General features: G+C 58.2%; 44 protein-coding genes, 1 tRNA gene and 1 pseudogene (1 of these 46 running past the window's edge). 25 read left to right on the forward strand and 21 right to left on the reverse strand.

The window, feature by feature from the left end:
* Window positions 1-21: 21 nt before the first annotated feature.
* Complete coding sequence (locus HWX74_RS15220) at window positions 22-663, reverse strand: N-acetylmuramoyl-L-alanine amidase family protein (RefSeq protein ID WP_176014350.1); 642 nt, start codon at window positions 661-663, stop codon at window positions 22-24.
* A 218-nt stretch (window positions 664-881) separates the two neighbouring features.
* Here HWX74_RS15220 and HWX74_RS15225 point away from each other — a divergent pair, with 218 nt between their 5' ends.
* Window positions 882-1,055 carry a 4Fe-4S binding protein gene (locus HWX74_RS15225; RefSeq protein ID WP_176014351.1) on the forward strand — a complete coding sequence of 58 codons (174 nt, stop codon included), beginning with the start codon at window positions 882-884 and terminating at the stop codon, window positions 1,053-1,055.
* Window positions 1,056-1,192: 137 nt separating this feature from the next.
* Here the strand turns inward: HWX74_RS15225 and HWX74_RS15230 are convergent, their stop codons facing one another.
* The 3 genes from HWX74_RS15230 to HWX74_RS15240 form a co-directional block, all read right to left on the reverse strand.
* The gene (locus HWX74_RS15230; protein ID WP_176014352.1) at window positions 1,193-1,930 is read right to left on the reverse strand and encodes a DinB family protein; all 738 of its coding nucleotides are present in this window, start codon (window positions 1,928-1,930) and stop codon (window positions 1,193-1,195) included.
* A gap of 69 nt (window positions 1,931-1,999) precedes the next feature.
* Entirely contained in the window at window positions 2,000-4,147 is a 2,148-nt protein-coding gene (locus tag HWX74_RS15235; RefSeq protein WP_176014353.1) for a SpoIIE family protein phosphatase, read from the reverse strand.
* An 81-nt stretch (window positions 4,148-4,228) separates the two neighbouring features.
* A tRNA-Gly gene (locus HWX74_RS15240) sits at window positions 4,229-4,302 on the reverse strand.
* A 136-nt stretch (window positions 4,303-4,438) separates the two neighbouring features.
* Between HWX74_RS15240 and HWX74_RS15245 the strand changes: the two genes are divergently transcribed.
* Complete coding sequence (locus HWX74_RS15245) at window positions 4,439-5,335, forward strand: DMT family transporter (protein ID WP_176014354.1); 897 nt, start codon at window positions 4,439-4,441, stop codon at window positions 5,333-5,335.
* A gap of 6 nt (window positions 5,336-5,341) precedes the next feature.
* Here the strand turns inward: HWX74_RS15245 and HWX74_RS15250 are convergent, their stop codons facing one another.
* Window positions 5,342-6,436: an SPFH domain-containing protein gene (locus HWX74_RS15250; protein WP_176014355.1), complete on the reverse strand. Its 1,095-nt coding sequence runs from the start codon at window positions 6,434-6,436 to the stop codon at window positions 5,342-5,344.
* Between the two features lie 258 nt (window positions 6,437-6,694).
* Here HWX74_RS15250 and HWX74_RS15255 point away from each other — a divergent pair, with 258 nt between their 5' ends.
* Window positions 6,695-9,112, forward strand: coding sequence for a hypothetical protein (locus HWX74_RS15255; protein ID WP_176014356.1), 2,418 nt, complete (start codon window positions 6,695-6,697; stop codon window positions 9,110-9,112).
* Window positions 9,113-9,161: 49 nt separating this feature from the next.
* On the opposite strand, the gene HWX74_RS15260 is transcribed toward HWX74_RS15255, so the two are convergent.
* Window positions 9,162-11,483, reverse strand: coding sequence for a right-handed parallel beta-helix repeat-containing protein (locus HWX74_RS15260; protein WP_176014357.1), 2,322 nt, complete (start codon window positions 11,481-11,483; stop codon window positions 9,162-9,164).
* A gap of 219 nt (window positions 11,484-11,702) precedes the next feature.
* On the opposite strand from HWX74_RS15260, the gene HWX74_RS15265 reads away from it, so the two are divergent.
* Genes HWX74_RS15265 through HWX74_RS15280 form a run of 4 tightly spaced genes read left to right on the forward strand, consistent with a single transcriptional unit; the run spans window position 11,703 to window position 17,762 of the window.
* Window positions 11,703-12,803 (forward strand): hypothetical protein, encoded by a 1,101-nt coding sequence (locus HWX74_RS15265; protein ID WP_176014358.1) that lies wholly within the window; start codon window positions 11,703-11,705, stop codon window positions 12,801-12,803.
* Between the two features lie 23 nt (window positions 12,804-12,826).
* Window positions 12,827-14,020 (forward strand): efflux RND transporter periplasmic adaptor subunit, encoded by a 1,194-nt coding sequence (locus tag HWX74_RS15270; RefSeq protein WP_217704974.1) that lies wholly within the window; start codon window positions 12,827-12,829, stop codon window positions 14,018-14,020.
* A complete protein-coding gene (locus tag HWX74_RS15275) occupies window positions 14,017-17,142 on the forward strand; it encodes an efflux RND transporter permease subunit (RefSeq protein WP_176014360.1) in 3,126 nt (1,041 codons plus the stop codon). The genes HWX74_RS15270 and HWX74_RS15275 overlap by 4 nt, the downstream gene beginning before the upstream one ends.
* Before the next feature lie 2 nt (window positions 17,143-17,144).
* Window positions 17,145-17,762 (forward strand): MBL fold metallo-hydrolase, encoded by a 618-nt coding sequence (locus HWX74_RS15280; RefSeq protein WP_176014361.1) that lies wholly within the window; start codon window positions 17,145-17,147, stop codon window positions 17,760-17,762.
* An 8-nt stretch (window positions 17,763-17,770) separates the two neighbouring features.
* On the opposite strand, the gene HWX74_RS20725 is transcribed toward HWX74_RS15280, so the two are convergent.
* From HWX74_RS20725 to HWX74_RS15315, 8 genes and pseudogenes are all read right to left on the reverse strand, one after another.
* Entirely contained in the window at window positions 17,771-18,055 is a 285-nt protein-coding gene (locus HWX74_RS20725; protein ID WP_368506831.1) for an ABC transporter permease, read from the reverse strand.
* A 25-nt stretch (window positions 18,056-18,080) separates the two neighbouring features.
* Window positions 18,081-18,551 (reverse strand): annotated as a pseudogene (locus tag HWX74_RS20305) (ABC transporter permease); the annotation flags it as partial.
* Window positions 18,548-19,192, reverse strand: coding sequence for an ATP-binding cassette domain-containing protein (locus tag HWX74_RS15290; RefSeq protein ID WP_176014362.1), 645 nt, complete (start codon window positions 19,190-19,192; stop codon window positions 18,548-18,550). The gene HWX74_RS15290 and the pseudogene HWX74_RS20305, both read right to left, overlap by 4 nt.
* 6 nt (window positions 19,193-19,198) lie before the next feature.
* Window positions 19,199-20,041 carry a tRNA pseudouridine(38-40) synthase TruA gene (truA, locus tag HWX74_RS15295; protein ID WP_176014363.1) on the reverse strand — a complete coding sequence of 281 codons (843 nt, stop codon included), beginning with the start codon at window positions 20,039-20,041 and terminating at the stop codon, window positions 19,199-19,201.
* Window positions 20,034-20,852, reverse strand: a complete 819-nt coding sequence (gene rfaP, locus HWX74_RS15300; protein ID WP_176014364.1) for a lipopolysaccharide core heptose(I) kinase RfaP — start codon at window positions 20,850-20,852, stop codon at window positions 20,034-20,036. The genes truA and rfaP overlap by 8 nt, the downstream gene beginning before the upstream one ends.
* Window positions 20,833-21,975, reverse strand: coding sequence for a glycosyltransferase family 4 protein (locus HWX74_RS15305; protein WP_176014365.1), 1,143 nt, complete (start codon window positions 21,973-21,975; stop codon window positions 20,833-20,835). The genes rfaP and HWX74_RS15305 overlap by 20 nt, the downstream gene beginning before the upstream one ends.
* Window positions 21,972-23,738 carry a glycosyltransferase family 39 protein gene (locus HWX74_RS15310; protein WP_176014366.1) on the reverse strand — a complete coding sequence of 589 codons (1,767 nt, stop codon included), beginning with the start codon at window positions 23,736-23,738 and terminating at the stop codon, window positions 21,972-21,974. Before HWX74_RS15310 ends, HWX74_RS15305 begins: the two co-directional genes overlap by 4 nt.
* 13 nt (window positions 23,739-23,751) lie before the next feature.
* Window positions 23,752-24,534, reverse strand: coding sequence for a glycosyltransferase family 2 protein (locus tag HWX74_RS15315; protein WP_176014367.1), 783 nt, complete (start codon window positions 24,532-24,534; stop codon window positions 23,752-23,754).
* Between the two features lie 173 nt (window positions 24,535-24,707).
* Here HWX74_RS15315 and HWX74_RS15320 point away from each other — a divergent pair, with 173 nt between their 5' ends.
* Both HWX74_RS15320 and HWX74_RS15325 read left to right on the forward strand, forming a co-directional pair.
* Window positions 24,708-25,526 (forward strand): RNA methyltransferase, encoded by an 819-nt coding sequence (locus HWX74_RS15320; protein ID WP_176014368.1) that lies wholly within the window; start codon window positions 24,708-24,710, stop codon window positions 25,524-25,526.
* Between the two features lie 3 nt (window positions 25,527-25,529).
* Window positions 25,530-26,681: a glycosyltransferase family 4 protein gene (locus HWX74_RS15325; protein ID WP_176014369.1), complete on the forward strand. Its 1,152-nt coding sequence runs from the start codon at window positions 25,530-25,532 to the stop codon at window positions 26,679-26,681.
* Between the two features lie 12 nt (window positions 26,682-26,693).
* Here HWX74_RS15325 and HWX74_RS15330 read toward each other — a convergent pair whose 3' ends face one another.
* From HWX74_RS15330 to xseB, 3 genes are all read right to left on the reverse strand, one after another.
* The gene (locus tag HWX74_RS15330; protein ID WP_176014370.1) at window positions 26,694-27,551 is read right to left on the reverse strand and encodes a polyphosphate kinase 2 family protein; all 858 of its coding nucleotides are present in this window, start codon (window positions 27,549-27,551) and stop codon (window positions 26,694-26,696) included.
* Window positions 27,552-27,577: 26 nt separating this feature from the next.
* Window positions 27,578-29,059: a hypothetical protein gene (locus tag HWX74_RS15335; protein WP_176014371.1), complete on the reverse strand. Its 1,482-nt coding sequence runs from the start codon at window positions 29,057-29,059 to the stop codon at window positions 27,578-27,580.
* 102 nt (window positions 29,060-29,161) lie between these two features.
* Entirely contained in the window at window positions 29,162-29,440 is a 279-nt protein-coding gene (gene xseB, locus HWX74_RS15340; RefSeq protein ID WP_217704975.1) for an exodeoxyribonuclease VII small subunit, read from the reverse strand.
* A gap of 376 nt (window positions 29,441-29,816) precedes the next feature.
* Between xseB and HWX74_RS15345 the strand changes: the two genes are divergently transcribed.
* Genes HWX74_RS15345 through HWX74_RS15375 form a run of 7 tightly spaced genes read left to right on the forward strand, consistent with a single transcriptional unit; the run spans window position 29,817 to window position 39,302 of the window.
* Entirely contained in the window at window positions 29,817-30,194 is a 378-nt protein-coding gene (locus HWX74_RS15345; RefSeq protein ID WP_176014372.1) for a hypothetical protein, read from the forward strand.
* A 46-nt stretch (window positions 30,195-30,240) separates the two neighbouring features.
* Window positions 30,241-31,743 carry a lysine--tRNA ligase gene (lysS, locus tag HWX74_RS15350; RefSeq protein WP_176014373.1) on the forward strand — a complete coding sequence of 501 codons (1,503 nt, stop codon included), beginning with the start codon at window positions 30,241-30,243 and terminating at the stop codon, window positions 31,741-31,743.
* A 55-nt stretch (window positions 31,744-31,798) separates the two neighbouring features.
* Window positions 31,799-33,970: an ATP-dependent RecD-like DNA helicase gene (locus HWX74_RS15355; protein ID WP_176014374.1), complete on the forward strand. Its 2,172-nt coding sequence runs from the start codon at window positions 31,799-31,801 to the stop codon at window positions 33,968-33,970.
* Complete coding sequence (locus HWX74_RS15360; RefSeq protein ID WP_176014375.1) at window positions 33,967-34,839, forward strand: GSCFA domain-containing protein; 873 nt, start codon at window positions 33,967-33,969, stop codon at window positions 34,837-34,839. The genes HWX74_RS15355 and HWX74_RS15360 overlap by 4 nt, the downstream gene beginning before the upstream one ends.
* Window positions 34,766-35,983, forward strand: coding sequence for a HAMP domain-containing protein (locus HWX74_RS15365; RefSeq protein ID WP_176014376.1), 1,218 nt, complete (start codon window positions 34,766-34,768; stop codon window positions 35,981-35,983). The genes HWX74_RS15360 and HWX74_RS15365 overlap by 74 nt, the downstream gene beginning before the upstream one ends.
* Window positions 35,983-37,605, forward strand: coding sequence for a PP2C family protein-serine/threonine phosphatase (locus tag HWX74_RS15370; RefSeq protein WP_176014377.1), 1,623 nt, complete (start codon window positions 35,983-35,985; stop codon window positions 37,603-37,605). The genes HWX74_RS15365 and HWX74_RS15370 overlap by 1 nt, the downstream gene beginning before the upstream one ends.
* Complete coding sequence (locus tag HWX74_RS15375; RefSeq protein WP_176014378.1) at window positions 37,602-39,302, forward strand: radical SAM protein; 1,701 nt, start codon at window positions 37,602-37,604, stop codon at window positions 39,300-39,302. The genes HWX74_RS15370 and HWX74_RS15375 overlap by 4 nt, the downstream gene beginning before the upstream one ends.
* Here HWX74_RS15375 and rtcR read toward each other — a convergent pair.
* Window positions 39,292-40,890: an RNA repair transcriptional activator RtcR gene (rtcR, locus tag HWX74_RS15380; protein WP_176014379.1), complete on the reverse strand. Its 1,599-nt coding sequence runs from the start codon at window positions 40,888-40,890 to the stop codon at window positions 39,292-39,294. The genes HWX74_RS15375 and rtcR overlap by 11 nt on opposite strands.
* Window positions 40,891-41,182: 292 nt before the next feature.
* Between rtcR and rtcA the strand changes: the two genes are divergently transcribed.
* Window positions 41,183-42,202 carry an RNA 3'-terminal phosphate cyclase gene (gene rtcA / locus HWX74_RS15385; protein WP_176014380.1) on the forward strand — a complete coding sequence of 340 codons (1,020 nt, stop codon included), beginning with the start codon at window positions 41,183-41,185 and terminating at the stop codon, window positions 42,200-42,202.
* On the forward strand, window positions 42,199-43,407 hold the full coding sequence (locus HWX74_RS15390) for an RtcB family protein (protein WP_176014381.1): 1,209 nt from the start codon (window positions 42,199-42,201) through the stop codon (window positions 43,405-43,407). The genes rtcA and HWX74_RS15390 overlap by 4 nt, the downstream gene beginning before the upstream one ends.
* A 49-nt stretch (window positions 43,408-43,456) precedes the next feature.
* Here the strand turns inward: HWX74_RS15390 and HWX74_RS15395 are convergent, their stop codons facing one another.
* A complete protein-coding gene (locus tag HWX74_RS15395; protein ID WP_176014382.1) occupies window positions 43,457-44,536 on the reverse strand; it encodes a GntR family transcriptional regulator in 1,080 nt (359 codons plus the stop codon).
* Between the two features lie 487 nt (window positions 44,537-45,023).
* Between HWX74_RS15395 and HWX74_RS15400 the strand changes: the two genes are divergently transcribed.
* The 3 genes from HWX74_RS15400 to HWX74_RS15410 all read left to right on the forward strand — a co-directional run bounded on the left by HWX74_RS15400 (window position 45,024) and on the right by HWX74_RS15410 (window position 49,496).
* Window positions 45,024-45,770, forward strand: a complete 747-nt coding sequence (locus tag HWX74_RS15400; RefSeq protein WP_176014383.1) for a type II secretion system protein — start codon at window positions 45,024-45,026, stop codon at window positions 45,768-45,770.
* Window positions 45,771-45,820: 50 nt separating this feature from the next.
* Window positions 45,821-47,995 carry a DUF4838 domain-containing protein gene (locus HWX74_RS15405; protein WP_176014384.1) on the forward strand — a complete coding sequence of 725 codons (2,175 nt, stop codon included), beginning with the start codon at window positions 45,821-45,823 and terminating at the stop codon, window positions 47,993-47,995.
* A gap of 82 nt (window positions 47,996-48,077) precedes the next feature.
* Entirely contained in the window at window positions 48,078-49,496 is a 1,419-nt protein-coding gene (locus HWX74_RS15410; RefSeq protein ID WP_176014385.1) for a family 20 glycosylhydrolase, read from the forward strand.
* A gap of 72 nt (window positions 49,497-49,568) precedes the next feature.
* Here the strand turns inward: HWX74_RS15410 and HWX74_RS15415 are convergent, their stop codons facing one another.
* On the reverse strand, window positions 49,569-50,876 hold the full coding sequence (locus HWX74_RS15415) for an acetylxylan esterase (RefSeq protein WP_176014386.1): 1,308 nt from the start codon (window positions 50,874-50,876) through the stop codon (window positions 49,569-49,571).
* Window positions 50,877-51,045: 169 nt separating this feature from the next.
* Window positions 51,046-52,686, reverse strand: a complete 1,641-nt coding sequence (locus HWX74_RS15420; protein WP_176014387.1) for an alkaline phosphatase family protein — start codon at window positions 52,684-52,686, stop codon at window positions 51,046-51,048.
* Window positions 52,687-52,914: 228 nt separating this feature from the next.
* On the opposite strand from HWX74_RS15420, the gene HWX74_RS15425 reads away from it, so the two are divergent.
* From HWX74_RS15425 to HWX74_RS15440, 4 genes are all read left to right on the forward strand, one after another.
* The gene (locus HWX74_RS15425) at window positions 52,915-53,724 is read left to right on the forward strand and encodes a nitroreductase family protein (protein WP_176014388.1); all 810 of its coding nucleotides are present in this window, start codon (window positions 52,915-52,917) and stop codon (window positions 53,722-53,724) included.
* Window positions 53,725-54,083: 359 nt separating this feature from the next.
* Window positions 54,084-54,722, forward strand: coding sequence for a hypothetical protein (locus tag HWX74_RS15430; RefSeq protein WP_176014389.1), 639 nt, complete (start codon window positions 54,084-54,086; stop codon window positions 54,720-54,722).
* Window positions 54,719-57,142: a homocysteine S-methyltransferase family protein gene (locus HWX74_RS15435; protein ID WP_176014390.1), complete on the forward strand. Its 2,424-nt coding sequence runs from the start codon at window positions 54,719-54,721 to the stop codon at window positions 57,140-57,142. Before HWX74_RS15430 ends, HWX74_RS15435 begins: the two co-directional genes overlap by 4 nt.
* 106 nt (window positions 57,143-57,248) lie before the next feature.
* Window positions 57,249-57,671, forward strand: partial view of an HdeD family acid-resistance protein gene (locus tag HWX74_RS15440; RefSeq protein ID WP_176014391.1) — the 5' portion only. It continues 132 nt past the right edge of the window; only the first 423 of its 555 coding nucleotides appear in the window; the start codon lies at window positions 57,249-57,251; the stop codon falls past the right edge of the window.

Raw genomic sequence — 57,671 nt, forward strand, 5'->3', positions numbered from 1 at the left:
AGCCGCTTTCCGGAGATGGCCTCAATGGCGGCGCGCCGCTTTGACTCTTGCTTTGAATTCATCCCAGCGCTGTTCCTCCAGAATGCGGTGCGGACAGAATTTGCCGCTCCAATCCTGATGCATTTTCAGCGCCTCGTCACTCAATTGATAGCGGTCGAGCAGCCAGGCAGCCAACTTGACGGCATTGGCTTCCGCGCCGCGGTATTCGCCGTCGCGGTCATCATAGCAGCGGCTGCGGCAGATTTCAATGGCGATGCTGTTGGCATTGCCGGGACCGTCGCCGTCGCCGGCATGCCAGCCGCGTTCGTCGTCGCGGAGGATCTGGATGGCGCCGTTTTCATCGACGGCGTAGTGAAACGAAATGTACGCCTTGTCGCGACGGTTGTTCAAATAATTGCGTTCGTTGATGGCCGGGCCGAAATTATAGGTATTGTGAATGGTGACATATTTCAGTTCCTTCATCGGGCCGGGACGTTTGTACTGATTGTTGTATTCGTTGTCGTCGAGCAACTGCTGTTGAACGAGGACGCCGTTGCGCATTTCCAGGTCGGAATCGAAGGCGCTCTGCATATAATTTCCCCACTGATCGACCGCGCAGCCGGTGCCGAAGCAGAGGCTCAGCATGGCGGCCGATGAAGCCAGTAACCAACTGAATGATTTCATTTTGCCAAATTCCTGTTTGTTTTCGCCGAGATATCGGGTAAAATAGTCATGATTCGGCCAAAAAGCAAATCGATAACCGCGTTGACCGGGCGTGTTTTTATTTATCCGGGAATTTCTCGGATTGAAATTTGATTTATAATAAACAGATATTATAGTTACGACGTGGGGTTGTTAGGCAATCCCGTTTTTCACATTTAAACCCTAAAGAGGAATAAAAAATGGCTGCTAAAGTTGATTCCGCTACCTGCACCGGTTGCGAAACCTGTGTCAATACCTGTCCGGTTAATGCGATTGCCATGCAGGATGGCGTCGCCGTTGTCAACGCCGGTGAATGCATCGATTGCGGCGCTTGCGCCGGCGAATGTCCGGTCGAAGCGATTTCGATGGACTGAGTTCCGCCGTTGTCTGCAGTGAAAAGCCGGAGTGCCTGCCGCACTCCGGTTTTTTTTTGCCTGTGTGATTTATCCTAGACCCCCGAAAACGGGCTTCCATCGTTCCGCATGACCGCCCCGGCGTGAGATTGGTGCCGTCACATGCCGGGGCTGTTTCCATTTGTGGCTGGGATCGTTATTCCACTTCTGTAAAACTTCTTTTTTGTTCTGATATATTCTTTCCATTTACAGCAATCATTTAGATGAAGCATTACATCGCGAGTGGGCGGCATAAGCAAAAGTCCCGCGACATCTTTTTTACCCCAAAAATCCAGTAGCCATTTTGAGGTTTCTTGCTGTGTGACACCGCCTGCTGAAAGTATGATATCTAAATCAGCCAGGCGGACTTTTCTTTTAATATCAACTGCGTTTAAGGCACTAATAATTTCTCTTGTCCTTTGCCCGACAGCGTTTCTGTAATGAAGCAATTCACCAATATTGATCTCCCTGCTCAACTCCATGATTTCATCATCAGAGAGGGCATTGCCGGTATCTGTAATTGCAACGTTTAGCCGCTTTTTCCATTCTTGATTAAATATCTGTTCTTTCTGGGCGACCAATATATTCATTGTCAAATCTTCAAGTCTGGCGATATGCCATAAAACCCACGCTATTGTTTCATCTTTGCTTGTCGGCATAATAGCATATTCGTTCCTATCCAAATCGCACAATAGATCATCAACTTCGTTTTTTTCTGTATTCGATACGCTGGAAAGATGTAGTTTCGCATGAATTTCTAAAAACAGAGCCTTGGACCGTTCTAGCTCTGCTGCCTTGCGGATCATATGACTTAATTCTTTGTGCTGTTCGCTTAATCCATTTCCAAAATACTTCATGTATGTTCTTCCCCGTTTGCTAAACGACACCTTATTTGCCAGAGGCATCCAAACCTAACTCAGCCAAGGTCAGCGCAGGCCATTGTATTGCAGAAGCAGCATGGTCAGATCGTCGGATTGCGGCGCGTTGCCGGCATGCGCCCGGACGGCCTGAAGGATTGCTTCGATCAGCTCCCGCGGCGTCCGGCAGGAACCTGCCGCCGCTTCCGCCGCCGCTTTCAAACGTTGTTCGCCCCAGAGTTCGCCGTCGGCGTTCATCGCCTCGGTGACGCCGTCGGTGTAAAGAAGCAGCCGGTCGCCGGGCGTCAGTTTCACCGTCCCGAGCTGATAAACGCCTTCCTGCTGCGGCATGGTTCCCAACGGCATGCCCGGCGGCAGCACGAAGAATTCGGCGGAGTGGTCGGCATGCAGCAGCAGCGGCGGGTTGTGGCCGGCGTTGCTGAAGGTGAAAACCCCCGAGACGCAGTCCAGGATGCCGCAGAAGACGGTGAGGAACATCGTGGCGGCATTGCTCTTGGCCAAGACGTTATTCGCTTTCAGCAGAACCTGGTCCGGCGGCGACTGCTGCAGGGCCAGCCCCTGCAGGATCGTGTGGGCGGTCGCCATGAACAGTGCCGCCGGAATTCCTTTGCCGGCGACATCGCCGACGCAGCAATACAAATGCCGGTCATCGGTCAAAACGAAATCGTACAGGTCGCCGCCGACTTCCCGGGCCGGAATGACCAGCGCGTAAAGCGCGATTTCCGGGTGGCCGGGGAGGGAATTGGCGGCGTCCGGCAACATTGATTGCTGAATTTCGGTCGCCACCCGCAGATCGTTTTCGATCCGCTGTTCGCGCAAAGTTGCCGCTTCAAGATTCTGAATGTATTGTTTCAAATTGGCCGACATGCTGTTCAGAGTTCCGGCCAGCTCTTCCAGTTCGTCGCCGGTGTGCAGCGTAATTTGACAGTCGAGATCGCCGCTGCCGATCTGATCGGTGGCCTGTTTCAGCAGCGCCATCGGCCTGGTCAAACGGTTGGACAGGACGTAACCGCAACTCAACGCGACCGCCAGAATGCCGGCGGAACTGAGGATGTACATGAACAGTTGATGGTGGATGGACAACTGGAATTCCTCTTCCAGCCGGTTGCTTTCGGTGGCGATGGTTTCTTCGATGCAGTGCGACTGTTTCAGAATATCCGCTTCCGGCAGCACGACCGCCAGGCTCCAGTCGGTACTGGCCACCGGCGCATAACCGACATAATAGACCGTATCGCCGAGCGGCAGCCGCAGGCAGCCGCTGTTCAGTGCGATCATCTCTGCGGCCAACTGCTGCAACTGCGTTTCTTCGCTGTGCAGAAGATTGACCAGGTCGACCTGCAAATTCCAGCCCTGGCCCAGCAAATCCATGCCCTCCTGGGCGATGATTTCACCGCTGTCGTTCAGGAGGAATGCCGAGCCCCGGCGCATCTCCTGGGTACTGATGAAGTCATGGATTACCGCTTCCACGCTGATGTCCAGCGCGAGAACGCCGAACAATTTGCCGTCGGCGTCCTGAATGGCCCGGCTGCAACTGATGACCAGCTTGTTGTCCAGCGAGGCGGAGGCGTAAGGCGCCGACCAGCAGGTTTCCCCCGGGTGGGCGGCGGCGCTTTTAAACCAGCCCCGCTGGCGCGGATCATAAGCCAGCGGGGTATGGCTCCAGGGATACTGCAGCTCCACGCCGTCGACCGTCCCCAGGTAGGCCAGAACAACCGAATCGAGGTTGGCAAACATGAATTTGAACATTTCATGCAGTTGCGACAGCGGCGGCATGGCCGCCTGGACGGTCTCCGTCGCGACTTCCGGCGCGAAATAGAGCGAAGAATATTGCCGCTTGTCCAGCGGCGGCGTGTTTACGGCCGAATAGAGCAGTACATTGCCGCCGGCATGCGGCCGCGCCATCAACTCCCGGCTGAGTGCCGCGGCGCTTTCCACTTCGGCGGCGATATGCTTGAATTTGACATCGGTAATGGCGGCTTGGTCGGTCGCGAAATCGCGCAAATGGGTGCGGGCCATGCCGATCAATGCCGTCCGGCTGTCCCGGACGGCATTGTCGCCGATTGCCTGGCATTGCGCCAATGCTTTGGCGTTCAAACCGACCAGGCTGCGGAATGACAGAATCCACAGGACGATAAAAGTGGCCAGCAAAGGCAACAGGATTGCCAGTAAAATTTTCGTTCGGATGCCGATTTTCATATATTCTCCTCCGTCCCGGTCAAAATACCATCGGCCCCGGACAGATTCAATCGATCAATTGCGGAAAATCATCGGAAAGAATGGAGCGGGTGACCGGAGTCGAACCGGCGTCGCCAGCTTGGGAAGCTGGAGCATGACCGTTTTGCTACACCCGCGATTCGGTACGCCTTTCAATTTAATCTTGATTCGGATGATGTCAAGCTCGGAAATGAAAAAACTGCCGATTCCGGTTGCAAACCGCCGAAAGCGGAGTATCGTAAATGCCGTCACTGGCAGAGAAAGAAAAAATTCATGCTAATCGGCATTCTCTGGGGACTGGCGACCGCCGGAATCCAGGCTTTTTGCTACTTGCTGGCCAGGCATTATCTGACCAGGTACGGCTCCCCCCGGCAATTGTTGTTTGTTTCCCAGTTGTTTCTGGGGATTTTTTCGCTTTTCGGGGTGGGGATATTATTGCCGGGCGAGTTGCTGAAACAATGGCAGCTTTATCCGGCCTGGCTGTTGTGTTCCGGCGGTTATCTGGTCGGACAATTCACCTTTTTTGCTGCGCAGCGCAAAGTCGAAAGTTCCCGCCTGGCTTCGCTTTACAGCGTCAAGATGATCGTCGTGGCGATTTTTTCCGCCTGGATCATCGGCGAGGCGCTGAATCCGGGACGCTGGCTGGGCATCCTGTTGGCCGTCGCGGCGGTCTTCATCATCAATTATTCCCGGCAAAGTGGTTTCGATTGCCGCGGACTGGGGGTGCTGGCGGTCGCCATCGTCGGTTTTGCGCTGTCCGATATCGGGGCTAAATTGCTGCTGGACCGGGAACGGGCGCTGGGGATGTCGTTTGTGGCGGCCGGAATGCTGACCGTGTCGCTGAACTTCCTGCTGGCGGCGGTTCTGCTGCTGCCGGCCATCGGCAAACACTTGCCGCCGTGGCACGGTTTCCGGCCGGCTTTGCCCTATGCGGTCTGCTGGTATGCCGGGGTGATGGGCACTTTTGTCTGCATGGGGATCCTGGGCGCGACGTTCGGCAATGTCGTACAGTCGAGCCGGGGCATTATCGCCTTGCTGCTCGGTATCCTGGTCGCCCGGTTGGGATATGGTCACCTGGAAAGCAGGGCGACGCGGCAGGTGTGGATCCAAAGAAGCGTCGGCGCCGGTCTGATGTGCGGCGCCATTGCCCTGTTCGCTCTGAATTCCTGAACGCCTTTATTTACCGGGCAGCGGCGGTGGCGTTTGGAACCAGTTTGCCAGTTCGGCGACGCTGGCGGCCGGCGTCCACTCCGGCATGCCGCCGGTCCAGACCAGCGCCTCGGCCGGAATGGCGCCGGCGGCGATCTGCGCCTGCAGTTGACCGAGCGTCAACGGACCGGTCTGCTGCCCGGCGACGGCCACGAAATATTGTTTGGCGCCGGGCAGCGGCGGCGGCATCGCCGCCGCATTCTGGGCGTGGTTGACGGCGGCGCCGGCCATCGTGCCCAGTTGCGCTCCCATCAGCACTCCCATCATATTGCCGGCGCCGCCGGGATTGGCGGCGGCTTCCCGCATTGCCTCGGCCGCCTGCATCTGGGAAAATTGATTCATGACCCCGCCGAGCGCTCCGACGCTGGCGCGTTTATCCATCGCCGCATTGACTTCGTCCGGCAGTGAGATATTTTCCACCGTAAAAGTCAACAATTCGAAGCCGAGCCGGAGGAACACATTGCTCAATTTCACGGCGGCGGCCTGGCCGATTTCATCGTATTGTGCCGCCAGATCCAGAGCCGGAATCTGCAATTCCCCCAGCGCGTCGGAGAGGCTGGAAACGACGCTGGTCCGCATCTGTCCTTCGATATCCTCGGTGGAGAATTCGGTCCGCGCGCCGACAAAACGCACCAGCAGTTCGTTGGAAATCCCGACTTTATAGCTGTAGTTGCCGCGCGCCCGCAACCGCACCATGCCGAAGTCGGCATCACGCATCATCACCGGCGTCCCGGTACCCCACTTGCGGTCCAGTTGTTCGGTGGTCCGGATGAAATACACCTCGGCTTTGAACGGCGATTCGAAATTGTACGGCAGGCTCAATAGAGAGGTCAGGATCGGAATGTTGGAGGTATGCAGGGTATAGGTGCCCGGTCCAAAATGATCGGCGATCTGCCCTTCATTGACGAATACCGCACACTGGCCGGGGCGGACAATCAATTTGGCTCCCATTTTGATTTCGTTGTTGTGCCGGTCGAAACGGTGTACCAGAACCGCCGGGTTTTCGTCCGGCCACTCGATGACATCGATGAACTGTCCTTTGAAGATATTCAATAGCCCCATAATGCTAACCGCCTTTCGATGAATTTTCACTGTATTTGGGAATAGTATATTGAACAACCCGGCGCTTGTCAACCCGGTAAGTCACTTTGTCCGGAATTTTTTCGTTTTTGTCGGCCGCGGGACGCATAATGGAAGAAAAATTATTCCAAAATGGATTGACATTTGCAGATTTGGGGATATTCTTTAGATATTTGAAGATAGTTATCTATTGATATCAATTTTCCCGAAGAACACGAACAGCAAAGCAAAGGGGATGTGATGAAATCGCTCGTTACGGCGTTTCTGGTCGGCAACCTGCTGATGGCGACGGCGGCTGAAGTCGGTCGAAGCCGGCTGGTTTTACCGGAGGGGGCGGAAAATCCGGCTCTCAATTTGTTGCGGACGGCAAACTGGGAAGCTTTCGGCCGCGGTTTTGTCCGTGAACCGGACGGCAGCTTCCGTTGTGACAACGGAAGCTCGGCCGAGTTGGTCAGCGGGGCTCATCAACAACTCCGGCTGCACCAGTCGGAGGCACGGCCGGTGGTGATCAGCGGCTGGAGCCGGGCGGAAAATGTCGGCGGCAGCCGGGACGGGGATTATTCGCTCTACGGGGATATTTTCTTCACCGATGGTTCGGTGCAATGGGCGCAGACGGCGCCGTTTCCGGTCGGCACGCAGGAGTGGAACCGCCGGGAATTGCGGCTGGATTACGCGCAGCCGATTGATCGCATTGAAGTGTATGCGCTGTTCCGGAACCATTCCGGCACGGCCTGGTTCCGGTCGCTTCAAGCCAGTGAACCGACCGGTGAGAACGCCGTTTTCGATGGCTTGCCGGTGACGGTGGCCGGCCGGAAGGCGGCGGGATTCCTGCTGCGGGATGTCGCGGCGGATGGCGACTTCGTCGCTTTCGACCAAAGCGGCCGGGCGGCCGCCTTGGAGTTGCAGGTGGAGACGCGCCGGCTGGCCGATAAGGCGACGGCGATTACAGCAACGCTGCGCAATCCGGAGGCCGTCGACCGGGCCGTGACCCTCTACTATACGCTGCCGCTGCCGGACGGGGAGTGGTCTTACTGGGAAGGCCTGCAGGAGAATGACCGGAAGTTACTGGCGAAAAGCCGGGATTACCACCAGTTTTCCGGTTATGAAATCGGCAACGGCCGGAATACCACGCTGCCGTTTGCCGCGGTGACCGGCGAGGGGACCGGACTGGCGATCGGCTTTCAACCGGATTTGCCGGCTTTTGGCCGGGTTGCCGCGAATGGAGCGACCGGCGAACTTTTCATCGCTTTCGATCTGGCGCTGCCGCCGGAAGCGCCGGCGGCGACGGTGGGCTTGGTGATATTTGAATTCGAGCCGGAGTGGGGGCAGCGCGCCGCCTGGCAGCGTTACTATGAACTGTTTCCGGAGGCGTTCCGGCGGCAGGTCCCGAAACAAGGCAACTGGATGGCATTTGAAAAGATCAGCGGCGTCGAGGGCTGGGAAGACTTCGGTTTCGCGTTCAAGGAAGGCGACAACGAACCGGCGTGGGACGCGGAACACGGCATTCTGACCTTCCGCTATACCGAGCCGATGACCTGGTGGATGAAAATGGACGCGCCGCCGAAGGATCTGGATGATGCTTTGCGGTATTTGGCCCTTCAGGCGAAGGAGGGCAATCCGGAAGCGCAGGCGATTCTCAACAGCGGCATGTATGACGAATCCGGTTCCCTGGCCGGCCGCCGGGAAAATACGCCGTGGTGCAATGGCGTGGTCTGGAGCGCCAATTCCATGCCGAAATTGACGGCGCAGCCTTCCAATTTCTCATTGCGCTGGAATTCCGCTATTTTCCGCCGCTGTCACGGCCCGGAAGCGCCGGTCAGGCTGGCCGGCGAATATGTCGACTCTTCGGAAGGGTATGTCACCATTCCGTTTTCCTTCCGGCGCGATCATTTCGCCGCGGCGGAGACGCCGTTGACCTTTGACCGCTCCTCCTTCCGGCCGGGTATTTTCCGCGGACTGGTGGCATTGGAATACATCCGGGCCATCGCCCGGGATATTCATGCGGCCGGCAGTTACATGATGGCCAACGCCACGCCGCACAACCTCTGGTTTCTGGCGCCGCAACTGGATGTGATGGGAACGGAAGCCAACTGGTTCCCGGAAGGTGTTTGGAGGCCGCAGGCGATGACGGATTTGCGGCGGATCCGGGCGATCTGTGCGCAAAAGCCGTTCTGTTTCATCATGAACACCGATTTTACCACCATGCCGCCGGAGCAATTGGAAAAATATTTCCAGCGGACGGTCGCGTTGGGAATGTTTCCGGGCTTTTTCAGCGCCGACGCCTCGACCGGCCATTATTTTTCCCAGCCGGCGCTTTACAACCGGGACCGTTGGCTGTTCCGGAAATATCTGCCGGCGGCGATCGCCGTCGCCGAGGCCGGCTGGCAGCCGGTGACGCTCGCCCGGACGGCGGCGCCGGACATCTGCCTGGAGCGTTTCGGCAACCGTTACCTGACAATTTACAACAGCTCCGACCAGCCGGCGACCGGCCGGATTGTAATTGATCCGGCCTGGAAGGTGGGATCGACCGCCGTCGAATTGCTCTCCGGGAAGCCGTGGAACAAGGAGGAGGAAGGCTGGCCGGTCAGTTTGCAGCCGGATGAGTTGCAGGTCATCGATTTCGGTCCCGCCGCCGCGGTTGCGACGGCGACGGATTAATTGCCGCCGCCCGCTTTCCGTTGCCGGGTGCCGCCGGCGGCCGGCCGGATCAATCGACCAGCGAGTTGCCGCGGACTGTAATATTGTGGACGCTCGGACGGTCGAAGATCAACCGGGGCGGCGGCGCCAGTTTGCTGCGTTGCCAGAGATTGTCTTCGATCGTCAGGCCGTCGGTATAAACCGCGTAAATCGAACCGCGGTACGGCTGCGCCCTCTGCCGCGGGGTCCACTGCTGGATCCGGTTGCCGCGCAGCGTGACGTTGGCCGCCGACGAAATATAGGCCAGTAAGCCGTAGCTGTCGATGAATTGATTGTCTTCGATCAGAATGTCGTGCAAAATCGGGTAGGAGGTTTTCTCGCTGGACGGATCGCTCTTCAAATAAACGCCGATGAAGATGTCCCGTTCCATGCCGTCGTTGACGGTGCCCTGCGGATTGGTCTGTTCGAAACGGTTGCGGCGGATGACGATATTGCCGGCGCCGTAGCCTTCGCTCCAGGAGTCGAAGGTATAACCGGTTTCGATTTTAATCGCTCCCATCTGATTGTGGAAGAAGCGGTTGTTTTCGACGGTGATATTTCTGCCCAGCAGCAGGATGCCGCGGGCCCGGTTGTCGTGGAAGTAGTTGTCGCGCAGCAGAATATTCGACGAATCGTACGCCCAGTTGAAGACGATGAACCCTTCCTGCTTCATTTCCGGCAGGACGGCATCCATGGTCAGATGGAGTTGTCCGTCCTTTTCCCATATGCCGGTGATTTTGCCGCGATAACCGGTCGGCGAATAATCTTCATGGCGCAATTCGAGTTCGTCGCCGACTTTATAATAGTACTGCATTCCCGGTCGGGCGATTTGCAGTTCATGGTCGTCGGCCCGCTGGCAGAAGCTGGAGATGTCGTGGACGTTCAGGCAGTCGTCGCCGCCGAGCATGAATTCACAGCCGATCATTTTGAAGTAGCCGCAGGATTGGGCGACATGGCAATGGTCCGCCGTGCAGGTGATCGGCCGTCGTTCGCCGGCCGGCGGGCGGACGTGAGTATTCAACAGTTGCCAGTATTGCTGTTTGCCGCCGATGACAAACGCGTGGCTGGGAACCGAATGCACCGTGACATTTTCCACGGTCAGGTGACGGTTGTCGGACAGGCAGATGCCGGCCATGTCGTAGACGTAATGCCGCATCCGGAAAAGCTGCCCGACCGCCATGTCCCTGGTCATTTGACCGGTACCGGACAGACGCAGCAGGTTCGGCTTCAGCCACCGGTAATTCGGCTGCTGGAACCAGCGGTTGACGCTGTGTTCGACCCCCACCGACATCGTTGCCGGATCGATCTCTTCGATGTCGCGGATTTTGATTTTTTCAACCGGAAATTTTTCATAATCGATGAAGCGCAAATCGACTGAATCCTGCGCCGGGTCGATGGCGGCGACCTCGACGAAGCTGGCCAATGGATCGACCTGCCAATCCCAGTCGATGGCGAAATTGGCAAATTCCACCTGTTCGCACCCCTGGATTTCCATCATCGCGGCAGATTCCTTCAGGAAGATCAGCAAAGCCCCGTTGCCGTCGAAGCGGAAATTATGCAGTCGCCGGAATTGCAGGCTTTGATTGGTCCGGAACCGGTAAGTGCCGGGAGGAACGGTCAATTGCGCCGCCTGTTGTGCGGCGCAGGCGTCGATTGCCTGCTGGAAAGCTGCAAAATTATCCGGATTGTCCGGCGAGGCGCCGAAATCGGCAACCGACAATACCGGCGCTCCGGCGGCCGGTTCGGGGCGTTTGATTGTAAATTCCGGCGCGCCGGTCGGTTCGGCATCGGTCGCCGCCGATCCGCCCGACGAAAACGGCCGGTCCAGTGCGACCGATTGCTCCGGAGATTCCAATTCCCGCAGCTGAAATGAACTGATCAATGCTTTCAATCGGTTATGCGTATGAATTTGAAACGCGTAATCCTGCGGTTCCGCCGGAGTCTTGAAACGGATCCGCTGCAATTTTTCACCGCGATTCTGCCATTGACTGATGACGTCGGAATAATTGTCGATGCTCGATTCGGGGCGGACCAGAAAGAGCAAACCGGAATCGCCGGGATTTTCGAGAATCCGGCTCCGGAAGGTCGCCTCATAGTGCCGCTCCGGCTTCAGCACGCCCGGCGCGGTTCGCCAGCAGACATTCCATTCACCGTCGCTTTGCCGCGTATCGACCAGCAATGCCGCCGAACCGTCCGGCTGGAGTTGGATTGTCGCATGCGAAGCATTCAGAATGCCGCAGGTGTCGTCCTGAAAAAAGTTCTCTGCCGCGACGGCGCTGAACATGGCGCACAGCAGATCGGCGACAACCAGCCAGAGCCGCAATCGCTTCCCGGAATGGAATTTGAAAATCATGCCGTTTTCTCCTTTTAAGTTACGATGGAATCGTTGCCTGACGATAATTAATCACGCGGAGGGGACGGTTGTCAAACCGCCGGATTGGAAAAAAAGAATTTTTTCGACTTCGGGCTGTTTGCAAAAACCCCGGACACGAAGATTGAAAACTGTCGTTCAGCCAATTATATTACTGAATCATAAAATGAGCAATTGCCAGGCGGAGATGTGGATAAAAGAATGGAGAACGACCACGCGGCCCCGCAGCGGGCGTGTCCGAATTGCGGCAACAGTCTGGAATTCGATCCGCAAAGCGGTTCTTTATATTGTCGGCACTGTGCCGGCCGGGAAGACATTGCCGCCGCCGGCCGGGCGGTGGAAATCCAGGAGAGCGATTATAACCGGACTTTGGCGGAGTTGCAGCGGCAAAACGGCAGCGTCGAACAGTTGGCGGCGCACTGTGCCAACTGCGGCGCCGAAGTGATCTGGCCGCCGTTGATCACTGCCGACCGTTGTCCTTATTGCGATTCGCCGATCGTCGAACCGCCGCAGATGATTCGCCAACTGGCGCCGGGATATTTGCTGCCGTTCAAACTGGACCAGGAAACGGCCAGGCGGTGTTTCCGGAAGTGGCTGAAAGGGCGTTGGTTCCTGCCCGATGCGGTCAAGCGCCTGACGGCGGAACGGCCGTTCGACGGCATCTATCTGCCGTTCTGGACTTACGATTGCCGGACCCGAAGCCGGTATCAGGGAATGCGCGGCGATTATTATTACGTCACTGTCCACTATACGGTGCAGGAAAATGGCAAGACAGTGACGAGGGAGCGCCAGGAGCGCCGGACCCGCTGGCATTCGGTGGGCGGTTGTATCGACAATCGCTTTGACGATATTCTGGTGGCCGGCAGCAGAGTATTGCCGGCCGGACTGCTGGAAGAGCTGGAGCCGTGGGATTTCAGCAACCTGGTGCCGTATGACAGCAATTTTTTGCGCGGCTTCAAGGCGGAAGTCTATGCGGTCGAATTGGATGAGGGGTTTGAACAGGCCAAAGAGAAGACGGCCGGCGCCATTCGTGCCGCGGTATGTTCGGATATCGGCGGCGATGAGCAGCGAATCACTTCGTTATGCGTTGATTACCGGGAAATCCGTTTCAAATACCTGTTGCTGCCGATCTATCTGAGTGCGTTTCGCTGGCACGATAAATTGTACCGTCTGGCGGTCAATGCCCGGACCGGGGAAGTGCAGGGGGAACGGCCGTGGAGCTGGATCAAAATTCTGGCGGCTTTACTGGCGGGTGCGGCGATATGCGGTATTCTTTGGCTGATGATTGATCATGGAATGTAAATATTGAGCAAGGAGAAAGCGTGATGAAATGGAACGGAATTTTGCTGGCGGCGGGCTGTCTGCTGCTGGGAATCAACGGCTGTAAGAAGACGGTCCAACTTCCGGCGCCTCCGCCGCCGGAAGTGCTGGTTTGTCCGACCTTCACCAGCGAAGTGCGGGAAGGGGTCACGGTGATCGGCCAGGTCAAATCCGATTTGTCGGTCGATTTGGTGGCGCGGGTCAGCGGTTATCTGCTGGAACGCGGCTTCGTGGAAGGCGCCAAGGTCAAGAAGGGCGATGTCCTCTATAAGATCGAGCCTTACGAATATGAGGCGGCGGTCAAGAAAGCCGAGGCCGACCTGCTGCAGGCCCAGGCCGACCAGAAGAATGCCGATACCGATTACAACCGGCAGAAAACTCTTTATGAACAGAATGCCGTTTCCGAGCGGGAATATGACAATGCGACTGCAGCCAAAATGGAGGCGGACGGCAAGGTGATGGCGTCGGAAGCGCAATTGGACCAGGCCAAGTTGAATTTGAGTTATACGGTCGTCTCGGCGCCGTTCGACGGCTGGGTCGGCTTCAACCAGTATTCGGTCGGCAATTTCGTCGGTCCGGAAAGCGGTACCCTGGCGACGGTCCGGGCGGAAAATCAGGTGCGGGTGGAATTCAATATCAGCGAAATCATCCTGTTGAAATTGCAGGCGCACAAAGACAAGATCGATGACGGGCTGCTGCAGGTCCGCATCTCCTTTCAGGACGGCAGCGAGTATCCGAAGACCGGCAAGCTGGCTTATTTCGACAACCGGGTCAACGCCACCACCGGAACCCTGAAGTTGCAGGCCCTGTTCGACAATCCGGACCATGCCCTGATCGACGGACTTTACGTCAAGGTCCGGCTGGAAATGACGGAACCGGCGGCGGAAATCACCGTGCCGGAAGTCGCCATTCAGGAAGATCCTTCCGGCCGTTATGTCCTGGTGGTCGATGCCGACGGGACCGTGAAGCGCAAGAATATCGTCATCGGCGAAAGTTTCGGCGAGCTGACCGTGGTGCACGATGGTCTGGCGTTGGGCGACCAGGTCATCACCAGCGGCATTCAAAAGGTGCGGCTCAACCAGAAAGCGGTTGCCAAACCCGATCCGGCTTACGCGAAAGCCGTTCCGGAAAAGCCGGCGGAAGCGGCGGCTCCGACCGCCGGCCAGCCGGCGGCGCAACCCCGGGATGATCGGCAATGATCAGTAAATTTTTCATCGAACGGCCGCGCTTCGCTTTTGTCATCGCCATTCTGATCAGCCTGGCCGGCCTGATTGCGCTTGGCGTGATGCCGGTGACGCAGTATCCCAACATTACGCCGTCCCAGGTGGCGGTTTCGGCCACCTATCCGGGCGCCGATGCGCTGACGCTGCAGCAGACGGTGGTGGAACCATTGGAAGCGCAGATCAACGGCGTCAAGCGCATGTTGTACATGTCCAGCACCAGCAGCGATTCCGGTTCGGCCACCATCACGGTGACGCTCGGCATCGGCACGGACGGCGACTCCAATACCGTCAATGTGCAGAACCGGGCGAACTGGGCGTTGAGCCAGTTGCCGGAGGAGGTGCAGCGGCAGGGGGTCATCGTCAAGGAGAAGTCGAGCAACATGCTGTTGGTGATGACGCTGTATTCGCCGAAGGGAACCTATGACGCGCTGTTTCTGACCAACTATGCGCTGCTGAACATCAAGGATGAATTGTCCCGGGTCAACGGCGTCGGCGATATCGGCCTGCTGGGCAATTTGAATTATGCGATGCGCATCTGGCTCGATCCGGACCGGATGGCCAGTCTGGGCTTGGATGTCAACGACATCTCTTCCGCCATCAAAGCCCAGAATGTGCAGGTTTCTTCCGGGGCGCTCGGGGAAGCGCCGACGCCGGCCGATCAGATTTTCCGTTTTTCCATCCAGACGCAGGGCCGGTTGACTTCGGTGGAGGAGTTTGAAAACATCGTCATACGCGCTCTGGATGACGGCGCCCAGGTGAAGCTGAAGGATGTCGCCAAAGTGGAGCTCGGGGCGGAAACTTACACCTCCTCCGGCCTACTCAACGATGCGCCGGCGGCACTGCTGGCGATTTACCAGTTGAACGATGCCAACGGGCTGGCGATTGCCGAGGCGTGCAAAGCGAAGTTGGCCGAGCTGGCCGAGTCGTTTCCGGACGATTTGGAGTACGGCTTTCAATACGACACCACCAAATTCATCGACGCGTCGATCAGCGAAGTGGAGCGGACGCTGTTTGAAGCGGTGATCCTGGTGGTGCTGGTCACCTTCATCTTCCTGCAGAACTGGCGGATGACGCTGGTGCCGACCATCGCCATTCCGGTGTCGCTGATCGGGACGTTTGCCGTGCTGCTGTCGATCGGCTATTCGATCAATTTGATCACTTTGTTCGGTTTGATCCTGGCGATCGGCATCGTCGTCGACGACGCCATCGTCGTCATCGAAAATGTCAGCCGCTTGATGGAGGAGGAAAAATTGTCGCCGAAAGCGGCTGCGCTGAAATCGATGGAGGAAGTTACCGGTCCGGTCATCGCCACGACGGCGGTATTGCTGGCGATGTTCGTGCCGGTCTGTTTTTTGTCCGGCATCACCGGGGAGATGTACCGGCAGTTCGGCATCACCATTTCGGTGGCGGTGGCGATTTCGGCGATCAACGCCCTGACCCTGAGTCCGGCATTGAGTGCGATTCTGCTCAAACCGCCGTCGAAGCAGCCGCGCCGGAAATTTTTCGCCTTCCGCTGGTTCGATGCTTTTTTCGACCGTTTGACGGCCTCGTACGGCTGGACAGTCGGTAAACTGCTGCGGGCGGCCCTGCTGGTGTTCGTCATCTATTGCGCCCTGACTTTTCTGACCTTGCGGCTGTTCAACCAGTTGCCGACCGGTTTCATTCCCGGCGAGGATCAGGGAGCCTTTTTCGTCAACGTTCAATTGCCGGACAATGCTTCGCTGGAGCGCACCGAGGCGGTCGTCAAACGGATCAACGACATCCTGTTGGCGGAACCGGGCGTGTCCGACGTCATCGCCAGCCCCGGTTTCAGTATTTTGACCGGTACGAACGCGTCGAACAATGCGATGATGATCGGCGTGCTCAAGGACTGGTCCGAACGGCAGACGCCGGATTTGTATCAAAGCGCCATCGTCAGCCGGGTGCAGAAGAAGTTGAGTGCCATTCCGGAAGCGGTGATTCAGGCGTTCGACATTCCGACCATTCCGGGCATCGGCGTCACCGGCGGTTTTTCGTTCGTCGTCGAAGACACCACCGGAACCGATCCGGCCAGGATGATGGAAGCGCTGGACCAGTTGATCGCCGAGGCCAACCAGGATCCGGCCCTGACGCAGGTCTATACCACCTACCGGGCGGCGCTGCGGCAGGTCTATCTGGAAATCGACCGGGAAAAAGCGTTGAAGATGGGAGTCAGTCTGGACAGCATCAACAATGCGCTGCAGGGGTTGATGGGATATGCCTACGTCAACGATTTCAATAAATTCGGCAAGGTCTACAAGGTGGAAATTCAGTCTCAGGCCGACAGCCGCGCCGTCACTTCGGATATCAACCGGCTGTACGTCCGCAACAGCGGCGGTGAAATGGTGCCGCTGAATACGCTGGTGATGGTCAAAACCCGTTATGCGCCGCAGTATCTGACGCGATATAACATGTATTCTTCCGCGACGGTCCAGGGGATGCCGCGTCCCGGCGTCAGTTCCGGAACGGCGATGGCGGCGATGGAGGCGGTGGCCAAGCGGACTTTGCCGGCCGGCATGCGTTACGAATGGACCGATATGTCCTATCAGGAGAAGGCGGCGGAAGACCAGATCGGCATCGTCTTTGCGTTGGCGTTGTTGTTCATTTATCTCTTCCTGGTCGCCCAATATGAGAGCTGGATGATCCCGTTCGGCGTGATTCTTTCGGTGCCGATCGCCTTGTTCGGCGCCGTGCTCTTCCTGATGCTGCGCAACATCGACAACAATATTTACACCCAGGTCGGCCTGGTGCTGCTCTGCGGCATCGCCTGTAAAACCGCCATCCTGATCGTCGAATTCGCCAAAGTCAAACATGAGGAGGGCATGCCGATTCTCGAAGCGGCCGCATTTGCGGCGAAATTGCGGTTCCGGGCGGTTCTGATGACGGCAATCTCCTTTATCCTCGGCACCCTGCCGCTGGTGGTCGCCACCGGGCCGGGCGCCAACAGCCGCCAGGCGCTGGGAACGGCGGTGGTCGGCGGCATGTTTATGGCGGTCGTCATCGGCACCTTTCTGATTCCGGCGTTCTATGTGATTGTGCAGCAGGCCATTGAATTGGTCAAGCGAAAAGCGGAGAAATAGCCGTGTTCGTCGTGCGGCAATTGGAGGTCGGCGGCTTTGACGACAATTTTTCCTACCTGTTTTATACGCGGGAGGGGCGGGCGGCGCTGGTCGATCCGACCGGTGAGCTTGCCGTCATCCGGCGGGCGATTGCGGCGGTCCCGGTCGCGCTGCAGCCGGGTTATATCTTTCTCACCCACAGCCATCGGGATCATTTCGGCGACTGGCCGGCGATCCTGGCGATGTTTCCGGCGCCGGTGGTGGCGCATCCGGCCGCGTCGCTGCCGATTCCTTTCCGGGCGGCCGGAGACCGGGAACGGCTGCCGCTGGGAACCGGTTTCGTCGAAGTGCTTTATACCCCCGGGCACAGCCCGGACAGTGTTTGTTACCGTTTGAGCGATGACGACGGTTTGTTTACCGGCGATACGTTGTTCGTCGATTGCTGCGGCTACGGCAAGACGGAAGAACTGTACCGTTCGCTGCAGCAGGTGATCTATCCGCTGCCGGACTCACTGCCGGTTTATTCCGGTCACAACTACGGCCATCTGCCGGTGACGCAACTGGGAGAGGAAAAGCGGCGCAATCCCTATTTGAAGCGCCAGAGCCTGGCGGCGTTCAGCGAAGCGATGAAAACGCTTTGAACGATTGTTCAATGGAATTTCAGATTGCCGCGGCAATCGAAGGCCGAACGGCTGCTCAACCATAAACTGCAATAAGCCGATAACTGCATGGCGACTAAAATGGCGATCATGATTGCCAGTTGGTATTTGATGGCCAGCAGCGGCGAAACGCCCCCGAGCATCTGACCGGTCATCATGCCCGGCAATGAAACGATGCCGAGCGTTCCCATCGTCGTCAACTGCGGCAGCAGGGTCGCCCGCAGAGCTTCGGCAAAAAACGGCCTGGCCGCTTCCTGCGGAGTTGCGCCCAGCAACAGCAGGGCGGTGAATTCCCGTTGCCGTTCCGTGCAGTCCGTTGTAAAAGCGCTCCAGAGCGATCACGTTGCTGCGCATGGTATTGCCCAGAATCATGCCGCCGACCGGAATCAGATAGGCCGCATCATACCAGGGCTTTACCTGCAGGATCATCAGCATGAAATAAAGCAGGATGACACCGAACCCGCCGAGGGAGGCGACCGTTTCACCCAGCAGCAGTTGCCGGACCGGCAGTTTGCTGCGTTTGAGCGTCGTTACGTTGGCGACCAGCAGCATGACCAGAAGCCAGAGCAGATTCAACCCGGGCCGGTTCCAGCGAAACAGATATTCCAGGTAATAGCCGACCAGCAGCAACTGCACACTCATCCGCAGGACCGTCCAGAGCAACTCTTTGTTCAGGCCAAGCTTCAAACGCCAGTTGAACCACAACGGGATAAAGAGCAACAGGTAAACGGCCAGCAGGCCGCCCAGCCCGATATCGACTGTCGCGTTCATCGCCTGTCCTTTCGCACCAGTTTCCGGTCAACCGCCAGATAAATCGCCGGAAAAAGTTCGAAGAGCCGCTCATCATGGGAAACCGCCAGAACAGTCAAGGCCGGGCGCATCAAACAACGGCTCACCTCCTCGCAGGATGCGTCGTCCAGGGCGGAAGTGACTTCGTCGGCGAGGATCAAACGCCGGTCCAGCAGCAGCACCCGGGCGATGGCCAGCCGTTGTTTTTCTCCGCCGGAGAGATCATGACAGCGGCGATTCAACAACTGTGCGGATAAATTCAGCTCCTCCAGCACCTGCCGGAGCCGCTGCCCGTCGGGTTGCCGTCCGGCGTTGGCTTTGAAACGGAATGGCAGCAACAGCGCTTCCCGGACGGTGGCTGCCGCCAGCACCGGTTCCTGTTCGATAATGGCCACCTGCCGGCGTAACCCGGCCAAATTGTCCGCCGTCTGCCGGATGCCGTCGACATAAATTTCACCGGCGGCCGGCTCCAGAAGTCCGGCAATGGTGGCCAGCAGCGAGGATTTGCCGCTGCCCGATGGTCCGACGATCAGCGTCTTGCTGCCGGGTGCCAGTTCCAGATTGATGTCCTGCAGCAAGATCTGATCGTTTCTCGCTACCGTCAGTTGGCGTAGCCGCAGCATTTTCCGTCATTCCGCTCCGATGAAAAACGGTACCTGCCGGAGCCGGAATTCCTGCAGGGCCGGCTGTTGGTAGAATACTTTCATCAGAAACAGCCCGTGGGCCGGCGCGGTATCCGGGGCGGCCAGCCGGTTGCGGGCCGCCAGAATACGCGGCACCTCATCCGGCGTCAGCCGGCCGGCGCCGACCGCCTCCAGCGTTCCGGTCAGACAACGGATCATCTTGTAGAGAAAACCGTTGCCTTTGAACGTCAGGCAAATGAAATCGCCGAACTCGGCAAGTTCGATCGCATAGATGGTCCGCACCGCGTCGTCGATTTTCTTGCGCTCCACGACGAAAGAGGAAAAATCATGCGTTCCTTCCAGACAGCCGGCGGCGGCGGCAATCGCCGCCAGATCGATCGGCTGCCGCAGGTGCCAGGAATACTTCCCCGAAAAGGGGGTTTCTTCCCCGCGGTTCAAAACATAAGTGTAGGCTTTGCCCACTGCGTCGAACCGGGCGTGAAATTCCAGCGGCACTGCGGTGATCTTCCGGATGCGGATAGCGCCCGGCAGCAGCCGGTTCAAAGCCTGCTTCAGCTTTTCCATTGGAATAATCGGCCGGTGCGGGTAGGTGAAACTGGCGGCGAACCCCAACGCATGGACGCCGGCATCGGTCCGGCTGCTGCCCGTCAGATGAATCGGCGCGCCGGCGAACAATTTCGACAGGATGCTCTGCAACACCTCCTGCACAGTCCGGCAATGCGGTTGAATCTGCCAGCCGGCGTATTCGCTGCCGTCGAAACTGATTTCCAGCAACAGCCGGCCGGCCGGCTGTTCCGGCGGAATGTCGCATGCCGTCGTTTCACTCATCGAATGCTCCGACGGCCGGCTGGCGCCGGAATTCCTTGCAATACAGTTTGCGTGCCGTCCGATCGACGGTCCGCCAGAAACCGGCATCCTGCTGCAGGATGTCGCGCAGCGGCCGGTTGCGGTAAAGGCGCATGAAACGCAGCAGGTCACGGCGCGTCAAACCGATATCCATCGCCGAAAACCATAAGCCGGCAACATCCTTGACCACATACCGGTAAGGCGTTTTACGGCGCAGTTGCGCCCGGTGCAGGTCGATCAAATAGAGGCGCAGTCGACCGGCCGCCGACGCCTGGCGATCCAGCAGGTAATGGCAGAGATAGTAATCCCGGTGATTCAAGCCGTTGCGATGCAAAGTCCGACTGGTTCGGGCCAGTGATTCGATCAGCGCTTTTTTCAGCGCAAACGGCGGCGGCTCCTGCGGCCAGGGCCGGCAGAAATCCTCCAGGCTGATGCAGTCGGTCAATTCCGCCGTGATCAAAAAGGATTCCAGCCGCGCCGGATTCCAGCCGCGCTCCCCGAACGCGCAGGGGGTCATCGTCTCGATCTGCCACTCCTTCAGACACTTCAGCGCCGCAAACTCATTGCCGGCGCCCAATACCGGCCGTTTGCCCTGCAACAGATTTTTAAAGATTTCCCGCCAACCGACGCCCCGGTGGAATTTCAGGAAGAAACCGCGCCCGTCGATGACGAAACGAATGGTCCGGCGGCTTTTGACATTGCGGAATTCTTCGCCGGTCAGTTGTTCCACTGCGCCAAACGGCTCCCGCCCGCGCCAGAGTTCGGTAAAGAAATTATCCAGAAACAGCTTCATAACGCTCCTTGAGTAGCTGTTCAATGCGGTCGGCAGCCACCCGGTGCCGGTTGCACAAATCATGGCCGGCGGCGAAGTCAAGCGCTTTGCGGCGGTAGCAAGCCAATGCTTCGCCGGATAACAGCCGCGCCAATTGCCGGTCCAATTCCGTCTGGTCGAACGGCTCCGGCAATACCACGCCGGAGCCGGCCGCCTCGATATATTCCGAATAGCCGGTCGCGCCGCTGCACAATACCGGCAGCCCGGCGGCCAGACTCTCAATCAAAACGGTAGCCGCCGCTTCATTGACCGCCGGATGCAGCATCAGGTCGGCAGCCTGCAGCAACGCCGGTATGTCATCGCGCGGACCGAGAAACTTCACCTGGTCGGCAACGTTCAATTGCCGGGCCAGTTTCTGCAAGGAGGCCGGATTGTCGCGGCCGGCGACCTGATAGCTAACCTGCCGCCGCCAAGCGGCGGGCAGGGCGGCGACGGCCCGGATCGCCCGCGCCACTCCTTTGGCTTTGAAGCCGGAACCGACCTGCAGAATCAGCCGCCGGTCCGGCTCCAGGCCCAATTCCTGCCGTTTGGCAATTCGGATTGCTTCGGCGTCAGCGGTCCGGCGGCGGTCCGGCGGCATCCCCGGCGGCAGCCGGAAAAAACGCTCCGGCGCGGTCTGGTAATAGTGTTGATATTCCTGTTCCTGCCGCGCCGTCAGGCTGAAGATCAACGTTGGACTCGACGGTGCGAACAACGCCGCTTCCAGATGCTGGTAGGCCTGGTAACGCGGGAAGCGGCGATAGAGCCAACTGCGGTTGTGGCGCGCCCAGGCCTGCAGACAATTGTCGGCGGCGAAGTAAACATCGAGCGAACTCAAACGGTTGAAACCGATCAGCAACGCCGGCCGATCCTGGCGGACCGCCTGGCGCAGTTGCCGATCGAATTCCAGCGCCCGGGCATGGTTGCTGCGGGTTTTCGGTTTAAGCAGGCGCACGGCAAAGCCGTCCGGAATTTCCCCCTGCCATTCGCGGGCGTAGATGGTAATTTCATGGCCGCGCCGGCGGCACTCTTCCGCCAGCCGCAGCATATCGCGTTGCAGGCCGCCGTAAGGAAAATATTTGAACAGAGCGAACGCCAGTTTCATTGCGTCGTTTCCGTCACTTTTTTCCGCCGGAAAATGACGCCGTCCTGATGGCCCAGTTGGCCGGCCGCAACCACTTCGAAATGTTTCTTCAAGTCGGCCGGCAGCGCGTCGAAACGTTCCTGACGGGTCAGAAAACAATCTTCCGCAGGGAATTGCAGCAGGGCGTAGATGTCATCCTGAATGTCATAGCGCGGCAGGAAGACGGTTTGGCGGTCATTCGGAAAATAATCGATCAATTTCAGCACGCCCCGGCTGGCTGGAGCCTCGGGATCGGTCGGCTGCTGGCGCGGGTCCGGCGGAATGACGTAACGGCCGATGAAGCGCTTTTCCGCCGGCAGGTTGACCAGGTATTTCAATTCGTCGCCGTCCGGGCCGAGGAAATAGTAATGCAGACGGGCGTTCCGCCGGGATTGTTCGGCGTCGGCGACGAATTGCCGGCTGCTTTCGCCGGCGTTCTCGACCGGCATGACGATCATCGCCCGGATGACCACCATCGTACAGGCGGCCACCGCCAGCAGAACCATTTCCCGGTAGGACGGCTTCGATTTGTGAAAGGTCAGAATGACCAGCAGGCAGAGGATGCCGCAAATCAGAATCGGCATGAAAAATGGCATCCGGACTGCAGGCGTCAGACCGTAACGGAATACAATGAAGTTGATGACGACGGCGAGCAGCGTGGCGAACGGCAATACTTCCGCCGCCCGCAGCAGGTATTTTTTCAACCAGTCGAACAATTTCAAATGATCGAAATTGAGCATCAGCAGACCGCACAGCAGCGCCATCGCCGGAATCACCGGCACGACATACCGCAGATGTTTGGTCCCGGGAATGCTCATGCCCAGCAGGACGATGAGAATCCAGCCGGCCAGCAATCGCAGCAAAGTCTCATGCGGTTTCGCTTCATCCGGCCGCTGCCGGCATAATTTTTTGCCGTAGACGACGATGACCAGCAGTGCCAGCGGATAGGTCAGCGCATAGGAGCCGGCCGCATTGGTGAAAAAGTACCAGAACGGCTTGGTGCTGCCGAAACGGCTGAGAATCTGGTCGTCGAAAAACAGCCACAGCAGATTGTGGCCGCCCTGCCAGGCGCAGAGTTGCAGGAAAAACCACATGCAGAGCAAGGCGGTCAGGCCGCAGACGATTGCCGACCAGAGCGTTGCCATCCAGCGCCGGTTTACCAGATAATAAGCGATGATCACGGCGGCAGGAATCAAAACACCCATCGGACCGCGCACCGCGAAGCTGAACGCGACACAGAACGGCAGCCATACCAGCCGCCAGCACCAGGGCCTGCCGCTTAAATCGGCGGAATACATCAGATAAAAAGCGGTGATCGTCGCCGCCGCGGTAAAGACATCCAGGTTGGGTGCCCGGGCGATCGATAAAAATTCAAAGGACAGAAATAAAAAGCAAACCGCATACAAACCCAGCCGTTTGGAGATCTTCCGGCCGATCAGGTAAGTCATCATCACCAGATAGGCTGCCGCCAGCGCCGTCGGCAGCGTCAGGGTCAGCATGTTGATGTAACGGCCGCCCCAACTGGCCAGGTACATGAAATAGACCATCGTCGACGGATAATCGGTGTACGGTTTGCCGTACAGCGTAGGAAACAAACCGAGGCCGTATTGGCCGATTTCGGCCGTGAACAGCGCGAAACGGCAGTTGATCCGGATGATTTCGGCGGAATATAAGCCGGTGGTGAAGGCGCACAGCGCGCAAAAAAAGATCAACAGCGGAATTTTACATTTGGATGGAATAATCATTAACGTTTCCAATTCATTTCATTGTCCGGTCCAGCGAATCGTCTGCCAGGATTGCCCGGTAATCCAATGCGTCCAGAGCCCGGCGGATGCGGCGGCGGGCGGCGGGAGTGCCGGTTTTCTTGCCGGCGATGGCCGGGTTGAGCACCATCGTGGCGTGATTCAGATGGCATAGATAGCGCATCAGTTCGGCCGGCTCGAGAAAAATCATCCGATAGCCCTGTTCCACCAGTTTGCGGTGCAGGGAGCGGCCGGCGGTATCGCCGTCGAAAAAACCGTCGGTATATTTCCGGATCAGTTCGGTTCGATACAATGCGCAGTGGCTGCGCAGGTAGCGGCCGTCCCGTTCCGATTCCGGCGGGCGCCGGAACCAGGTTTCCAACTGTTTGCCCAGCCGTTTCAGCGGCGATTGGATTTCCAGTTTCCAACTGCCGACGCCGGCGATGCGTTCCTCCGCTTCCAAGCGGCCGAGCAGATAATCCAGCCAGCGGTCGGAACGGATGATCGTATCGGTATGAATGGACAGAACGTAAGGGGTATCCACCTGCTGCAGCCCCAAATCCAGTGCCCGGGCATGCATTGCCGCCGGCGTTTCCCCGGCCGAACCGGGCCGCTCGATCAGGGTAATGTTGCGCAAACTCCGCAGGTAGTCGATGGAGTCATCATGGGAATTGTTGTCGACGACGATAACCCGGATGCGTTCGGGCGGCGTATGCTTCCACAACGAACGCAGGCATAACTTGGTCAGCTCCGGAGTTTGGTATTGAACGATTAAAACGGTTAACTTACATTCAGCCATATGATTTCCTAAACAAAAATATTGCGAAACCATAAAATACCGCCGCAAACGTTTTTTGCCAATTTTCCCGGCGCCGTTCCGGGGGGAAAAATATGGTTTTTTTTTGCAAACCAACGAAATCGTGTTATCTTTAATACGCTGCAGGATGCAATTTTTTTTGGGAAAGAGATTTTATGAATGTCACTCGGATAACCAGCACCGGCAACGCCGCCGTCAAACATGTCTGCCGGCTGCGGGAGCGCCGCGACCGCGAAAAAGAGCAGTTGACGGTGCTGGAAGGCTACCGGGAACTGACTCGGGCCAGGGAGTACGGTCTGGAGTTGACGGAGTGTTTTTTCGCTCCGGAAATGTTCCTGGGCAGCAATGAATATCCGCTGCTGGAGGCCCTGGCGGCCGCCGGGGTGAAGCTGTTCGAAGTTCCACCGTTCCTGCTGGCCAAAATGGCTTACCGCGACCGGCCGGAAGGGCTGATTGCGGTGGCGAAGATGAAACGGCATACGCTGGCGGATATTCCGGTGCGGCCGGATGGTCTGTACCTGGTGGCGGAAGCGGTCGAAAAACCGGGCAATCTGGGCAGCATTCTGCGTTCGGCCGATGCGGCCGGCGTTGACGGCCTGATCATTTGCGACAAATGCACCGATATTTACAATCCGAACGTCATCCGGGCCAGCACCGGCGCCTTGTTTTCGGTGCCGCTGGCGGAGGCGGCCAGTGCCGAGGCGTTGGCCTGGCTGCGTGCCAACCGGATCGCCACGCTGGCGGCGACTCCGCATGCGGAGCAGATTTTCACCGAAGTTGACATGGTTCAACCGGTGGCGATCGTCGTCGGCACCGAGCAGGTCGGATTGACGCAGTTGTGGCTGGAGGAAGCGGATATCGCCGTCCGGATTCCGATGCTCGGCAAAATCGATTCCTTGAATGTCGCGACGGCGACGACGATTCTGTTGTATGAAGCGGCCAGGCAGCGCAACTGGCGGGTCGCGCAGGATTGAACGATGAGAATTGCCCTGTTGAAAATCAAATTTCACCCGGAACGGGAGCGCGGGGATTATTCCGGTCTCTTCGTCGACGAAATGCTGCAGCGCGGTCATCAGATCCTGATTTTCGCCGAAAGCTTTCTGGCCGACGAGAGCCATCGCTGCCGGTGGATCAAAATTCCGCGCAGTACCGGCTGGGCCAGGAACAACGGCTTTCACCGCCATGTTCAGCGTGAATTGGAGGCGGTGCGCCGGCATGAGCCGGTCGATGTGGTTTATGCGCTGAACCGTACCTGGCCGGCCGATGTCGCCAATGTGCCGCTGCCGCTGCATGCGGAGTATCTGCGGTCGCTCGGGGGTATTTTTCGGCGTTTTTCGCCCCGCAACCTGTCCATCTCGCGGCTGGAAAAAAACGTGTTCCGACCCGGGCATCTCGGTTATGCGCTGGTCAACTCCGCTTATCAGCAGCAGAACCTGATGGCAAACTATCAGTTCCCGGTCGAGCGCGTCGTCATCCTGCGCAATATCTTGAATTTTGAAGCCTGTTATCCGGCGACCGCGGCCGAAAAAACCGGTTCCCGTATCGCGGCCCGGCTTGACCGGAAATTCATCATCGCGTTTGCGGCGTCCCGTTTCGCTCCGAGCGGGCTGGACAATGCCGTCAATTTGCTGGCCGCGCTGCCGGACGCGCTGCGGCGGGAGACGTTGCTGCTGGTCATCGGCGACGACCGGCGGGAGCCGTTCCTGGCGCAGGCGGAACGCTGCGGCGTCAGTGACGATATCGTCTGGGTCGGCGGCAGCAGCGCTGAAGAATTGCGTGATTATTTGATCGCTGCGGATCTGTTTCTCTACCCGGGCAACTGCGGCGGCTGCGACGACCGCTTCGCGTTGCAGGCGATGGGGTGCGGTTTGCCGCTGTTGTGCAGCAGCCGCAACGGCGTGGCGGAACTGGTTCAGGAAAATCGCAACGGGATTGTCATCGACGAGCCGAAGGATGTCGAGCGGATGGCCCGCTGGCTGGCCACCTTCCTGCAATTGCCGCAAACGGCGCGGGAGCAGTACGGGGCCGCCGCGATGGAAACGGTCAAACCGTTCACCCGCGAAAATCATTTCAACCAGTTGGAAACGTTGTTCCGGAAAATTGTCGAATCCCGCACTGCCGGCAAATGATTGATTGCGTTCTCAATCCCGCTTGCCGGTCGCGTCGCGATATTTCGCCAGTTCCGTTTCCGCCAGCGTCCGGATTTTGTCCAGATCGACGGTGGTCGGCGGCAGTTCGAACTGCATCGATTCCAGGGTATGCTCAAGGATTGCCGCCACAGCCAGGTTGCGAAAATATTTATGATTGGCCGGAATGATGTACCAGGGGGCCGTTTCGGTGCTGCATCGTTCGAAAACGGCCTCAAAAGCCCGCTGATAATCCTCCCAGTAACGGCGTTCCTGGTAATCGCTTTCGCTGATCTTCCACTGTTTCAACGGATCGTTCAGTCTGGCCAGAAAGCGCTTCAACTGCTCTTCCGGACTGATGTGCAGAAAGAATTTGACGATTCTGGTGCGGTTTTGCTGCAGCAATTCTTCAAATTGATTGATTAAGGCGTAGCGTTTCCGCCACTCTTCCGGCGGCACCAGGTTGTGCACTCTGGCGATCAGGACATCCTCGTAATGAGAACGGTTGAAGACAACCATTTCACCATGCCGCGGCACAACGGCATGGACGCGCCAGAGGAAATCGTGCGCCTGTTCCAGCGCGGTCGGCGTTTTGAAATTCTGGACCCGGCAGCCCTGCGGATTCATCGGCGCCAGAACCTTGTTGATCGTACCGTCTTTGCCGCCGGCATCCATCGCCTGCAGGATGACCAGCAATGACTGGCGGTTTTCAGCATACAGCTTGTACTGCAGCTCGGTCAGGCGTTCAATGTGCTTCGCCAACTCCTGCTCCGCTTCGCTTTTGTCGTGGTAATCGCCAGTGAAATCCGGATCGATCTGACCGAGATCGATCCGGGAACCGGGCCGGACGATAAATTTCTTGACAAAATCCATATCACTGCCTCCTTGCTGACAACTGCTTATTGATTCTGCAATTCACGTTTTTGCGCCGGTGTTGAATACAACAGCAAAATATAGATCAGATTGCTTTCGAAAGTGCTGCTGTTGACCAGTCCCATATGGGCCGCATTCATCACATAGACACTGCGCCAGTCGATCGGAGTCTGCAGAAAGTACTGCCATTGACCGCCGACCCGTTCATCCAGCAGACAACTGGTGGTCAACACTTTGCCGTCTCCCGGCTGATAACGGGACACCCGGATGTTGCCGGTTTTTCGATTGACCTCCGCCTGCCGGCTGGTTTCCACCGCATCGCCGAGAAAAAGAATCAGTTGAACATCTTCCGGCGGAGAGGAGGGGACCCGCAACGCCTGCTGCAGATATTTCGCCTGCTTCAGGCATTTGCTCAAATGATCCAAGGCGATGGTTTCCCGCTCCTGCCGGTTTTGCGCATACGGCAGCAGCAGCTTCAAAACCTCGTCCTGCTTCGGATCCATCAGCCCCCAGCGGTTGTCCACCCAGACCTGGGGAGAAAAAATATCGATCGGCGGACCGGCCGGATCGTCCTCGTAGACCAAACTGCGGGTACTTACCGGCGGCATCATTTCGTAATAGGAAGGAAACGAGGCCACCACCGCCGCCGGCATCAGCGGCGTGCCGGGAGCGATGCGCATGCCGGAAGTCATTTCGATACAGGTGTCCAGATAGCCGGCGTTCGGCGTGCCGATGATGATAGTCTTGTCGACATATAAGCTGCCGCGCCAATCCAGTTGAGGCAGGGAGCCGTCGTCCGGCAGCGCCTGATCACCGTACATCAGATAGTAACGGGCCAACAAGCCGCCCATCGAATGGGCGATCAAATCGAACTGCACATCGAAATCTTTCACTCCGTAAATCCGCTCATATTCCTGCTGCAGGAACGTGCGTTTCTCCTGGATGAACTCGTGCAGCGCCTGAACGTTTTCGACGATGTCGCGCCGCCAGTCGTACGCGAAAACGAATTGCATCGGATAACGGTAGGAATAGTTCTGCCGGCTGCCGCTTTCCGGCGGATAACCGGCCCGGTCGAGCAAAGCGATCAAAATATCGTAAGCGTCGAGCTGGAACTTGATGCCCATGATGGAAACCTTGACATTGTCCAGAATTCCGTTGGGATGAATGGTGTCCCGCAGTTCATGCAGCGGCGTGCCAAGGCGCATCGGATGATACAATTTCAGCAACTGCCGCGCATCCATATTGCTGCGGGGGGCGAACGTGAACATTCCCCAGACTTCCGTCCCGTCGAGCGAATCGCCGAGCCGGGAACCGAACAGACCGGGAATGACGATAACCGGATTGCGTTCCAGTCCTTCGTATTCCATGCTGCACTTGGTCAAATCGCTGTGCAGCGGCTGTCCGTCGCTGCTCAGGGAACTGTAGGAACCGACACTGCTCGGCGTACAGCCATAGTGCAGCAATAAGGCAAACAATGCCATCCGGCAACCGAAAATCCATAATTTCATCCCGCTCTCCCTTGAAGTGCTTTCCTTCAATATAATCTGCCGGACGGAAAAAAGTATCGTCAAAACCGGAAAGTTTGCTTTTTTATTGTTCGCCGTGGTCGCTTAAAATGGCGCGTTCGCCGCTCCGCGGGAGGAATCCGGCTCGAAAACGGCCCATTGCCCCTCCTGGCCGTCGTCGGAAGTCAGTATCTCGATTCGCTTTTGCAGCGCATCCAGCCTGGCCCGGCAGAGCCGGCTTAATTTGGCGCCTTCTTCGAAGCGCGCCATCATCTCTTCCAATGGCAGGGCGCCTGATTCCATCTCCTGGACCAGCCGCTCCAGGCGGTCCATCGCTTCTTCAAATTTCAAATCTTCAACCGGTTCCTGCATCGCTTCCGTCATATGAACCATTCCTTTTCGTTTTTTTCTGTCCAGGAAAACTAACCGGTGAAAAACTTTTTTCAAGTTATTTTGTCCGTCCTTTAGATTTTTTTCATGGATTATGGTATTTTATAACACTTGAAATATGGAGATGGTATGATAAATAGTTGACGTTCGCGGTTGCTGCTTGCATCGTGTAATTTATGGCGATGAAATTGGACGTTAGGAAACGGACAGGGTACAGATTGAATTTTTATATGAGGCGCATTTGGACGGCTGGTGGTGGTAAATCTATCGAAATTCAAGGTCATCAGCATGTCCAAGAAGAAAATTAGGCAAGTATGAGGCAGAATTGTTGGCGGAGTTCCTGGGAAAGGACATATTGCCGGAGGTAAGAGTGAAAGACGATTTGCAGGCGAAAATTTCAAGTTTGACGCAGACCAGGGAAAAACTGGTTCAACTGCGTACTGCCTTGAAGAACAAGGTCAACAATCGGTTGGCGGCTCACTTCATCGTGTTGAAACGCGAAGAGTTGTCCACGGAGAAAGGGCTTTTGAAAGCATTGAGTTATCACTTCGATTCGATTACCGACACGGAAATGCTGGTGGTCGTCGAACCTTATCTGAACGCATTTCATGAAGCGGTCAAAAGTCAGCGGGGAGGTGCGAACGTCAATATCGCCTTGGCGCGCAAATTCCTCGATATCGTATATAAAACATTGAAAAACAATTGGATATTTGAGGATTTTATTCAATTCAAACTCGTAAAAAATTGAGTTTTTCTCGATATTGAAGTGGAAGTTTATCATAGGAGATCAAAAAATGGACGACACTCAGCAAGCCAATGTACCGGAATTGATCAATGAGGCGGATATTTTCGCCCAGCGGACCGCCCGCGCCAAAGAGCTGGCCGCCGCTGGCGAAAAGCCGTTCGGTCAGCGTTTTGACCATACCGAATTGATCGAAAATTGCCGCCGGTCATTCAACCCGGAAGCGGCAGAGCCGCCGGTCGTCACTGTCGCCGGTCGACTGATGGCGCGCCGGGTGATGGGCAAATCGATTTTTGCCGACCTCAAAGACAGTTCCGGCAAAATGCAGCTTTTCGTCAGCCGCAATGACCTCGGCGACGAAGCGTTCGCCGCCTTCAAGAAACTGGATATCGGCGATATCATCGGCATCGAAGGCTGGATGTTCCTGACCAGGATGGGGGAGTTGACCATCCATGTGCAGAAATGTACCTTGCTGTCCAAGTCGTTGCGGCCGCTGCCGGAAAAATTCCACGGCCTGACCAATGTCGAACAGTGTTACCGCCAGCGTTATCTGGATTTGATCACCAATGATGACAGCCGTCTGATTTTTCAGCAGCGTTTCGCCATTTTGCGGGAAATTCGCAAATTCATGGAAAACAAGGGGTTCATGGAGGTGGAAACGCCGATGCTGCAGCCGTTGGCCGGCGGCGCCAATGCCAATCCGTTCAAAACGCACTACGAGGCGTTGAATGCCGATATGTACATGCGCATCGCGCCGGAATTGTATTTGAAGCGGCTGCTGGTCGGCGGGTTCGAAAAGGTGTTCGAATTGAACCGCAATTTCCGGAACGAAGGAATTTCGCGCCGGCACAATCCGGAATTCACGATGATGGAGGTTTATCAGGCCTACGGTGACTGCCGGACGATGATGGATTTGATCGAAGAGCTGATTACCACGGTGGCGATGAAGGTGCGCGGCACCCTGCAGATCGACCACGGCAACGGCAAAATATTGAATCTGGAACGGCCGTGGCGGCGGGTCACCTATCGCGAACTGGTCGCCGAGCGGGCCGGGGCCGACTGGTTCGAACTGGATCACGCCGGCCGGGTGGCCCGCGGCCGGGAGCTTGGGGTCGACGTTTCACTGGCGATGCCGGATTTCGAAGTGACCAATGAAGTGTATGAAAAGTTGATCGAAAATACGTTGATCCAGCCGACCTTCGTCATGCGCATGCCGGCCGAGCTGGTGCCGCTGGCCAAAGCCTGCGAGGACGATCCGACCGTCGTCGATGTCTTCGAGCTGGAGATCAACGGCATCGAAGTGGCGCCGGGGTATTCGGAGCTCAACGATCCGATCGAGCAGCGCCGCCGTTTTGTCGAACAATTCGAACGGACCCGGCAGCCTGGCGACCGGATGTCCGATAAGATCGATGAAGATTTTCTGACCGCTTTGGAGCACGGCATGCCGCCGGCCGGCGGCATGGGTGTCGGCATCGACCGGCTGGTGATGATGATCACCGGCGCGGAATCGATCCGCGACGTGGTGCTGTTTCCGCAGATGCGGCTTCGTAAATAAATGGTGTTCTGACTGGTTCCGGTCCGCTGCCGGCCTGAATGAAGAGGAGCGCATCATGGAGGAATCTTTGTTTCACTCCACCGATTCGTTGCGCGGAGAGGTGGTCCGGATCCTTTATGAGAATCCGGACAATGGTTACTGCGTACTGAGAATCGCCGACGCGCAGGGGAATGAACAGACGGTGCGGGGCTTTGGAAACGGCATCACCACCGGTCAGCATATCGAGGCCGAAGGCGTCTGGGAAAACCATGCCGAATACGGCCGGCAGTTGCGGATGGAATCCTGCCGGGCGGTATTGCCGTCGACGGCCGACGGCATTCGGCGTTATCTGGCCAGCGGCGCCATTCCCGGCGTCGGTGAAACGCTGGCGGAGCGTATCGTCGAACATTTCGGCGACCGGACGCTGGACATTCTCGACAATTATTCCAACCGCCTGCTGGAAGTTCCCAAACTGGGGCGCAAGAAGGTTGCCGCCATCCGGGAAGCCTGGTTGTCCCAGAAAGCCCGCCGCGAAGCGGACATCTATCTGCAGGGATTGGGGATTTCAGCGGCTTACTGCCGCAAACTGTTCCAGCGTTACGGCGACAAAGCGCCGCAGGTCGTCCGGGAAAATCCGTATCAGTTGGCCGCCGATGTCGACGGCATCGGCTTTCTCAAGGCGGATGCGATCGCCCGGGAGCTGGGCATCGAAGGCTCGGCGATGATTCGCCGGCTGGCCGGCGTCGTCTATACGCTCAACTCTTTGACGGCAGCGGGACACTGCTGTTATCCGCGGGATCTTTTTTGCCGGGAAGCGGCGCAGTTGCTGACGCTGGAAACGGAGCTGGTCGAAGCGGCTTTGGAGCAGGCGGTGAAGAAGCGCCTGGTCGCCGAAGAGCAGGCGATGCTTTATCCGCCGGTGTTGTTTCATGCCGAAAAAGAGCTGCCGCAGCAGTTGATGCGCCTGCTCGGTGCGCCACGCCACCACGGAATGCGCCTGGCGGCGGTTCCGCCGCGGCTGGGAATGCAGTTTTCCCGGGAACAACTGTTGGCGGTCGAACGGGTCGCGCACGGTGCGGTCAGCATCATCACCGGCGGTCCCGGCGTCGGCAAGACGACGGTCATCGGCGAGATTGTCCGCCGTTCCCGTCAGGCCAGATTGAAAATGGCCCTGGCGGCACCGACCGGCCGGGCGGCCAAACGGATGAGCGAAGCGACCGGAGAGTCGGCCAGGACGCTGCACCGGCTGCTGGCCTTCGAGCCGAAAAGCGGCACCTTTCAATTCAATGCCGAGCAGCCGCTGCCGTACGACCTGGTGATCGTCGATGAGGTTTCGATGCTGGATTTGCCGCTGGCGCTGGCATTGTTTCGGGCGATACCGTCCGGCAGCACGCTGGTGCTGGTCGGCGATGCGGATCAGCTGCCGTCGGTCGGGCCGGGAACGGTGCTGGCCAGCCTGTTGGCCTCCCGGACCGTCGGCGTTACCCACCTGGCGCAAATATTCCGGCAGCGCGACGGCAGCCGGATCATCGTCAACGCCCATGCGGTCAACCAGGGCCATTTGCCGGAACTGCCGGACCGCCGCGGCGAAATCCGCGACTTCTACTGGATTGAGCAGGATGATCCGGAGCGGACCATCGAAGTGATCGACCGGCTGGTGGTCGAGCGTATTCCGAAGCGTTTCGGGTTGCAGCCGGTTGCCGACGTTCAACTGCTGGCACCGATGAATCGCGGCAGTTGCGGCACGATCAGTTTGAATCTGCATCTGCAGAATCTGCTCAACGGCGGCGAAAAGCCGCAATTCAACTATGGCGAACGGGTGTTCAAAGTCGGCGACAAGGTCATGCAGACCAGCAACAACTATGATAAGAATGTTTTCAACGGCGATTTCGGCCGGATTCAACTGATCAATCATCACGACCGCAAATTCATCGTCGAATTCGACGGCGGCGTGCCGGTGGAGTATGATTACGAAGAAGCCGATGCTTTGACGCTGGCTTACGCAGTGACGGTGCACAAAGCGCAGGGCAGTGAATTTCCAGCGGTCATCGTGCCGATGCTGACGCAGCACTATATGATGTTGCAGCGCAACTTGCTGTATACGGCGATGACCCGGGCGCGCAAGCTGCTGATCCTGATCGGCAGCCGGAAAGCGGTCGGGATGGCGGTGGAAAATGCCCGTCTGGAGCCGCGTTACACATTGTTGACGGAGCGGTTGTGCCGGGCGGAACGGGAGCTGGGATTGTGAAGCGGCCGTCATGGCAGACTCCGGTGGGACTGCCGGAGTGTCCGCTCCCGAAATTGGGGCCTGCGCCGGTGATTGCCGGCATCGGCTCCTGTTTCGCCGAATCGATGCTGCATTACTTTCTGCAATGCGGCTGTCGCACAGTTTGCAATCCCGGCGGCATTTTCTACAATCCGGTATCGATCGCCGGCTGGCTGGAACGGATGGCGGAAAATCGGTTGTTTACGGCGGCGGACTTTTTTCATTTCGATCGCCTCTGGCAGTCCAATGAATTGCACGGCAGTTTGTCCGAACCGGAATTGCCGGCCGCATTGGCCCGGTGCAATGCGGCGCTGACGGCTTTCCGGCAATGTCTGCAGAATGCCGATTTGCTGGTTCTGACGGTGTCCAGCGCTGTGGTTTATGTGGAGAAAGCCAGCAATCAGGTGGTGGCCAATTGCCACAAACGGCCGGGAGGCGATTTCGAACGGCGGTTGTTGTCGGCGGCGGAGGTGCTGGCGGCGATGCGGCGGGCGATGGCCGCGGTACGCCGTTGGCGTGCCGGCGTGCCGGTACTCTGGACGGTGTCGCCGGTGCGGCATTATCCGGGAAATCTGCTGCTCAATTCCCGCAGCAAGGCCCATCTGCTGACGGCGCTCGGGGAGTTGCTGGAGGAGACGCCGTCGGCTGGTTATTTCCCGGCGTATGAAATCGTCATGGATGAATTGCGCGACTACCGCTTTTATGAGGCGGATATGTTGCATTTGGCTCCGGCTGCGGTAGAATATATCAGGAGGCGGCTGGTAGAGTGGCTGTTCGATGAGCCGGGCCGCAACTGGTTGGAGCAACGGGACCGGGCGCGGCGGGCGGCCGGTCATCGGCCGTTGCATTGAAACGGTGACGGGCAATGGAACAGAGGAAACGGTGAAACGGCGCAGCATTCAATTCAAATTGTTCTATCTGGCGCTGCTGCCGGGGATGGCGGCGGTAATCGGTTTTCTGTTGCTGGCCGTTCATTCGACGCAGCAGATTAAAAACCGCCTGATCGGTTTGGAGGATCAAACCGTCGAACGAGCGGCGGAAGCGGCGCAGCAGGCTTTTTTCGACCGGATTCAGCACGATCTTTCCGAAGCCGATTTCCGGGAGGAGCTGAACGACTACCTGCACGACGGCCGGGAACGCCGGGCCTTTCAGGAGGAGCTGCAGGATGAACTGGAGGAGCGGCGCCGGGCATTGGGCAGCCAGGCGGGGTGGGTTTTGCTGGTTTCCGGCGGCGGAACGCTGTTGCTGCTGGTTTTTCTGGCACTGGGCGGCTGGCGGCTGGCCAGGCAGTTGGCCGAACCGGTGCGGCAGCTCAGCGAACAGATGCGGGCGCTGGGGGAGGGCAATTTCGTCCGAAAAGTGGAGATCCACAGCGGGGATGAGCTCGAAACCCTGGGGCAGGCGTTCAACCAGATGGGCGAAGCGCTGGCCAGTTATGTGGACCGTACCGTCAAAGTTACCGCCGAACAGGCTGCCGTCAATCAGGAGTTGGCGTCGGCCCGGCAGATCCGACAATCGCTGCTGCCGTCGGCGAAGGAGGATGTGCCGGCCTTTCTCTGCCTGGAACTGGGCGGAGGCGAGCGGTCGGAGCTGGGCGGGTTCTATGATTTTTGCTGTTGCGCCGACGGCAGCTGGTTCTTCCTGGTCGGCCATATCGATGGCGCCTGGAGTGTCGCGACGCTGCAGTTGGCTTTATTCCTGGCCCTGGCAACCCATGCGGCGGGCCGGGAGCCCGACATCGATTGCCTGATCGGGCGGCTGGCGGCCATGGTCGACCAGGAGAGCGCGCTGCAGTCGATGCGGCTGGAATATCTGACCGGCCGTTGCCGGGCGGATGGTGAATTGGAATGGCGGCGGGCCGGCATTCACTGTGAAGTGCCGGCTGCCGGCGGGACTTCGGATCTGCGGACCTGCCGCTATGTCAGTTCGGCGACCGTCTCTGACCGGCCGTCGCCGGATGCTTTTTTCGCGGTGCGGTTCCGGGAGGAGGGGTGATGCGCTGGTCGTTGAAAAATCGGATTGCGCTTTTTTTCATCGCCATTCCGCTTGTCGCTTTTCTGCTGATCGGCGGAGTGACTTTTTGCCATTTGCGGATGATGGGAAGGCGGTTGGCGGAGTTCAATTTCTGGCAGGAGCGGCAGGAGTTGCAGTCGTTGATCGTCCGTTCGCTGGAACAATATCTCGCCGGCGGCGTGACGCGCGCCCGGCAGACGCTGGCGGCGGCCATCGCCAGCCACGGCGGCATGCCGCCGAACGAATTGCTGCGGCAACTGCGGCGCGATTTTCCCGGGCTGGAAACGATTTTTGTCTGGCAGTGCGCCCCGGGAAACAGCCGGCTGTATCTCGACCGGCTGGGCCGGGAGCCGGAAACAAGGTCGCTCGGCCGGGATGCGGATGACACGTTTGCCGCTCTGAGCGGCGAGAACGGTTTGATCCGGCGGAAATACGCCGGTGAGGAATTTTCCCTGCTTTGCGTACCGCTGAAAAAGGAACAATTGGTTGCCGGCGCCGCCTTCCGGACCGAAGGGTTGGAACAGGCGCTGGCCGCCGCCCGGCAGGCGGCCGGGACGCAGCTGGGCGAATATGAGGCGGAACTCTATGCCGCCGTGGCCGCTGAAGAGTTGTTGTTGATTGCCGCCGGGGCAGGCGTGGCGGTCGTTCTCGGCTGCTGGTCGTATTTTATGGCCGGCTCGCTGCTGCGGCCGCTGCGGAAGCTGGAACGGCTGGCCACCGCCTGGGGCAGTGAGCCGCTGTCCGGCCCCGAACTGGCGGACAACGGTGATGAGTTCGGCGAATTGACTGCGGCGTTTGAACAATTGCGCCGGCGACTGACCGATTTTCTGAACCGGTTGCAGCAGGAAGTGACGAAGCATGAAGCGCTGCGGTACGAGTTGACGCTGGGACGGGAAATCCAGCAGGCGATGCTGCCGACGGCGCCGCTGCAATTACCGGCCTTCCAATTCGAAACGCTGTTGAAGCCGGCCCGGGAGACCTGCGGCGACTTTTATTATTACCGTCAATTCGATGAGGCGCGCTGTCTGCTGGCGATCGGCGATGTTTCCGGCAAGGGCTTTCCGGCGGCGGTTTTCATGGCGCGGCTGCGGACTCTGCTCAATCACGAAGTGCTGGATCACCAATCGCCGGGGGCGGTGCTGACTGCCTTGAATAACGAACTGGCCCGGCGCAACGAAAGCTGCATGTTTGCGACGATGCAGTGCATCTGGCTGGATGCCGCCGCCGGAAAGATGGTGATTGCCAACGGCGGTCATTTGCCGCCGGTCTTGCGGCGCGACCGGGAATGCCGGCAGTTGACTTTGCGGCGGAATATTCTGATCGGCGTCTTCGAACGGGAAGAAACCGATTTCCCCGATGAAAGTTTTGCGCTGGAGGCGGGGGACGAACTGCTGTTCTATACCGATGGGGTCACCGAAGCGTTCGACGAACGGCGGCAGTTGTTCGGAGAAGAGCGGCTGTTGACGATATTGCCGGCGGCGCCGTCCGGTCCGGCGGCGCTGTGCTACACCGTACTGCATGAAGTGATGAAATATGCCGGCAACGTGCCGCAGTCGGACGATATCACGATGCTGGCCTTCCGCTTCTGTCCGGAGACGCGATGAAGACGGCCGCCTTTCTGGAGCTCAACAGTTCCTATTCGCACAGTATGTTGTCCAATTTGCTGCTGCAGGCGCGCGCACTGGTCTGGCGGCCGCAATGGCGCTGGACGACGGTGGCGGGTACGGGGAAGACGCCTTCGGCCGAGCTGTGCGAAGCGCTGGCGCGGCAGAAGCCGGACCTGGTGCTGGCCAGCGGTTATATTTTCAACATCGGTCCGCTGTTGGAAGTGTTGACCGCTTTTGCCCGGCGGCATCCGGCCGTGCCGCTGGTGCTGGGCGGGCCGAATTTCCTCGGCGACAATGCCGCCTTTTTGCGGCGCTGGCCGATGATCCGCCTGGTGGTGCGCGGCGATGAGGCGGCTCTGCTGCCGGTGCTGGACTGGGCGGCCGGGGAGGGACGGTTGGATGAGGTGCCGGGCGGCTGTTATCTGGATGGCGACGGCAATTATATCGACCGGGGAACGGCGGAATTGCCCGGCAGTCTCGACGAGATTCCGTCACCCTATCAGTTGGGCCTGGTGCCCCCGGACAAGGTGTTCTACCAATTGGAAACGGCGCGCGGTTGCGGCTCCAACTGCACGTTTTGCACCAGTGCGAGGGAGACGACGCGTCGGGTGCGTTTTTATTCGCTGGAGCGGGTGCGGGCCGATTTGACGGCGCTGCGCGAACGGACCGCGATCCGGGAAATCCGGCTGCTGGACCGGACGTTCAATCAGCCGTCGGAACGGGCGGCCGCGCTGCTGCAAATGTTCCGGGCCGAGTTTGCCGACTTTCGATTCCACCTGGAAATCGATCCCGGCCGGCTGACGCCGGAAGTGCTTTGGGAACTGGCGGCTGCCCCGCCGGGGCAGCTGCATGTCGAAGCCGGTATTCAGAGCCTGACGCCGGCGGTACTGCAGGCGGTCAGGCGTTCGGCGACGGCGGAGCGGATGTTCGCCGGCCTGGAACGGTTGATCGCTTGCGGCAATTTCGCGGTGCATGCCGATTTGCTGGCCGGTTTGCCGCAGCAGGATGCCGCCGGACTCCGGCAGGATTTGCAACGGCTGATCGCGGTCGGACCGGCTGAAATCCAGTTGGAATCGTTGAAAATTCTGCCGGGCAGCGCCCTGGGGCGGCGATGTCCGGACGGGATGCGGTTCGACCGGCAGCCGCCGTGGTCGGTGACGGAAACGCCCTGGCTGTCGGCCGCCGATTTGCGCGATATGCAGTTGCTGAGCCGTCTGATCGACGGTTTTTACAACCGCCGGGAGCTGCGCAATCTGGTGCGCGGCTGGCAGCGCCTGCACCGGCAAAGCCTCGAACGATTTTTCGCTTGGCTGTTGCCGCATTACCGGAATTATACGGCCGGGCAACTGCCGCTGGAGCGGCGTTTGGCCCTGCTGCTGGAATTTCCTGGTTTGCCGGAAGAGATCGGCGCTTTGACGCGGTTGACTGCATTGCTGAGCAACCAGGTGTTGCCGGACTTGCCGGCTCCGGAAAAAACGCCGCCGGAATATGAAAACTGGCCGCTGCTGCATCGTCTGCCGCAACGCGGCCGACAGCCGGCGCGGATCGTCCGGATTTTCCGGCTGGAATGCTGCTGCAATGCGCTGCCGCTCTGGCTGGACGGTTCCGCCCGGTTGGAGCATGGCCGGTTCCGCTATGCCGTCGGCTGCGCCTATGGCCGGGTGGCCGCCGAAGTGCGCGGCATTACCGGATAACCGTCCTGTCCGCGCCGGTTATCTGCGTCCAGGTCAACCGGAAGCGGGCGAGGTATTTGGCGAGCCGGTCGGCGTCGTTGGACGACGTTTTGTTTTGCCGCGACACGGCGAAAAGTTGGCGGCCGGCTTCGGACAGGCTCCTGCTTTGGCGGCAGACTTTGATCACCTCGGCCAGTTGAGCGAGATCGAAACGGTCGTATTGTTCCGTGTAATGGTCGCCGAGCAATGCCGCCAATTCCGCGTCGGCAGCCGGCCGCGTTGCGGCAGACGATGTCGTGCGGCCGATTTCGTCGCGAACGGTGGCCGCATCGATCCGGCCGCCCGGCGCCAGCGTGGCCATCCGGGTCATCATCGCGTTCAATTCCCGGAAGTTGCCATGCCATTCGCGGGCCGAATCGAGCGCGAAAGCGAGAAACATCTGGCGCGCTTCCCGGTTGAACGTGATATGCCGGCCGGCTTTCCGGCAGAATTGCTCCAGCTCGTAGTCGATATTCGGTTCGATATCCTCCCGCCGTTCCGCCAGTCCGGGCAGTTCGAAACTCCAGAGATTGATGCGTTGCAGCAAATCGGCGCGGAAACACCCCTCCCGCACCGCCTTGCCGAGTTCCCGGTTGGTGCCGCAGATCAGTTGGAACGAACTGGAATCTTCCCGGTCGGCACCGAGCGGCAGAAACACTTTTTCCTCGACGGCGCGCAGCAGCATCGCCTGTTCGTCGAGGCCCAGTTCGCCGATTTCATCCAGGAAGAGAATCCCCTGATCCGCCGTTTTCAGCAGGCCGGGCCGATCTTTGACCGCACCGGTAAACGAACCTTTGACATGGCCGAACAATGTCGACATCGCCTGGTCGCCGCGCAACGTGGCGCAGTTGACTTCGACGAAACTGCCGCTGATCTGCCGGTTCATCTTCTTCAACTCGTAAATGCGTTTGGCCAGCCGGGATTTGCCGGCGCCGGTGGGACCGCTCAGCAGCAATGGTTCCCGGGAGCGGATGGCGACCCGTTCGATGGTTTCGATCAGCGCATTGAAGCGCCGGTTGCGGGTGGCGATGCCGGATTTGAGAAAATCGAGGTCATTTTCCCGTTCGACGGCAAAACGTTTGGCCAGCAGGTCGTAACGCGACAGATCGAGGTCGATGATCGTATAAGTGCCGCGCGCGCTGTTGCGTCGGGTCGGCTGCGTCTGGATGAGCCGGCCCGGCAGGTGATGTGACTCGTTCAGCAGGAAAAGGCAGATCTGCGCCACATGGGTCCCGGTGGTGATGTGGATGAAGCAGTGGTGCTCTTCGGCGGAAAAATCCTTTGCACGGCTGAAGTCGTAGAGTTTGGAATAAACCTCCTCGAAATCCCACGGATTGTCGAGGTCGATGAGTTCCGGGATGACTTCGGTATCCGGCGAGCAGATTTGAATGTCCTGGATGATCGCCTGGCAGAGCGTTTCGAAATTCCGCTGGTAAAGCAGGAAATAACGGTCGAAATGCAGATCCTCCTGCATCGCCAGCGCCACCGAGGGGCGCCAGGAGCCCCAGCGGCCCGGGCCGCGGCCATGTTGGTCGAGTGTCGAACCCAGAAAGGAAATCAGAATGTTCATGACTATATGATTTTATACTTGATTATAATATATTCTAAATTTAACGATATCACCGCCGGATTCGTTTACAAGTCCGGAAGATTGAAAAAAGAATTTTTCAGCGTGATTTGACGAAAAACGGCGTAAAGTATGAAAGTTGGCATGTTCATTGCTAAATCCTGAACTGGATGCGGTCCGGCGACGAAACCGGAGACATCCGGCCGCCCCGGTTCTCCCAAGCGGCAAACGGCCGATCCGGCCGTGGGAGAACCGGGTGGGGGTCGGCAGTACAAACTGGATGGAACAAGGAAAAATGATTGAAATCGATGGTTCTCGCGGGGAAGGCGGCGGGCAGATTTTGCGGACCGCGCTGGCATTGGCGGCCTTGACCGGCCAGACATTGCATTTGACCGACATTCGGGCGAAGCGACCGAAACCCGGCTTGCTGCGCCAGCATTTGACGGCGGCGAAAGCCGTGGCGGCGATTGCCGCCGGTTGTCTGGAAGGGGCGGAGCTGAATTCGCCGGAGCTATGGTTCACGCCGGACAGACTCGTTGGCGGCGAATATTATTTTGCCGTCGGCAGCGCCGGCAGCGCCCTGCTGGTTGCCCAGGCGGTTCTGCCGCTGCTGCTCTGTGCCGACCGGCCGTCGCGGGTGGTCATCGAAGGCGGCACGCATGCGGCCAGAGCGCCGATTTTCGAATTCTTCGACCGGGTGTTTCTGCCGTGCCTGCGGAAAATGGGCGCTGAAATTACGGCGACGCTGGAACGGGTCGGTTTTTATCCGGCCGGCGGCGGCCGGATTGTCCTGGCGGTCAGTCCGATTCGGGCCTGGAAGCCGTTGGAATTGACGGCGGCCGGCGGCTTCCGGCGTGCGGCGCTGGTGGCGCTCGGCAGCGGCATCAGTGAAAAAATCCGGCTGGATGAATTGCGGTACGGCCGGGAGGCTTTGAAAGTGCCGCTGGTCTGCGTGGAACGGTCGCTGGAGGTCGATTCACCCGGTTCCGGCAATGTCATGTATGCCGAACTGGAATATGAAAATATCACTGAATTGTTCAGCGTTTGCGGCGACTTCGACATCTCCCGCCAGGTGGTCGGCCGGCGGGTCGCCAAAATGGTCGATCGTTATCGGGCGCTGGGAGCGCCGGTCTGGCGCTTCCTGGCCGACCAACTGTTGCTGCCGATGGCAGTCGGCGCCGGCGGCGAGTTTCTGACGGCGCCGCCGAGCGAACACACGTTGACCAATATCGAAGTGATCGGGAAATTTCTCGCCGTTGACATTAAAATTGTCAACCGGCAAAATGGACAATACAGCATAGAGGTGAAGCAATGAAATGGATCAAATATGAGGATGGCTACCGCATTCCGATCAAAAGCTGGTGTGAAACCCTGGAACCGGATGCGTTGAAACAGGCGGTCAATCTGGCCTCGCACCCGGCGATTTTCAAGCATGTCGCCCTGATGCCGGACTGCCATGTCGGTTTCGGCATGCCGATCGGCGGAGTGATCGCCGCCAGTGGCGCGATTCTGCCGAGCGCGGTCGGCGTCGACATCGGCTGCGGGATGATCGCGGTGGAAACCGACATTCCGGCGGAGCGTTTCGCCGAGATGAGCTTCCGGCGGTCGTTGCAGAATGCGCTGAAGGAGCGTATTCCGGTCGGCGAGGGCATGGCGCACCGCACCGCCCAGGCCTGGGACGGTTTCGAGCGTTATCTCGAGGTCAACGGCAGGGTCTGCGATTTTCCGAACGGGCTGGACCGCCGGAATCTCGGCACGCTCGGCGGCGGCAATCACTTCATCGAATTGCAGAAATCCGATGACGGCTTCGTCTGGCTGATGATTCATTCCGGCAGCCGTAATCTGGGACAGCGGGTGGAAAAACACTATCAGGCGGTGGCCCGCCAACTGAATGAGATGTTCAAAGTCGAACTGCCCGATCCGTCGCTGGCGTTTCTGCCGACCGACAGCAAAGAAGGCAAGGAGTATTACCGCGACATGAAATTCGCGCTGGAATACGCTTTGGAAAATCGCCGCCGGATGATGATGCGGTTCAAGGAGACGGTCGCCGAATTTGTTCCGGAAGTCAATTTCCGGCGCGAGATCAACATTCACCACAATTATGCCGCTTTCGAGGAGCATTTCGGTGAGAAGTTCTGCATCCACCGCAAAGGCGCCACCAGTGCGAAAACCGGTGAAATCGGCATTATTCCCGGTTCGATGGGGACGGCGAGCTACATTGTCCGCGGCCTCGGCAATCCGGAATCGTTCATGAGCTGTTCGCATGGTGCCGGCCGGGTGCTGAGCCGGACGGCGGCCTGCCAGAAACTGACGGTGGAGGAGTGCGATGCCGCCTTGAACGGAATCGTCCATGAGCGCTGGAACAAATACCGGGGCTTCGGCAAAAGCGCCCGCCGCGGCCTGCTGGACTTGTCGGAAGCGCCGCAGGCGTACAAGGAAATCGATTCAGTTATTGCGGCGGAGGCCGATCTGGTCGAGCCGTTGGTGCGCTTAACGCCTCTGGCGGTCCTGAAAGGCTGAAATACGGGCCGCGGCATTCCGCCGCTCCGTTTGCCGGCGCAAAGCACATTCACCGCCTGCCGACGGAGCCGCGTTCCAATAGAAGCGGCGTAATTTGGTACAGAGCGGGTTTTTCCGAATCGGCGGGATTCAAAATGGCCTGAAAAATCTGTTGCGCCACCCCCGCCGCGTCGCATCCTATCGTCGTCAGTTGCGGTGACGAGTCCGGGGCCGGCCTCAAGCCGTCGAAACCGATGACCGCCAGATCCTCCGGTACGCGCAGGCCGTGTTTTTGCGCGCATTGTATCAGTTTGGCTGCCACATCGTCGGTCACCCCGAAAACCGCATCGAAATCCGCCAGGTTGACGTTGCCGGTTCGCAGGAAATGCTCCGGATCGGCTTGATCCGCCGCGTCCACGGAGGTGATGACCCGTACGTTCACCAGTGCGGGTTCTTCGAACACCCGTTGACAAAATCCGCCAATGCGTTTATAGAAAAGTTCGCTGCGGTACCCGGCGGAGATTCCCGCCACCAGAAAATTCCGGTAATTGCGCTGCCGAAGATATTCCGCTGCCAGATAACCGCCTTGTTGATTATCGCTGATGACGATCGAGGAGAAAAAGCTCCTGTCGGTCGGATTCAGGCTGACAAAATGCGTTCGCCGGGGAGCGTCCTTCGCCAGGTTTTCCGCAAAAGGAATGTTGTTCAGCGTCGGAACCACCACGCCGTCGATTTCCGCGCGCTCGTTCAACAGCCATTCCAGCGAGGAGTCATCGTGAGGAGAAAAGAAAATCAGTTGGTGAGGCCGCATTTCCGGCAATTGCAGCAGGGTCTGATAGATCAGCCGCAGCAGCGGTTCATATTCGGACCATTCCGCGTTGCCAAGCCAGACAATGCGCAGCTTTCGACAGTTGCGGGAAATATCGCGCACCCGGCTTTTGGCTCCCCGGCGGCTCTCCACGAACCCCTGCTGCCGCAATTCCTTCAGCGCCAGCCGGAGCGTGCCGCGCCCGACGCCGAACATGGCGGCCAATTTGTGCTCCGGGGGCAGCAAACTGCCATCCGGGAACGAGCCGGAAATGATTTCCCGTTCCAGGGTTTGCCGGATCGATACATATTTCGCGAAATGTCCTTTGGTATTCCCGGGCATGGTGTCCGTCCTTTTTTTGCCGATTCGGATTTCATGGAAAGAAACTTCTTTATCAACAATCATACCAAAAAAGATAACAATGTCAAGCAAGCGGATAACTTTAAGATATTTTTTCGGCCGGTGTTTGGAAGTTTCATGATTTACGGCTTTCAGTTTTCAATTTCAGGATCCGGCGTATGATTGAAAGCAGGTGATTGCCGGATGGCCTGATGTGTCTGCGCACGGCGTTGATGGCTGCGTTCTTATTTCTTATCATGAAACGTAAATCAAAAAAACTGGAGCCGGATAAGTTCATAAATGCGATTTCAACCCCGCGGCTATCATCGACGGGAAGAAAAAAGAAGGCTGGCGATTAAAAATAAAAAAAAGTTGTTCTGGTAGTTGACATAGTTGTTCTATTTCATTATACTTTGATTGATGATGGATTCATCTCGGAACAAAAATCGGAAGCGGATCATCGCGGAACAACCAAAGGAAGGAAGTACAAATGAAAAAATCATTCACATTGATTGAATTGTTAGTAGTGGTTGCAATTATTGCGATTCTTGCCAGCATGTTGCTGCCGGCGTTGGCAAGGGCCAAAACGGCAGCGCAGAGAATCAGTTGTATTTCCAACTTGAAACAGTGTTCCTTGGGACAGCAGTTGTATGCGGTGGATGCCGATAACTATGTGCTGGTGTACAGTTGGGACGGGACGAACGAATTGACCTGGGGCGGCGCGTTGCTGTACGGCGCATATCTGGGAACGGCGGATGTGTTGAATTGTCCGGCGCTGACCTATACGAAAGGGCTGACTTGGGAGCATGGCTACAAGAATTCATGGGACCAGTGGGAAAATTATGGCGCATCTCATACCCGGGAAGGCGACTGGGACAATTATTACGACAAGATGGCCGCGAGATGGGGCAGTTTCTTTTCCGCCATCTCCTTCCATGAAGCCGGGCAGGGGGCTCATCTCTGGGCAATGTCAAAAATGATTGCGCCGTCGGATACGTTCATGATTGTCGATTCCATCAAAAACAACGGCCACGGCAGCACGAATTTTCATCCGCGGATCTTTTGGGGCAATGAAACGGCCATGGGGATCCATCATGGCGGAACCTCCGGAAATCTTGCGTTTGCCGACGGCCATGCCGCCGCGGTTTCCAAGAACGCGTTGATCGGCGAATATTATTTTAAATATCTGAACGGTGGAGCTGGAGTGCTTTCCTTCGATCCGGTTGTCTCTCAATAACTGTATTGAAAAGGAACGGAAGGTGCGGTTACGGGAAAGTTGATAGATCAATGAAAAACATGTTGCTGCTGATACTTGCATTTTTAGGTTTCGTCCTTCGGACGGAAGCCATGTCGATCGTTGTCGACGGAGTCCCCCTCGGTTCGATTTACAGTGCTGAAGAGGCCGATGAATTGGAATGGAAGGCCGCGACGGAACTGCGAAAATATCTTCGTGCGGTATCGGGTGCCGAATTGGCCGTTTCCCGGACGGAAACTCCGCAAACCATGATTTATGTCGGGAAAAGCGCCTTGCCGGAGGACTGGCGGGAAGTCCTCCGGCCGGGTGAAATCCGAATGCTAGAGAAAGGCGGGGAACTCTTTTTGTATGGGGAAAAACCGGCCGCCACCCTGTACTGTATTTATGAATTCATCGAACGGCAGCTGGGGGGGCGTTTTCTTGATCCTTGCAATGATATTGAAGATATCCCGCCGCAGAATACGCTGGAGATTCCGGATGGCCTGAGGTATGCTTATGCGCCGCGATTTACGACTCGCTCCTTATACGACGATCCGCGTTTTATGTATAAAGTCCGTTCCAACGGCTGCTCACCGGATGGAACCCTCAGCATTCTGGTCGGCTTCTGCCATACTTTCGAGCAGTTGATTCCGCCGTCGCAGTACTATGACGCGCATCCGGAATGGTTCGCCATGCGTGATGGCGTCCGGCTGAAAAACGATGCGCAATTATGCCTGGCAAATGACGAAATGCGGGCGGAATTGATCAAAAACGCCCTGGCAAAGCTTGCCGCCCAGCTCGAAGTATATCCCGGAACCCGTTATATCTCCATCAGCCAGAATGACAATAATTTGTATTGCACCTGCGAAGCGTGCGCCGCAGTGGACGCGGCGGCCGGTTCCCCGTCCGGCAGCCTGATTCATTTCGTCAACCTGGTCGCCGAAGAGATTGAAAAAAAGTACCCGGACATTCTCGTCGAGACCTTAGCCTATCAATACTCCTCGGTACCGCCGAAAAATCTGCGGCCGCGTCATAACGTCATGATCCGCCTTTGTACCGACCAATGCGTTTTCAACCGCCCTTTTTCCGCCCCGGAGAATCGGAATTTTTTCACCCATCTGACGCAATGGAGTCAAATTGCCACCCACCTGGGCGTTTGGCATTATGTCGGCAATTTCGGTTGCGCCTATATTCCTTACGCAAATCTGTATCCGTTGCGGGAGCAGCTTGAGACGCTGGCGGCACACCAAGTCACCTATTTGTATTTACAAGGCGCGTACAATGAATTTTTCGCCATGCGCAATTATATCTACCGCCATTTGCTTTGGGATCAGTCGTATGACGTTCGGGTGCTGGCAAAGGAGTTCGCTGAGAGGTATTATGGTGAAGCGGCTCCGGAAATCCTTGCTTATCTGGATTTGCTGGAGGCGGAAGCCGCCCGCCCCGGCGCAGTGATCCGTACTCTGGGAACCGGCAGTACCGAAGGCTGGCTGTCGTTGGACGGCTTGCTGAAGGGCCGGACGATGATGGAGCGCGCACTGGCAAAAAGCGCCGGAAACGCCGAAGTTCACCGCCGGGTGCGGCAGGTGGCCTTCGCGCTGGATGTGGCAACCCTGCTGCGGGGAGAATACGCCGGCTTCAACCGCGACCGCGACCGCTATCCGCCGCTGGATTTGGACGCCGTTCTGGATTCGGTAGCATCGGCCTGGGAAGAGCTGCAAATTCCCGGTTTTACGGCGTGCCGCGTCGATGCGTTGCGCAAGCGTATCGCCCAACGGACCTTCGGCGCGAAACCGGATTTCTGCCGTGAGGTTCCCGATTCGGATTATCTGGAGTTTACCGCTGAAGATCTGACGGAAAAAACGATCGACGACCCGAAAGCAGCGGGCGGGAAAGCGCTGAAATACGACGTGGCCGGCGGCTGGTATTTCCAGATGGATTTGCCGGTCTGTTCCGCAGTTGAAAATTACAAGTGGTCCGTTTATGTGTCTTTGTACTGCGAGGCGGAATATGCCAACGGCGCTTTGCCCGCATTTGCTTTCGGCACCTGCGGCGCGACCGATTCGGAAGTGACCGGTTCGTATGGACAATATGTCGGCGGCGATTACCGCTGGCTGAAAATCGGCACATTCAATTTGAACGCGCCGAATAAACTGTGGGCGGCCAATCAACCCGGCACCACCACTTACATTGACCGGATCGTGCTGGTCCGGGAACCTGAACCTTGAGTCCGGGGCGATTGTGGAAGCCAACGAAAACGGGAACAAATTCGCATTCAGAAATATGAAAAATTGTATGGATTGACCGAAAATGGAAAGAAACCGGATGTTCGACTGCATGATTCCCCGTCCGCTGGAAGTTTGTTGCGCCGCCGGCAGTCTGCCTCTGGCAAAACTTACCGGCATTGGCGCGGCAAAGGAACTTATCCCGATCGGCCAGAGACTCGGCGCCGCGCTGGAGCGGTATGAGTTGTATTTGCCCTGCGGCGCGGCAAGGTCCGACGGCGCGATTGTTCTGCGTTTTGATCCTGATTTGCGCACGGAGGCCTGGAAGATCAATATTCATTCCGCGGGCATTACCCTCTGCGGCGGCGATGCGGCGGGGGTTTTTTATGGGACGGAAGCCTTGACGCAACTTATTTGCGTTTGCCGCCGTCATGGCTGGGCCGATGACGAAATTCCGTTCGGAACGATCGTCGATATGCCGCGCTATCGCTGGCGGGGGATTATGCTGGACAGTGCCCGGCATTTTCAGCCGGCGGAACAGATTCTCCGATTGTTGGCAATACTGGGAAAACACCGGATCAACATCTTTCACTGGCATTTGAGCGACAACGAAGGCTTTCGCACTCCATCGCGCCTGGCGCCGGCGCTGAACCGCATCGGCCGTATAAGCGCGGGATGCTACTCCCATGCGGAATTGGAAGAAATCCGGCGGGTTGCCGGTCAAAATTTCATCACTATTGTACCGGAAATAGAAATGCCCGGTCATTGCGGCGGTATTTTGCAGTGTTTCCCGGAATATGCCTGCAATCCGTCAAGTCCCGGTGCGGAACTCTGCCTCGGAAAGCCGGCCGTCAGAGAGTTTATGAAATCCCTGATCGCGGAGTTCTCCGCTCTTTTTCCGGAAAGTCCATTCCTGCATTTAGCCGGGGATGAGGCAAATCACGCCGCCTGGCAGTCCTGCGGCGACTGTCAGCGCATGTTGCAGGACAAACAGCTTGAAAATGTGCGTGAACTGGAAAGTGATTTCATGCGGGAAATGATCCGGTACGTATCATTGACGGGACGCGAACCGATTACCTGGGCGACGGAGAATGAATTGTCCGGGGAGGGGGTTGTACAGTGCTGGGGCAGCGATCAGGAGGTCGGGCGGCAAAGGAAACGCCGGGGACAATATATTTATTCCCTGAATAAACATTGCTATTTCGATTTTCCGGCTTCCCCGGGGGAGGAATTGTTTCCGTGGACCTCGCCCCTGCCGGAAATCGCCGTTTATGACGCACACGCCTGTGCGGTATGGGAAAATGTTCTGGCGGAGAAGTTGCTCGGCATTGAAGCCTGTCTGTGGACGGAAGCGGTTCCCGGATGGCGAACTTTGTCCAAAGTCGTTCCTCGCCTGCAGGCTTGGGCGGAAAATTCCTGGTCCATGCCGGAACGCAAAGAATATCATGATTTTTGCCGACGCAAAGAACTTTTAACCGCCTGCGGATATCTTTTTGACCAGTAACGCCGCCGGCCAGTTCTCTTCCGGGTGGGGAAAAGCCATTGTCCATCTGGAACGTTGCGTCCGCTGCCGGACTCAGCGGTGCAGCTTTTCGACCATTTCGGCGATGGCCGCAGTGTATTCCGGCGGGTTGCCGTGGCCCATCGTCGGCATGTCGATGATCCGTTTCATTTTTCCCGGCAGATTGTTGTAGGCGGCGTAGACGGAAGCCGGCACACTGGCGACGTCGACCCAGCCGACGATGACGGTGGTCGGACAGTGAACCCGCCGGGCGAAGTTGGCTGTATCGCAATAGCTGGTGGCCGGAATGATCCGCACCCACCGGCCCGGCTGGGCGGAGCGCAGCAATTGTGGGCCGCCCGGCGCCCGGCCGGCGACGCCGGCGCCGAGATCACAGAAAGACGGCACGCCGGTCACCACCATCGCGATGTCCGGGTTGAGCGCCGCCAGCGCCAACGCGGCGCCGCCCTGGCTGGAACCGCAGATGCCGAGATTTTTGCCGTCGTATTTCGGATGGTTGCGGATGGCATCCAGCAGACGGCTCATGCCCAGATAGGCGTCGCGGAAGAAAAATTTTTCTCGGTCGGTGACGCCGATACAGGTATAATAGGCTATTTCCGGCAGATAACGTCCCGCATAGGCGGCGTCATGACGCGCCTTGTTTTCAGCCGGATCGTCGGACGGCTCGTATTCATGGACGTTGAGAAACAAACTGATGGTATCCGGGAAACGGAAGTAAGTGGCATTGCTGGCATTGCCGGCACCCGGAACGCAGGCGACGGCCGGAAATTTTCCCTCCTTGGCCGGCACGGTCAGCACGCCGTAAATGCGTTTGCCGTTGACATTGGCGGCATTGACCAGGAAGCAGTCGAACTGTTCGTCGCTGCCGGCTGGATAAGGTGCGATTTGCCAATCCGGCGGCACCGCCGCCAGCTGCTCGAAGCTCTGCTGCCAGAAAACGTCAAAATCTTCCGGCTCCGGGAAGGCCTGGCGGATTTTTTCCGGTTCGTAAGCGGCGGCGGCGATCGCTTTGGCTACGCATCGGTCATCGATGTACCATTCGGCGACACAGCGCAGGAAGCCGGGAGCGGACAGGGTATAAGTCACTTCCGCCGGACCGTCGGCCAGCCTGGCGTCCCGGCGGTGGAGAACGGGACCGCCGTCGTTGGTAAGGTGGAATCTTATTTCTCCGTCGGCTGCCGGCTGTCCGTCGAGTTCGGCGGCGGCGATGAAAGTGGCCGGCTTGATGCAGTTGAAACGCCGGGTGTCATTCCGGTCGGCCAGCCTGATATCCAGATGATATTCCGGCGCCGCGCCGGTCAGCAGAGTGGAACAAAAACAGATGGAACCGATTCCCAGCCAACGCCGACAGCGATGCAACATCTTATCAAAATCTCCTTATGCTGATGATTACAAGTCAGAGTAATATAATGAACCTCCAACCGGTTTTCAAATAACAAGAGAGACCGGCGAGGAACCGCAACGGCGCCGAAAACGGCAAACCATGGCCGGCGGCGTCCGTCTCGCCGGGGCCATGGCTGTTGCGGAATTTTTATAAGTGATTCAACAGTTCGCCGAGCGCCAGACCGCGGCGTCCGGCGTCGAAGATGGTTCTGAGTTCTTCTTTGGACAGCGCGCGATCCCACAGGGCGAAGTCATCGAGCTTGCCGCCATAGTTGAACTGGTAGTTGCCGGTGCCGTCCTGGCCGATATTCCACGGCATGCCGCTGACCAGTTCCGCCTGGCCGGCCGGGGCATTGATGAAATAGAGCGTGCCGCTGGAACTGCCCTGGTAAAGCTGCAGCGTCTGGTTGGCGTCCAGAGTGGCGGCGAGGAACATCCATTGTTCCGGTTCGACGTCGAACTGGGCCAGGTCGACGCGCTGCCGGCTGGTCAGGCCGAGGTTGAGCCCGATGCCGGGCCGGGCGGCGCTTTCCGCCAGTTTGGCCGCGATCAGGGCGAAACCGGGCAGCGAGCCGTCGCGCCAGTCTTTGTTGGAGACCAGCAACGCGTCGCCAAGCTGTTCCGGCGGCATTTTCACCCACATTGAGACGGTGAATTCCGGTTTGTCGGCAAAAAAGGCTTCCGAGCCGGTCAATTCAACGTATTCGGCAATGCCGTCGCCGCGGGGCAATTCCAACGCCCCGTCGAATTTTCCCGGCTTGACATTGCTTTTGACATAGGCGCCGGTTTTTTTCATTTCGGCGTTGTCGACGGCATTGGTGATCGACTCGGCGTTGAAATCGCAATAGACGAGCAAACCATCAGCCAAAGCGTGTTCGGTTTCCGGTTGGATTTCGTTACCGCGCACGGTGCCGTCAAAAGGATAATCGGCCGGATGCAGGCCGAAATGAGCGAGTACGGTCGGCGCGGCATCGAGATTGCCCGGCGTCCCGGCGATTCGTCCCGGCTTGACCGTTTTGCTGCAGACCAGAAATGGAATGGTGTGCGCATTGCCGCCGAGCATGCCGTGGTGCGGACCGTAACCGCCGTGGTCGGCGGTGACGACGATCAGCCAGTCTTCCCGGGCAAATTCCGGCCTGGAACTGATGGCGTCGAGCAGATTGCCGATATAACGGTCGCTCTGGACGACGCTCCACAGATAAAAGGCGGAATGCGGATAAAAGCTTTCGCCATGCCCGCCGTGGTCGGGCAAATCGATGTAAACCAGCGCCACATCGCCGCCATTTTTCAAAAATTCGGCCGCCTGGCGATTGTTTTCTGCATCGCTGTTGTGATGATAGGCGATGGCGTCCGAACCGCCTTTGATCGTGCCGGATTCCTGCCAGGAGTAAAAAAAGGCGGTCGACAATTCCGGCTGGGCCCGCTGCAGGTATTCCAGAAAAATCGGATAATGCTGATAATCGCCGTTCGGAGTCTGGCCGTTGTTGAATACTTTATGCTTGGCGGCGGTGACGCCGGTGGCGATGGCGGTATGGTTCGGGGCGCTGTTGGGACGGGCATCGCTGAGCGAACGGGCGTTATCCGCGTAAGCGCCGTGGTAGCCGGGCTGCCATTGGCCGGCGATCAACTTGTGCAGGTTCGGCGTTGCCGCTGCGTCGACGACATCGGCCCGGGTGCCGTCCAGCATGATGACGAGCGCCTTGGGAGTTCCGGCCTGCAGTGAAAAGTCACTGCCGAAGAGAATTCCGCCGGCGAGTGCCGCCAGCCAGCAAAGTCTGAAGTTTATCATTCGCTTACCCTTTCTTGTGATATTTGGATAATTATTCTAGCATTTCCGGCGGAGAAAGCAACTTGACGATGGGCTTAACCGTTTGAAATTTTTGATCTTTTTCAAAGAAATGAGTCAAAAATAAGCCTGGCAAAATTTTTTTTGTCCCCAAAGCGTATTATAGTTTTAAGAGCGGGGCGCGGCAAGTTCGATTGTCCGGCTGGCGAAGAATAAATGGAAAGAAAAAATATGGATAAGGAATTCATCCGCCTGGATACCGAAAAATGCATCCGCTGCGGCGGTTGTGTCGACGAATGCCCGATTCGGGTCTTGGAGATGGGGCCGCGCGGCCCCCGGGTTCGTATCAGGCCGTGCATCGCCTGCGGCCATTGCGTCGCCGTCTGTCCGACCGGGGCGATCGACAATGTGAATGCGCCGCATGCCGGGCCGGAAGCGATCGAACCGGCAGAATTGCCGGAGCGGTCGAAGGCGGCTTATCTGTTGCGGGCCCGGCGTTCCTGCCGCAGTTATCTGGCGAAGCCGATCCCGCGCGAAACGATCCGGGAGGTGCTCGACGTCGCCCGGTTTGCCCCTACCGCCGGCAATACGCAGGGCGTCCATTTTCATGTCGTCGACGATCGCGCCAGGCTCGAAGAGATTGTCGGTGCGTCGATGCAGTGGGCCGGAAAACTGCCCCAATTGGCGCCGCATCTGGCTGCGATGATCGTTCATCATCGCACCACCGGCGAAGACAATGTGTTATGGGGGGCGCCGTGTCTGATTTTAGCGCTGATGAACGAAGCGGCCGCGCCGTTGTTCCGGCAGAATGGCCGGTTCATGCTGACCTATGCCGGAATTTATGCGCCGGTGGTGGGATTGGGCAGTTGTTGGGCCGGCTGGATCGAATCGGCTGCGATGGCCGGTGACGCGCGGATGGCGGAGTTATTGCAGCTGCCGCCGGGCGAGGCGGTCGCCGGGGCTTTGGCAATCGGTTGGCCGCGCCACCGTTTCGAACGAATTCCGAGCCGCCGGCCGCTGAATCTGACCTGGGCGGAGTGATGCAATCGGCGGTATGGTGATAAGACGCGCCGGCCGTTTCGATCACTGTCCGGGCCCGTTGCAATTGCCGTTCGCCCTGTGGAGACGCCAGCGGTTCAAGCGTTGATTCGGCAACGTTTTGATATTGGGATGATTCTGGTTTCAGGGGGGACGCGATTCAGGGCGCTGGGGAGTTTCGCCTTAACTTGATTCAGCAGGCTTATCAGCGTAACGATGTTCGAATTGAAAACAAAGCATTCATCGAGATATTCTATTGGTTCCCTTTCGATTGACTTGAGAAAATCGGGATTTTGCGAAGCCGGCATTGATTTCCAGGGAGTTGGTGGTAAATTATACGGTATGAAATCGGGAGAAATGTGGTGATCAGGTTGCAGAATCGGATTCCGGTCAACCTGCCGGTCGCGGCCGTTTACAATCGTTTGGGACGGCATCGGCAGCTGGCGACGATGACCGATCGACAGCGCGACAAGCTGGAACTTTTGATGTACGAGGCATTTGGCCTTTGTCAATTGCGCGGCGTCTGGCGGATTATACCGCTTGCCGGCCGCGATGAGGAACAGGTCGAACTGGCGGACGGCACCGTCTGGCGGAGCCGGCGTCTGGTGCAACTGTTGAGCCATTCTACGGCGGCGGCGCTGTTCGCGGCGACAGCCGGCAGCGCTGTCGTCGAAGCGGCCGGCAAGGCCGGAACAAACTATGACGGGGTGCGGGCGCTGGTGTTCGATGCGGTCGGCGGCGAAAGTGCCGATGAGGCGATGAATTGGCTGCAGGCTTATATCGGCCAGGAATTGAGCCGGAGCGGCTGCCGGCTGACCCGGCGGCGGTTTTCTCCCGGATATGGTGATTTGCCGCTGGCATGTCAGCGGGATCTGGGCCGGTTGCTGGAATTGGAGCGGATCGGCGTGGCCGTCAATGAGTATTTTATCATGTCGCCGGAGAAGAGTGTGACGGCGATTGCCGGGGTGGAGAATTTATCAGTACAGGATTGTGGTGCATGACTCGACAGGATTTTCAGGCGCTGGTGCGTGCCAAAGTGGTGATGCTCGATGGAGCAACCGGGACGGAATTGATCAAACGCGGCATGGGGCAGGGCGTCAGTCCGGAACTGTGGGCGATGGAACATTTCGAGGCAGTGGCGGACATTCAGAATTGTTATGTGGCGGCCGGCAGCGATATTGTCTATGTGCCGACCTTCGGCGGCAACCGCCTGAAACTGGCGGAGTTCGGGCTGGCGGAACGGGCAGCTGAAATCAACCGGACGCTGGCGGAGCGTACGGTGGAAAATCTGGCCGGCCGGGCGTTGGCGTTCGGCGATATGGCGCCGACCGGACAATTTCTCGCGCCGTTCGGAGATCTGGAGTTTGAAGCGGCGGTCGATATTTACCGCGAACAGGCGGCCGCGCTGCTGGCCGGCGGGGTGGACGGTTTTGCCGTCGAGACGATGATGGATATCATGGAGACCCGGGCGGTGGTGCTGGCGATCCGGGAGTTGTGCGATCTGCCGATTCTGGTGACACTGACTTTCGATGAAGCGCAGCGGACCCTGACCGGCAACGATCCGTTGTCGAGTTTGATCACGCTGCAGGCGCTCGGCGTCGATGCGTTCGGCTGCAACTGTTCGACCGGTCCGGCGGATATGGTGAAACTGCTGGCGGCGATCAAACCGTATGCGACGATTCCGCTGGTGGCCAAACCGAATGCCGGCATGCCGAAACTGATCGGCGGCCGGACGGTGTTTTCAATGGGACCGTCGGAATTTGCCGGCTTCACGCCGGCATTAATTGACGCCGGCGCCAATCTGATTGGCGGCTGCTGCGGCACGACGCCGGAACACATTGCCGCCCAGTCCGCCGCCGCCAAAACGTTGATCGGGCAGGCGCCGCATCGGGCGGCGTTGAGCGCCGTTTCGGCACCGCACCGCTGTTGTTTCTGGGGGGACGATCAACCGTTTGTCGTCATCGGCGAACGGATCAATCCGACCGGCAAAAAAGCGCTGCAGGCCGAATTGCGCGACGGCAGGATGAATCTGGTGCGAACCTTTGCTTTGGAACAGACCCGGCTGGGTGCGGCGGTGCTGGATGTCAACATGGGCTTGTCCGGCATCGATGAGAAAGCGATGATGTTGAAGGCGATCGATACTTTGCTGCAGGCGACCGAACTGCCGTTGTGCATCGATTCGACCGACCCGGCAGTGGTGGAAGCGGCGTTGCGGCGTTATCCGGGCCGGGCGCTGGTCAATTCGATTTCGGCCGAACAGGAACGTTTGGAAGTGACCTTGCCGATCGCGGCGAAATACGGCGCGATGTTCATTTTGCTGCCGTTGACCGACGAAGGCATTCCGGCGACGGCGGCGGCGCGGGCGGCGGTGGCGGAACGGATATTCCGGGCGGCGCAGGCGCTGGGCTACCACAAGGAAGATATCATTCTGGATGCGCTGATCATGACCGTTTCGGCCGATCAGCGGGCGGCAGCGGTATCGCTGGAGCTGATCGAATGGGCGAGCCGGCAATTTCAGGTCAGCACCACCTGCGGGCTGTCCAATGTCAGTTTCGGCATGCCGGAACGCAACTGGATCAACACCGCCTTCCTCGGCATGGCGCTGGGGCGTGGCTTGAACTGCGCGATCGCCAACCCGTCCAGCGAACTGCTGATGGCGACGGTGGCGGCCGGTGATGTGCTGAGCGGCCGGGATGTCAGGATGCGGCGTTATGTCGAACGCTATGGCAGCGCGGCGGCTTCACTGCCATCGCCGGCGATGGCGGCCGGGGCGGCGTTGTCGCCGGAAGAACAGGTGTTCCGCTGTGTGCTGGAGGGCGATGAGGAAAATATCGGCCGGCGGCTGGAGGAGGCATTGGCGAAGCAGGTGCCGTTGTCTGTATTGGTGGACGATTGTCTGATCCGGGCGATCAATCAGGTTGGCGACTGGTTCGAGCAGAAGAAATATTTTCTGCCGCAATTGATTATGAGCGCCGATGCGATGCGCAGGGGATTTCAGTTTTTGGAACCGCTTTTGACGGCGCGGCAGAGCAGCCGGGCGGCGAAAACGCGTTTCCTGCTGGCGACGGTGGAAGGCGATATTCACGACATCGGCAAGAATATCGTCGGCTTGATGTTGCGCAACTACGGGTTCGAAGTGATCGACCTGGGCAAGGATGTGCCGGCGGCGGAGATTCTGGCGGCGGTCAGGGAGCACGACGTCAAACTGGTCGGGCTGTCGGCGCTGATGACGACGACGATGACCCGGATGGCCGAAGTGATCCGGACCGTGCGGGGGGCCGGTTTGCCGGAGGTGAAATTCATCATCGGCGGCGCGGTCGTCGATCAGGCGTATGCCGACGAGATCGGCGCCGATGCCTATGGCGCCGATGCGATGGCGACGGTGCGATGGGCGCAGGAAGTGGCGGGGCGGGCGGAATAAGCCGGGGAAAAGGCGGCTGGGGCGGTTTGAAAATGCCGCTTTGCCGTATTATAATATGGTTGCGGGTGTAAAATAGATTACGTAGAGCGGAATGAGAGGTGGTATTATGAAGGAATTGGCGGTTTGGGGCGGAAAATTATTGATGGCGCCGACTTGGGGCATGGCATTGCTGCGCGGAGTTTTGTTGATCCTGGTCGGGGTGACAATGATCGTCAATCCCGGCTTGGCGGTGATCGCGTTGGCCTGGGCGTGCGGCCTGTTGCTGTGCGTGGCCGGTCTCGGTTCTTTTGTCCAGGCGTTGAATGTCCGCAGTTATCGGGAACTGTTGATTTTTTACAGCGTGGTGGTCTTTCTGCTCGGTATTTTCATCATTGTTTTGCCGGGCGTGGCCAGCATCGCCGTGGTGCTGATCTTCGCATTCTGGCTGTTGATGTCCGGCGGCAGCCAGGTTTATTTCGCCCTGACCAGGATGCCGTCCCGCGATCCGTTGCGGCTGATGTCGCTGATTTCCGGCGGATTGTCGTTGATC

It is taken from the genome of Victivallis sp. Marseille-Q1083, assembly GCF_903645315.1.
Taxonomy (GTDB): domain Bacteria; phylum Verrucomicrobiota; class Lentisphaeria; order Victivallales; family Victivallaceae; genus UMGS1518.

What these genes read in the sequence shown, in the direction of transcription:
- HWX74_RS15365 (WP_176014376.1), top strand. Translation starts at nt 34,766, where the DNA reads ATGAGCCGGGCCGCAACTGGTTGGAGCAACGGGACCGGGCGCGGCGGG.
- HWX74_RS15245 (WP_176014354.1), top strand. Translation starts at nt 4,439, where the DNA reads ATGCTAATCGGCATTCTCTGGGGACTGGCGACCGCCGGAATCCAGGCT.
- HWX74_RS15220 (WP_176014350.1), bottom strand. Translation starts at nt 663, where the DNA reads ATGAAATCATTCAGTTGGTTACTGGCTTCATCGGCCGCCATGCTGAGC.
- HWX74_RS15235 (WP_176014353.1), bottom strand. Translation starts at nt 4,147, where the DNA reads ATGAAAATCGGCATCCGAACGAAAATTTTACTGGCAATCCTGTTGCCT.
- HWX74_RS15370 (WP_176014377.1), top strand. Translation starts at nt 35,983, where the DNA reads ATGCGCTGGTCGTTGAAAAATCGGATTGCGCTTTTTTTCATCGCCATT.
- HWX74_RS15320 (WP_176014368.1), top strand. Translation starts at nt 24,708, where the DNA reads ATGAATGTCACTCGGATAACCAGCACCGGCAACGCCGCCGTCAAACAT.
- HWX74_RS15375 (WP_176014378.1), top strand. Translation starts at nt 37,602, where the DNA reads ATGAAGACGGCCGCCTTTCTGGAGCTCAACAGTTCCTATTCGCACAGT.
- HWX74_RS15275 (WP_176014360.1), top strand. Translation starts at nt 14,017, where the DNA reads ATGATCAGTAAATTTTTCATCGAACGGCCGCGCTTCGCTTTTGTCATC.
- HWX74_RS15330 (WP_176014370.1), bottom strand. Translation starts at nt 27,551, where the DNA reads ATGGATTTTGTCAAGAAATTTATCGTCCGGCCCGGTTCCCGGATCGAT.
- HWX74_RS15395 (WP_176014382.1), bottom strand. Translation starts at nt 44,536, where the DNA reads ATGCCCGGGAATACCAAAGGACATTTCGCGAAATATGTATCGATCCGG.
- HWX74_RS15335 (WP_176014371.1), bottom strand. Translation starts at nt 29,059, where the DNA reads ATGAAATTATGGATTTTCGGTTGCCGGATGGCATTGTTTGCCTTATTG.
- HWX74_RS15250 (WP_176014355.1), bottom strand. Translation starts at nt 6,436, where the DNA reads ATGGGGCTATTGAATATCTTCAAAGGACAGTTCATCGATGTCATCGAG.
- HWX74_RS15230 (WP_176014352.1), bottom strand. Translation starts at nt 1,930, where the DNA reads ATGAAGTATTTTGGAAATGGATTAAGCGAACAGCACAAAGAATTAAGT.
- HWX74_RS15305 (WP_176014365.1), bottom strand. Translation starts at nt 21,975, where the DNA reads ATGAAACTGGCGTTCGCTCTGTTCAAATATTTTCCTTACGGCGGCCTG.
- HWX74_RS15420 (WP_176014387.1), bottom strand. Translation starts at nt 52,686, where the DNA reads ATGATAAACTTCAGACTTTGCTGGCTGGCGGCACTCGCCGGCGGAATT.
- HWX74_RS15410 (WP_176014385.1), top strand. Translation starts at nt 48,078, where the DNA reads ATGGAAAGAAACCGGATGTTCGACTGCATGATTCCCCGTCCGCTGGAA.
- HWX74_RS15310 (WP_176014366.1), bottom strand. Translation starts at nt 23,738, where the DNA reads ATGATTATTCCATCCAAATGTAAAATTCCGCTGTTGATCTTTTTTTGC.
- xseB (WP_217704975.1), bottom strand. Translation starts at nt 29,440, where the DNA reads ATGACGGAAGCGATGCAGGAACCGGTTGAAGATTTGAAATTTGAAGAA.
- HWX74_RS15415 (WP_176014386.1), bottom strand. Translation starts at nt 50,876, where the DNA reads ATGTTGCATCGCTGTCGGCGTTGGCTGGGAATCGGTTCCATCTGTTTT.
- HWX74_RS15400 (WP_176014383.1), top strand. Translation starts at nt 45,024, where the DNA reads ATGAAAAAATCATTCACATTGATTGAATTGTTAGTAGTGGTTGCAATT.
- rtcA (WP_176014380.1), top strand. Translation starts at nt 41,183, where the DNA reads ATGATTGAAATCGATGGTTCTCGCGGGGAAGGCGGCGGGCAGATTTTG.
- lysS (WP_176014373.1), top strand. Translation starts at nt 30,241, where the DNA reads ATGGACGACACTCAGCAAGCCAATGTACCGGAATTGATCAATGAGGCG.
- rtcR (WP_176014379.1), bottom strand. Translation starts at nt 40,890, where the DNA reads ATGAACATTCTGATTTCCTTTCTGGGTTCGACACTCGACCAACATGGC.
- HWX74_RS15425 (WP_176014388.1), top strand. Translation starts at nt 52,915, where the DNA reads ATGGATAAGGAATTCATCCGCCTGGATACCGAAAAATGCATCCGCTGC.
- HWX74_RS15435 (WP_176014390.1), top strand. Translation starts at nt 54,719, where the DNA reads ATGACTCGACAGGATTTTCAGGCGCTGGTGCGTGCCAAAGTGGTGATG.
- HWX74_RS15265 (WP_176014358.1), top strand. Translation starts at nt 11,703, where the DNA reads ATGGAGAACGACCACGCGGCCCCGCAGCGGGCGTGTCCGAATTGCGGC.
- HWX74_RS15355 (WP_176014374.1), top strand. Translation starts at nt 31,799, where the DNA reads ATGGAGGAATCTTTGTTTCACTCCACCGATTCGTTGCGCGGAGAGGTG.
- HWX74_RS15390 (WP_176014381.1), top strand. Translation starts at nt 42,199, where the DNA reads ATGAAATGGATCAAATATGAGGATGGCTACCGCATTCCGATCAAAAGC.
- HWX74_RS15315 (WP_176014367.1), bottom strand. Translation starts at nt 24,534, where the DNA reads ATGGCTGAATGTAAGTTAACCGTTTTAATCGTTCAATACCAAACTCCG.
- truA (WP_176014363.1), bottom strand. Translation starts at nt 20,041, where the DNA reads ATGAGTGAAACGACGGCATGCGACATTCCGCCGGAACAGCCGGCCGGC.
- rfaP (WP_176014364.1), bottom strand. Translation starts at nt 20,852, where the DNA reads ATGAAGCTGTTTCTGGATAATTTCTTTACCGAACTCTGGCGCGGGCGG.
- HWX74_RS15260 (WP_176014357.1), bottom strand. Translation starts at nt 11,483, where the DNA reads ATGATTTTCAAATTCCATTCCGGGAAGCGATTGCGGCTCTGGCTGGTT.
- HWX74_RS15270 (WP_217704974.1), top strand. Translation starts at nt 12,827, where the DNA reads ATGAAATGGAACGGAATTTTGCTGGCGGCGGGCTGTCTGCTGCTGGGA.
- HWX74_RS15325 (WP_176014369.1), top strand. Translation starts at nt 25,530, where the DNA reads ATGAGAATTGCCCTGTTGAAAATCAAATTTCACCCGGAACGGGAGCGC.
- HWX74_RS15290 (WP_176014362.1), bottom strand. Translation starts at nt 19,192, where the DNA reads ATGCTGCGGCTACGCCAACTGACGGTAGCGAGAAACGATCAGATCTTG.
- HWX74_RS15255 (WP_176014356.1), top strand. Translation starts at nt 6,695, where the DNA reads ATGAAATCGCTCGTTACGGCGTTTCTGGTCGGCAACCTGCTGATGGCG.
- HWX74_RS15405 (WP_176014384.1), top strand. Translation starts at nt 45,821, where the DNA reads ATGAAAAACATGTTGCTGCTGATACTTGCATTTTTAGGTTTCGTCCTT.
- HWX74_RS15225 (WP_176014351.1), top strand. Translation starts at nt 882, where the DNA reads ATGGCTGCTAAAGTTGATTCCGCTACCTGCACCGGTTGCGAAACCTGT.